General features: G+C 71.5%; 55 protein-coding genes and 1 pseudogene. 29 read left to right on the top strand and 27 right to left on the bottom strand.

Annotated features, from left to right (window positions below):
* The first annotated feature begins 380 nt into the window (after nt 1–380).
* Together ACFVWU_RS26545 and ACFVWU_RS26540 are read left to right on the top strand one after the other, a co-directional pair.
* A complete protein-coding gene (locus ACFVWU_RS26545) occupies nt 381–752 on the top strand; it encodes an NUDIX hydrolase (RefSeq protein ID WP_387625517.1) in 372 nt (123 codons plus the stop codon).
* A 64-nt stretch (nt 753–816) separates the two neighbouring features.
* Entirely contained in the window at nt 817–1,803 is a 987-nt protein-coding gene (locus ACFVWU_RS26540; protein ID WP_387625515.1) for an RICIN domain-containing protein, read from the top strand.
* On the opposite strand, the gene ACFVWU_RS26535 is transcribed toward ACFVWU_RS26540, so the two are convergent.
* Nucleotides 1,776–2,531 carry a helix-turn-helix domain-containing protein gene (locus ACFVWU_RS26535; RefSeq protein WP_387625513.1) on the bottom strand — a complete coding sequence of 252 codons (756 nt, stop codon included), beginning with the start codon at nt 2,529–2,531 and terminating at the stop codon, nt 1,776–1,778. The genes ACFVWU_RS26540 and ACFVWU_RS26535 overlap by 28 nt on opposite strands.
* A gap of 316 nt (nt 2,532–2,847) precedes the next feature.
* On the opposite strand from ACFVWU_RS26535, the gene ACFVWU_RS26530 reads away from it, so the two are divergent.
* Nucleotides 2,848–3,669: an alpha/beta hydrolase gene (locus ACFVWU_RS26530; RefSeq protein WP_387625511.1), complete on the top strand. Its 822-nt coding sequence runs from the start codon at nt 2,848–2,850 to the stop codon at nt 3,667–3,669.
* Here the strand turns inward: ACFVWU_RS26530 and ACFVWU_RS26525 are convergent.
* A complete protein-coding gene (locus ACFVWU_RS26525; protein ID WP_387625509.1) occupies nt 3,666–4,979 on the bottom strand; it encodes an XRE family transcriptional regulator in 1,314 nt (437 codons plus the stop codon). The two genes, ACFVWU_RS26530 and ACFVWU_RS26525, sit on opposite strands and share 4 nt — an antisense overlap.
* A gap of 264 nt (nt 4,980–5,243) precedes the next feature.
* On the opposite strand from ACFVWU_RS26525, the gene ACFVWU_RS26520 reads away from it, so the two are divergent.
* From ACFVWU_RS26520 to ACFVWU_RS26500, 5 genes are all read left to right on the top strand, one after another.
* Nucleotides 5,244–5,705, top strand: coding sequence for an ATP-binding protein (locus tag ACFVWU_RS26520; RefSeq protein ID WP_387625507.1), 462 nt, complete (start codon nt 5,244–5,246; stop codon nt 5,703–5,705).
* Nucleotides 5,600–6,886 (top strand): cyclophane-forming radical SAM peptide maturase AmcB, encoded by a 1,287-nt coding sequence (gene amcB, locus ACFVWU_RS26515; protein ID WP_387625505.1) that lies wholly within the window; start codon nt 5,600–5,602, stop codon nt 6,884–6,886. The genes ACFVWU_RS26520 and amcB overlap by 106 nt, the downstream gene beginning before the upstream one ends.
* Entirely contained in the window at nt 6,883–7,053 is a 171-nt protein-coding gene (amcA, locus tag ACFVWU_RS26510) for a multiple cyclophane-containing RiPP AmcA (RefSeq protein ID WP_387625503.1), read from the top strand. The genes amcB and amcA overlap by 4 nt, the downstream gene beginning before the upstream one ends.
* Nucleotides 7,054–7,116: 63 nt before the next feature.
* A complete protein-coding gene (locus ACFVWU_RS26505) occupies nt 7,117–7,815 on the top strand; it encodes a pentapeptide repeat-containing protein (RefSeq protein ID WP_387625501.1) in 699 nt (232 codons plus the stop codon).
* Nucleotides 7,812–8,501, top strand: coding sequence for a hypothetical protein (locus tag ACFVWU_RS26500; RefSeq protein WP_387625499.1), 690 nt, complete (start codon nt 7,812–7,814; stop codon nt 8,499–8,501). Before ACFVWU_RS26505 ends, ACFVWU_RS26500 begins: the two co-directional genes overlap by 4 nt.
* A 351-nt stretch (nt 8,502–8,852) precedes the next feature.
* Here the strand turns inward: ACFVWU_RS26500 and ACFVWU_RS26495 are convergent, their stop codons facing one another.
* Nucleotides 8,853–9,158 carry a putative quinol monooxygenase gene (locus tag ACFVWU_RS26495; protein ID WP_387625497.1) on the bottom strand — a complete coding sequence of 102 codons (306 nt, stop codon included), beginning with the start codon at nt 9,156–9,158 and terminating at the stop codon, nt 8,853–8,855.
* A gap of 95 nt (nt 9,159–9,253) precedes the next feature.
* Between ACFVWU_RS26495 and ACFVWU_RS26490 the strand changes: the two genes are divergently transcribed.
* From ACFVWU_RS26490 to ACFVWU_RS26480, 3 genes and pseudogenes are all read left to right on the top strand, one after another.
* On the top strand, nt 9,254–9,901 hold the full coding sequence (locus ACFVWU_RS26490; protein ID WP_387625495.1) for a M15 family metallopeptidase: 648 nt from the start codon (nt 9,254–9,256) through the stop codon (nt 9,899–9,901).
* A 104-nt stretch (nt 9,902–10,005) separates the two neighbouring features.
* Nucleotides 10,006–10,143, top strand: a pseudogene (locus ACFVWU_RS26485) (NUDIX hydrolase); the annotation flags it as partial.
* 205 nt (nt 10,144–10,348) lie between these two features.
* Nucleotides 10,349–11,593 carry a hypothetical protein gene (locus tag ACFVWU_RS26480; protein WP_387625493.1) on the top strand — a complete coding sequence of 415 codons (1,245 nt, stop codon included), beginning with the start codon at nt 10,349–10,351 and terminating at the stop codon, nt 11,591–11,593.
* A gap of 112 nt (nt 11,594–11,705) precedes the next feature.
* Here ACFVWU_RS26480 and ACFVWU_RS26475 read toward each other — a convergent pair whose 3' ends face one another.
* On the bottom strand, nt 11,706–13,019 hold the full coding sequence (locus ACFVWU_RS26475; protein ID WP_387625491.1) for an MFS transporter: 1,314 nt from the start codon (nt 13,017–13,019) through the stop codon (nt 11,706–11,708).
* Between the two features lie 249 nt (nt 13,020–13,268).
* Between ACFVWU_RS26475 and ACFVWU_RS26470 the strand changes: the two genes are divergently transcribed.
* The gene (locus ACFVWU_RS26470) at nt 13,269–14,147 is read left to right on the top strand and encodes a LysR family transcriptional regulator (RefSeq protein ID WP_387625489.1); all 879 of its coding nucleotides are present in this window, start codon (nt 13,269–13,271) and stop codon (nt 14,145–14,147) included.
* 98 nt (nt 14,148–14,245) lie between these two features.
* On the opposite strand, the gene ACFVWU_RS26465 is transcribed toward ACFVWU_RS26470, so the two are convergent.
* Nucleotides 14,246–14,569: an antibiotic biosynthesis monooxygenase family protein gene (locus ACFVWU_RS26465; protein WP_387625487.1), complete on the bottom strand. Its 324-nt coding sequence runs from the start codon at nt 14,567–14,569 to the stop codon at nt 14,246–14,248.
* Between the two features lie 92 nt (nt 14,570–14,661).
* Nucleotides 14,662–15,072 (bottom strand): cupin domain-containing protein, encoded by a 411-nt coding sequence (locus ACFVWU_RS26460; RefSeq protein WP_387625485.1) that lies wholly within the window; start codon nt 15,070–15,072, stop codon nt 14,662–14,664.
* Nucleotides 15,073–15,119: 47 nt separating this feature from the next.
* Between ACFVWU_RS26460 and ACFVWU_RS26455 the strand changes: the two genes are divergently transcribed.
* Both ACFVWU_RS26455 and ACFVWU_RS26450 read left to right on the top strand, forming a co-directional pair.
* A complete protein-coding gene (locus ACFVWU_RS26455) occupies nt 15,120–15,611 on the top strand; it encodes a MarR family winged helix-turn-helix transcriptional regulator (protein WP_387625483.1) in 492 nt (163 codons plus the stop codon).
* A 38-nt stretch (nt 15,612–15,649) separates the two neighbouring features.
* Nucleotides 15,650–16,651, top strand: coding sequence for a S41 family peptidase (locus ACFVWU_RS26450; RefSeq protein WP_387625481.1), 1,002 nt, complete (start codon nt 15,650–15,652; stop codon nt 16,649–16,651).
* On the opposite strand, the gene ACFVWU_RS26445 is transcribed toward ACFVWU_RS26450, so the two are convergent.
* Nucleotides 16,648–18,720 (bottom strand): DHA2 family efflux MFS transporter permease subunit, encoded by a 2,073-nt coding sequence (locus ACFVWU_RS26445; RefSeq protein ID WP_387625479.1) that lies wholly within the window; start codon nt 18,718–18,720, stop codon nt 16,648–16,650. The genes ACFVWU_RS26450 and ACFVWU_RS26445 overlap by 4 nt on opposite strands.
* 327 nt (nt 18,721–19,047) lie before the next feature.
* On the opposite strand from ACFVWU_RS26445, the gene ACFVWU_RS26440 reads away from it, so the two are divergent.
* A complete protein-coding gene (locus ACFVWU_RS26440; RefSeq protein ID WP_387625477.1) occupies nt 19,048–20,148 on the top strand; it encodes a peptidoglycan-binding protein in 1,101 nt (366 codons plus the stop codon).
* 36 nt (nt 20,149–20,184) lie between these two features.
* Here ACFVWU_RS26440 and ACFVWU_RS26435 read toward each other — a convergent pair whose 3' ends face one another.
* The 5 genes from ACFVWU_RS26435 to ACFVWU_RS26415 form a co-directional block, all read right to left on the bottom strand.
* Nucleotides 20,185–20,769 carry a TMEM165/GDT1 family protein gene (locus ACFVWU_RS26435; RefSeq protein ID WP_387625475.1) on the bottom strand — a complete coding sequence of 195 codons (585 nt, stop codon included), beginning with the start codon at nt 20,767–20,769 and terminating at the stop codon, nt 20,185–20,187.
* Nucleotides 20,770–21,021: 252 nt separating this feature from the next.
* Nucleotides 21,022–21,804 carry an ABC transporter permease gene (locus ACFVWU_RS26430; protein WP_387625473.1) on the bottom strand — a complete coding sequence of 261 codons (783 nt, stop codon included), beginning with the start codon at nt 21,802–21,804 and terminating at the stop codon, nt 21,022–21,024.
* Nucleotides 21,804–23,414, bottom strand: a complete 1,611-nt coding sequence (locus ACFVWU_RS26425; RefSeq protein ID WP_387625471.1) for a dolichyl-phosphate-mannose--protein mannosyltransferase — start codon at nt 23,412–23,414, stop codon at nt 21,804–21,806. Before ACFVWU_RS26425 ends, ACFVWU_RS26430 begins: the two co-directional genes overlap by 1 nt.
* 286 nt (nt 23,415–23,700) lie before the next feature.
* Entirely contained in the window at nt 23,701–24,870 is a 1,170-nt protein-coding gene (locus ACFVWU_RS26420; protein ID WP_387625469.1) for an RNA-guided endonuclease InsQ/TnpB family protein, read from the bottom strand.
* A 409-nt stretch (nt 24,871–25,279) separates the two neighbouring features.
* The gene (locus ACFVWU_RS26415) at nt 25,280–26,587 is read right to left on the bottom strand and encodes an MFS transporter (protein WP_387625467.1); all 1,308 of its coding nucleotides are present in this window, start codon (nt 26,585–26,587) and stop codon (nt 25,280–25,282) included.
* Nucleotides 26,588–26,741: 154 nt separating this feature from the next.
* On the opposite strand from ACFVWU_RS26415, the gene ACFVWU_RS26410 reads away from it, so the two are divergent.
* The gene (locus ACFVWU_RS26410) at nt 26,742–27,323 is read left to right on the top strand and encodes a MarR family winged helix-turn-helix transcriptional regulator (protein ID WP_387625465.1); all 582 of its coding nucleotides are present in this window, start codon (nt 26,742–26,744) and stop codon (nt 27,321–27,323) included.
* Nucleotides 27,324–27,458: 135 nt separating this feature from the next.
* Here ACFVWU_RS26410 and ACFVWU_RS26405 read toward each other — a convergent pair whose 3' ends face one another.
* From ACFVWU_RS26405 to ACFVWU_RS26395, 3 genes are all read right to left on the bottom strand, one after another.
* Complete coding sequence (locus ACFVWU_RS26405) at nt 27,459–29,276, bottom strand: glycosyl hydrolase family 18 protein (RefSeq protein WP_387625464.1); 1,818 nt, start codon at nt 29,274–29,276, stop codon at nt 27,459–27,461.
* Between the two features lie 291 nt (nt 29,277–29,567).
* Nucleotides 29,568–30,191, bottom strand: coding sequence for a hypothetical protein (locus ACFVWU_RS26400; protein ID WP_387625463.1), 624 nt, complete (start codon nt 30,189–30,191; stop codon nt 29,568–29,570).
* A gap of 123 nt (nt 30,192–30,314) precedes the next feature.
* Nucleotides 30,315–30,875 carry a DoxX family protein gene (locus tag ACFVWU_RS26395; RefSeq protein WP_387625461.1) on the bottom strand — a complete coding sequence of 187 codons (561 nt, stop codon included), beginning with the start codon at nt 30,873–30,875 and terminating at the stop codon, nt 30,315–30,317.
* A gap of 495 nt (nt 30,876–31,370) precedes the next feature.
* On the opposite strand from ACFVWU_RS26395, the gene ACFVWU_RS26390 reads away from it, so the two are divergent.
* Nucleotides 31,371–31,565 carry a hypothetical protein gene (locus ACFVWU_RS26390; RefSeq protein ID WP_387625459.1) on the top strand — a complete coding sequence of 65 codons (195 nt, stop codon included), beginning with the start codon at nt 31,371–31,373 and terminating at the stop codon, nt 31,563–31,565.
* 3 nt (nt 31,566–31,568) lie between these two features.
* On the opposite strand, the gene ACFVWU_RS26385 is transcribed toward ACFVWU_RS26390, so the two are convergent.
* On the bottom strand, nt 31,569–32,003 hold the full coding sequence (locus tag ACFVWU_RS26385; RefSeq protein WP_387625457.1) for an Lrp/AsnC family transcriptional regulator: 435 nt from the start codon (nt 32,001–32,003) through the stop codon (nt 31,569–31,571).
* Between the two features lie 221 nt (nt 32,004–32,224).
* On the opposite strand from ACFVWU_RS26385, the gene ACFVWU_RS26380 reads away from it, so the two are divergent.
* The 3 genes from ACFVWU_RS26380 to ACFVWU_RS26370 all read left to right on the top strand — a co-directional run bounded on the left by ACFVWU_RS26380 (nt 32,225) and on the right by ACFVWU_RS26370 (nt 35,053).
* A complete protein-coding gene (locus ACFVWU_RS26380) occupies nt 32,225–33,055 on the top strand; it encodes a tryptophan 2,3-dioxygenase (RefSeq protein ID WP_387625455.1) in 831 nt (276 codons plus the stop codon).
* Between the two features lie 68 nt (nt 33,056–33,123).
* Nucleotides 33,124–34,350, top strand: a complete 1,227-nt coding sequence (gene kynU / locus ACFVWU_RS26375; protein WP_387625453.1) for a kynureninase — start codon at nt 33,124–33,126, stop codon at nt 34,348–34,350.
* 205 nt (nt 34,351–34,555) lie between these two features.
* Nucleotides 34,556–35,053 carry a F0F1 ATP synthase subunit B gene (locus ACFVWU_RS26370; protein ID WP_387625451.1) on the top strand — a complete coding sequence of 166 codons (498 nt, stop codon included), beginning with the start codon at nt 34,556–34,558 and terminating at the stop codon, nt 35,051–35,053.
* A gap of 1 nt (nt 35,054) precedes the next feature.
* Here ACFVWU_RS26370 and ACFVWU_RS26365 read toward each other — a convergent pair whose 3' ends face one another.
* Nucleotides 35,055–36,017: a hypothetical protein gene (locus ACFVWU_RS26365; protein WP_387625449.1), complete on the bottom strand. Its 963-nt coding sequence runs from the start codon at nt 36,015–36,017 to the stop codon at nt 35,055–35,057.
* Between the two features lie 76 nt (nt 36,018–36,093).
* Between ACFVWU_RS26365 and ACFVWU_RS26360 the strand changes: the two genes are divergently transcribed.
* The 4 genes from ACFVWU_RS26360 (at nt 36,094) to ACFVWU_RS26345 (ending at nt 39,113) form a co-directional block, all read left to right on the top strand.
* Entirely contained in the window at nt 36,094–36,723 is a 630-nt protein-coding gene (locus ACFVWU_RS26360) for a TetR/AcrR family transcriptional regulator (protein WP_387625447.1), read from the top strand.
* A gap of 183 nt (nt 36,724–36,906) precedes the next feature.
* Nucleotides 36,907–37,614 carry a 4'-phosphopantetheinyl transferase family protein gene (locus tag ACFVWU_RS26355; protein WP_387625445.1) on the top strand — a complete coding sequence of 236 codons (708 nt, stop codon included), beginning with the start codon at nt 36,907–36,909 and terminating at the stop codon, nt 37,612–37,614.
* Nucleotides 37,615–37,734: 120 nt separating this feature from the next.
* Nucleotides 37,735–38,217, top strand: a complete 483-nt coding sequence (locus ACFVWU_RS26350; protein ID WP_387625443.1) for a DUF2269 family protein — start codon at nt 37,735–37,737, stop codon at nt 38,215–38,217.
* Nucleotides 38,218–38,288: 71 nt separating this feature from the next.
* Nucleotides 38,289–39,113: a helix-turn-helix domain-containing protein gene (locus tag ACFVWU_RS26345; RefSeq protein WP_387625441.1), complete on the top strand. Its 825-nt coding sequence runs from the start codon at nt 38,289–38,291 to the stop codon at nt 39,111–39,113.
* Nucleotides 39,114–39,145: 32 nt separating this feature from the next.
* Here the strand turns inward: ACFVWU_RS26345 and ACFVWU_RS26340 are convergent, their stop codons facing one another.
* The gene (locus tag ACFVWU_RS26340) at nt 39,146–40,135 is read right to left on the bottom strand and encodes an Lrp/AsnC family transcriptional regulator (RefSeq protein WP_387625439.1); all 990 of its coding nucleotides are present in this window, start codon (nt 40,133–40,135) and stop codon (nt 39,146–39,148) included.
* Between the two features lie 115 nt (nt 40,136–40,250).
* Between ACFVWU_RS26340 and ACFVWU_RS26335 the strand changes: the two genes are divergently transcribed.
* Nucleotides 40,251–41,057, top strand: coding sequence for an inositol monophosphatase family protein (locus ACFVWU_RS26335; RefSeq protein ID WP_387625437.1), 807 nt, complete (start codon nt 40,251–40,253; stop codon nt 41,055–41,057).
* Here the strand turns inward: ACFVWU_RS26335 and ACFVWU_RS26330 are convergent.
* The 6 genes from ACFVWU_RS26330 to ACFVWU_RS26305 all read right to left on the bottom strand — a co-directional run bounded on the left by ACFVWU_RS26330 (nt 41,050) and on the right by ACFVWU_RS26305 (nt 47,902).
* Nucleotides 41,050–41,931 (bottom strand): amidohydrolase family protein, encoded by an 882-nt coding sequence (locus tag ACFVWU_RS26330; RefSeq protein WP_387625435.1) that lies wholly within the window; start codon nt 41,929–41,931, stop codon nt 41,050–41,052. The genes ACFVWU_RS26335 and ACFVWU_RS26330 overlap by 8 nt on opposite strands.
* A gap of 73 nt (nt 41,932–42,004) precedes the next feature.
* Nucleotides 42,005–43,639 (bottom strand): acyl-CoA dehydrogenase family protein, encoded by a 1,635-nt coding sequence (locus ACFVWU_RS26325; protein ID WP_387625433.1) that lies wholly within the window; start codon nt 43,637–43,639, stop codon nt 42,005–42,007.
* Entirely contained in the window at nt 43,623–44,276 is a 654-nt protein-coding gene (locus ACFVWU_RS26320; RefSeq protein ID WP_380610680.1) for a TetR/AcrR family transcriptional regulator, read from the bottom strand. The genes ACFVWU_RS26325 and ACFVWU_RS26320 overlap by 17 nt, the downstream gene beginning before the upstream one ends.
* A gap of 192 nt (nt 44,277–44,468) precedes the next feature.
* Entirely contained in the window at nt 44,469–45,965 is a 1,497-nt protein-coding gene (locus tag ACFVWU_RS26315; RefSeq protein ID WP_387625431.1) for a S28 family serine protease, read from the bottom strand.
* A gap of 283 nt (nt 45,966–46,248) precedes the next feature.
* On the bottom strand, nt 46,249–47,130 hold the full coding sequence (locus ACFVWU_RS26310; protein WP_387625429.1) for a serine protease: 882 nt from the start codon (nt 47,128–47,130) through the stop codon (nt 46,249–46,251).
* Between the two features lie 142 nt (nt 47,131–47,272).
* Entirely contained in the window at nt 47,273–47,902 is a 630-nt protein-coding gene (locus ACFVWU_RS26305) for a TetR family transcriptional regulator (RefSeq protein ID WP_387625427.1), read from the bottom strand.
* 132 nt (nt 47,903–48,034) lie between these two features.
* Here ACFVWU_RS26305 and ACFVWU_RS26300 point away from each other — a divergent pair, with 132 nt between their 5' ends.
* The 3 genes from ACFVWU_RS26300 to ACFVWU_RS26290 all read left to right on the top strand — a co-directional run bounded on the left by ACFVWU_RS26300 (nt 48,035) and on the right by ACFVWU_RS26290 (nt 49,621).
* A complete protein-coding gene (locus tag ACFVWU_RS26300; RefSeq protein ID WP_380610684.1) occupies nt 48,035–48,190 on the top strand; it encodes a hypothetical protein in 156 nt (51 codons plus the stop codon).
* Nucleotides 48,191–48,251: 61 nt separating this feature from the next.
* Nucleotides 48,252–48,557, top strand: a complete 306-nt coding sequence (locus ACFVWU_RS26295) for a DUF4190 domain-containing protein (RefSeq protein ID WP_387625425.1) — start codon at nt 48,252–48,254, stop codon at nt 48,555–48,557.
* Between the two features lie 179 nt (nt 48,558–48,736).
* A complete protein-coding gene (locus ACFVWU_RS26290; protein ID WP_387625423.1) occupies nt 48,737–49,621 on the top strand; it encodes a metallophosphoesterase family protein in 885 nt (294 codons plus the stop codon).
* 112 nt (nt 49,622–49,733) lie between these two features.
* Here the strand turns inward: ACFVWU_RS26290 and ACFVWU_RS26285 are convergent, their stop codons facing one another.
* From ACFVWU_RS26285 to ACFVWU_RS26275, 3 genes are all read right to left on the bottom strand, one after another.
* On the bottom strand, nt 49,734–52,265 hold the full coding sequence (locus ACFVWU_RS26285) for an ATP-dependent Clp protease ATP-binding subunit (protein ID WP_387625519.1): 2,532 nt from the start codon (nt 52,263–52,265) through the stop codon (nt 49,734–49,736).
* Nucleotides 52,266–52,490: 225 nt separating this feature from the next.
* Nucleotides 52,491–52,634, bottom strand: coding sequence for a hypothetical protein (locus ACFVWU_RS26280; RefSeq protein WP_387625421.1), 144 nt, complete (start codon nt 52,632–52,634; stop codon nt 52,491–52,493).
* Between the two features lie 122 nt (nt 52,635–52,756).
* Nucleotides 52,757–53,302, bottom strand: a complete 546-nt coding sequence (locus ACFVWU_RS26275; protein ID WP_387625419.1) for a MarR family winged helix-turn-helix transcriptional regulator — start codon at nt 53,300–53,302, stop codon at nt 52,757–52,759.
* A 61-nt stretch (nt 53,303–53,363) separates the two neighbouring features.
* On the opposite strand from ACFVWU_RS26275, the gene ACFVWU_RS26270 reads away from it, so the two are divergent.
* Nucleotides 53,364–54,080 (top strand): SDR family NAD(P)-dependent oxidoreductase, encoded by a 717-nt coding sequence (locus ACFVWU_RS26270; protein WP_387625417.1) that lies wholly within the window; start codon nt 53,364–53,366, stop codon nt 54,078–54,080.
* Nucleotides 54,081–54,170: the final 90 nt, after the last annotated feature.

Raw genomic sequence — 54,170 nt, 5'->3', positions numbered from 1 at the left:
GATGTACGCCTGGAACGCGGCGGCCGGGGCGCCCGGCAGCTCACGGGTGATGGTCAGCTCGCCCAGGTTCTCGGTCATCTCGGTGTCTCCTCCGTCGTTGCGTTGTCGCTTTCACAGGGGTAGACCGGGGCCGCATCGAGAACTCATCGCTGTTCGCGGAAGTTCTTTCGGCGGGTTTCCCGGGGCCGACGAGCACGCGCTGCCGAACGGTGGGGCGCCACGCATCGCCGCCACGGTTCCCTTCCCCCGGGAAGGCGCCGCTGAGCGAGATCACCCGGCCCGCGACGACACGCGGCCGGTGGAGTCCTGCCGGCCAACGCCCGCAGGCGCGGGCCAAGATGGCCTCGGACACCGGCCAACGCCCCGAGGGAGCAGCGGACATGACCGAGCAGAGCGCCGAGGAGGCCCCGGGCATCGCCGTGGCGATCGTCGTACAGGACGGCCGGGTGCTGATGGTGCGGCGGCGGGTGGCCGAGGGGCAGCTCTCCTGGAAGTTCCCGGCCGGGGAGATCGAGCCCGGCGAGTCTCCGGAGGCGGCGGCCGTCCGGGAGACCGCGGAGGAGACCGGCCTGCCCGCCAACCTGGTCCGCTTCGCCGCGTACTGCCTGACCACGTCGCTGGGTTGGGGCCTGCCGCGCGCGGCCCTCACGGTCGCGCTCTGCCTCACCCTCGGCACGCCCGTGCTGCGCCGCACCACGCGGCGTGCGGCCTTCGACGCGCCGGTCGACTTCCGATCGCCGCCAGCCGGGTGAACCGCTGGTCCTCCCTCGCGCCGCACGGCCGTTTTGACCTTGTCCGTCCACGATCATCACGACCGTGATCCGAACCCTCGCCCGCACCACCACCGTCGCCGCGACGGCGCTCACCCTCGCCGCCGTCTTCGCCTCCCCCGCCGCCGCCGTCACCTTCATCGGCCGCGACGTGCCCACCACCGTCACCATCGCCCCCGGCCAGACCGGTGCCGTGCCGTGGACGTACCAGAACACCGGCGGAGCCGGCCTGCTCCCGCCCTCCGGCATGACCGCCGTCTTCACCGCCCCCGGCAACACCACCTTCCCAGCCCAGACCACCGTCCCGACCGAGTACAGCGGCAACGGCGCAAGCTGGACCGGCAACAACGTCGGCCTGCGCAACTGCATCCTCGGCAACGGAAACCGCACCCTCACCTGCGAGGGCTACGGCCGCAACGGCGGCAACAGCGGCTGGCCGTCCAACGGCTACTTCCGCTTCTCCCCACAGGTCACCGTCGACCCGTACGCCCCGGAGGACACCACCCTGCCCCGGGGCACCGGCAGCTTCCGCTACAGCGACCCCAACAACGGGACGCTGTACACCATCGACAACGGCACCCTCAACGTCCGTACACCGCCTCGGACCTCGACCGCCAAGTGCCTGGACGTCGGCAACACCCGCAACAACGCCGACTACGTGCGGGTCTGGGACTGCCTGAACCACACCAACCAGCGCTTCGTCCTGGACGACGGGCGGGTGAAGGTCGCCGACACGATCGGTACGGCGCAGGAGATGTGCCTCGACGCCGACTACACGGGCGAGAACGGCGACAGCGTACGGATCTGGGCCTGCGAGTACTCCCAGGCCGCCCGCGCCAACCAGACCTGGCTGCTGCGCGAGGGGTCGTTCGTCCTGCAGCGGACCGTCGGCACCGCCGACGAGATGTGCATCGACGTCGGTTCTGAACGAGACAACGGCGACAACGTCTTCCTGTACACCTGCGGCGCTGCCAACTCGAACCAGAAGTTCGTGGTCGAGAACGGCTACATCAAGGTCCGCGACACCCTCTGACAGGCGACGCACATCTGCCCGGCGATCGCGACGGGCCGCCCGCACATCCCGTCCCGCCCGGGACACTCATGTCGGCGCGGCCCGTCCGCCGTTCGCTGTACCACCACCGGAACAGGCGGCACCTTGCTGATCCGCGCCGCCACGATCGCCCCCACGCTGTGCGTGACTCGTTCCGGCAACGGCGCCGCCAGAATCCCCGCCAGCGCCTCCCGGCTCCACCCACCCGCGAGCAACCCTTCAACTCGCTGGGCCTGATCGCTCAGAGGCTTCCCCGCCAACGCCATCCTCGGTTCGCGACGCCCGAGTTCGAGCAACAGCGCCATGCCGGCCGTCAACTTCTCGGGGGGACGGACGGAAGGGACTTCGACTTCCTTCACCCTCACTTCCTTGGAAGGGCTTCCCGCCTTCCCGACGCCTGCCGTTCCAGCTCCAGGAGACCCGGCGGCCGGAGACACGGGAAGCAGCGGCACAGTGTGAACCGCCTTCCCCACCATCGGCACTTCATGGACCGAGACGACCGTCCGAACCTGCCCCGTCACCGGATCCCGCTGCGTCCGCCGGATGTAGTGCCCGGCCGCCTCCAGCTCCCGCAGCGCCCGGGAGACAGTCGTCCGCCCCTCAACGCTCTTCGCCGCGAGCGTGCGGACGTCCTCGCGCGCCCCGTCCGGCAGGCTGAGCAGGTAGCCGAGCAGCCCCCGCGCCGCCCAACTCAGCGAGTGCTTACGCACGACATGCCCATTGTCCAGGATCGTGTACCCGGGAGAGTGCTGCGGGATACGATGAATGCGCATCTTGGAGTGTCCTTCTCCTGGTGCCGTACCCCGGGGTGTTGGCGCACCGCCGGGGCTTACTTTTGCCCATGCACCGAGCGCCCCTTCAGCGCCCGGCACCGCAATGTTCACCGTAATGCCGTAACTATGCGTCACGCTCCGACTATCGTCACCCATTCGGGCGGCGCAGGCGCGCACACCCCAGCGCGCCAGCCGGGGCTCGCAAGCCTGGGGCTACTCCCGAATAAGCGCCAAGTTGCTACCGTCATTTCCCATGACTGACTACGAGACCGCGTTCCGGTCGCTGGACGGCACAGCACTGTTCGGCACGGTCACTCCCTCACCAACTCCCCCAACTTCACTGGCGGTTCTCGCCCACGGCGCGGGCGTCACCCGTGAGGAAGGCGGGTTTTTCGGCCGCCTGGCGGCCGGCCTCGCCGCCGTTGGTGTCACCTGCCTGCGCTTCGACCTGCGGGCCCACGGCGCAAGTAGCGGCCGTTCAGCAGATCTGACGATCGCCGGGGTGGCCAACGACATTCGCGCCGCAGGCGATCACCTCGTAGGGGTCACCAGCCAGCCGGGGCCGGTTCACGTCATCGCAGCGTCCTTCTCAGGTGGCGCGGCCGCCATGCACGCCGGCCAGTACCCCGGAGAGGTCGAGCGGCTGGTGCTGCTGAACCCGCGCATCGACTACAAGGACCGGTTCATCACCGAGCGAGCAGGCTGGTCAGGCAACTATCTCTCCTCTGATCGCGCCACGCAGCTCGATCAGGTCGGAGCCTTGCCACGGCAACCGTTCGAGACCGGCCGCGCATTGCTCAATGAGATGTTCCACCTGCCGACGCCAGAGACCGTCTGCGCCAGCGTTCGCTGTCCGACGTTGATCGTCCACGGGACGAAGGACACCTTCGTGGATGTGAAGTTGTCACGGCGGTACGCTCCCCTGTTCGGGGAGGGCGCGGGAGCCGTGCTGTACGAACTCGACGGCGCACAGCATGGCTTCGCTGTCCATGACGATCCCACCTACGCCCAGCCGCAGTCGCAGGCCTGGCAACGCGATGTGATCGCCAAGGTAGCGGACTTCCTCACCTCCTAGCCAGCCGCCAACGTCACGAGGCGCTCCTGGAGTTCCCGCACCTGCGGTCGCTGCCGGTACGGGAACAGCGTCCTCACGGTGCCTTGGAGTGCGCCAAGAGCTTGCCGGGAGCGAACATCTGCAGCAATGCGCAGCGCTTCAAGGGCGACTGCGGCAGCTTCGTCCGGCTCCCCCAAATCGGCAAGTGCACCAGCCCAGAACGCGCTGTAGTGGGCGCGATCGCGCGGAGCGAACGCCTCGGTGGTGAGCTGCGCCTGGAATGCTGTCGCAGCCTCAAAGGGGCGCCCAGCTTCCCGTAGTCGGATCGCCGCCTGCACGAGGAGACGTTCCCGCGTATATCCGTCGCCGAGGGGCCCAGTGCACGACAGAGGCCCTGCTGGCTGGTCGGCACTATCGAGCGCAGCGTGCGCCTGATCCAGAACTCGCGCGATCTCATCGGGGTGTGCGCCTGTCATCGCCATTCCCCGCGCCTCCTGCTGGAGCGCTTCGGCGCGCGCTCGGGGAGGCAGCTTCCACGGCCCGCCGGTAGCGGCCCTGGCAAGGTCGAGCATACGCACCGGATCGCTGCGCCCGAGGGCCTGAGCTTGCCGCATGAGCACGTATGCGTGCATGGCCCCATCCCCGGTGAATGTCGCCCATTCCTTGGCCTGGTTGTGCCAATATGCAACGACCTGGTCGGGAGCTCCCGCATCGTGGTGCAGCCACGCCGTGAACTCCGCCGCCCGGGAACCGAGGGCGAGAAGCTGACGGCGGATCGCTGGCTTTGCGTCGCGGGCGGTAGTACTGATGGCGGACAGAATTCCCAGCGCTGCAGGCATCGCCCGATGCGACCCCGTCCGCAGATCCATGCGCGCGGTCTCGTCCAGAGCAGCGCGGAGATGGCCGACGAGTTCGTGGTCACTGAATCGGTGGGCGTTGCGGGCTGCGGCGGTGAGGTGGTCCAGGGCTGCGAGATCCAGCATGGGCACGGCAAGCAGACCGCCCATGAAGGTACGGCGGAGCATGGAGTCCTCCAGGTCGGGCTTGGCATCAGCAGGCATTCCGAGCCGCGCCGAACAGCTGAAGGGAGGGACGAAGCCGAGCCGCTCGAGGGGCACGCCGAACATCTCGGTCAGCACGCGGCGTGCATCCCGGTTCGGCCACGTGGTCTGACCCGACTCCCAACGCCTGACCTGACGCACCGAGATTCTGGCCTTTGAGTCCATCGCAGCGGCGGTGGCGTCGTATGCCTCGGCGAAGTCCTCTTGGGTGCGCCAGCCGCGCTTGATCCGCGCAGCAACGAACGTCGCGTTCGCTGTGTGTTCGAGCATCTCTACACCCCCGCTATTCCAGGCTAAGCCACCAAGTCCGTCCAGCCGCAAGGGACACAGCTCACCCACTGAAGTGTCCGGTGATGTGTCCTCCGGTTCGACCTCGCCTCGGATGCACAAGCGTCGTTGACTGTCCGTCAGCACATCCGAAGGGAAAGCCGACATCGTCTGCAAGTCCTCCGGACAACCGATCTTGATGGTTCTCCGTTCCGTCCCCATCTTCGGGGAGCCATTCCACCCAAGGCCGATCTCCGAGGAGACCCCGTGCACCGCTCTGCCGATGATCAGATCCTGGCTGAGCCGGAGGACTTCGTGACTGCGGCAGTCCCACTCCCCGCCCGGATCAGCGGCCCTGCGACTGCCACCTTGAAGTACCAGCCGGAGTCGGCCGGCGCAGCCCGCAGGCTGGTCCGACGCAAGCTTCAGGACTGGGGGCTGAACGACCTGGTGGACGACGCACAGCTGATCGTCACGGAGCTGGTCAGTAACGCTTGCAAGACCGGCTGCATGACGTTCATGACCGTCAAGATCCGCAGGATCACCTCCCAGACGGTCCGCATTTCGGTCCGTGATGGCTCCCGCACGATGCCCGTTCTGCTCCACGCCGCGTGCGACGAGGAATGCCACCGCGGCCTCGCCCTCGTCCAGAAACTCACCTCCGGGCGCTGGGGCGCTGCCCTGGACGCCCACGGGAAGACCGTGCACGCCGATCTATGCGTCCGTTGACCGGCTTGGCGTCTCCCCAAGGAAGGATCGTCGTGTCCCTCTCCCCTTCGCTCGGCTCACGTGAGCGGTATCTCCAACGATTCGCCAGCCGGCCAAGGTCGGTCGTGGTGCAGCCAGACGGCTTCTGCAACGTGGCCTGCACGTACTGCTACCTACCCGAAAAGGACCGCCGGGCGTCGATGACCACCGAGGTCTCCAGGGCCATCGCCCAGTCGATCGCCGATCTCGCGACCGAAGACGAACCGATGGATCTCGTGTGGCATGCAGGTGAGCCGCTCGCACTCGGCACATCGCGTTTCTCCGAGCTGGCCAACCCGTTCGAGGGCCTTCGCCGCGAAGGTCGGCTACATCACTACGTTCAGACAAACGGCACGCTGATCAGCGACCGCTGGTGCGAGTTCTTCGCGGAACGCGAGGTGCGCGTAGGAGTGAGCATCGACGGCCCCGCCAGCTTCAACGCGGAGCGTGTGGACCGCCGAGGAAGGCCGATCTTCGACCGGATCATCCGAGGTGTCGCCCGCCTTCACCAACACGGGATCGGTTTCTCCGTGATCGCCGTAGTGACAGCAGACAACATCGGTCGGCCCGAAGAACTGCTGGACTTCTTCGCCGAACTGGGCTGTCATACGGTGGGCCTCAATATCGAAGAGAACGAAGGGGCCAACACCGTTCGCCCCGCACCGACATTCGAAGCTGCAGCCGAGTTCTGGGCCCGCACGATCGCCTGGACCCGTTCGAACCCCGGCCTGATCGTGCGCGAAATCGATCGCCTTGGCGCCTATCTTCGCGCCTTGCGGGTTGGAGGCGGCTGGCAAGACGTCTTGATCGACCCCATCCCAACCATCTCTTCGGCCGGAGACGTGGTTCTCCTCTCCCCCGAACTGGCGGGCATCAAAGCCCCCGAATACCAGGACTTCCAAGCCGGGAACGTCCTGGAACTTTCCATCCGCGACATGTTGGCAAACGCCCACCTGTTCCGCTACGTGGACGAGTTCCTCACCGGTCTGGACGCCTGTGAGGCCACATGCGAGTACTTCGGATTTTGCCGGGGTGCACAGGCCGGAAACAGGTTCTTCGAGAACGGCCGCTTCGACACCACCGAAACGAACTACTGCCGTGTGTCGCGGCAAGCCCTTCTCCTCGCTCTGTCCGATACCGTCCGAGAGGAGACAGCGCCATGACGCTGCTCGAACTGCTGAAGGCCGTCGAGGCCGACGTGATCGACGACCTGGTCGGCGCGAGCACGACCGGGCCCGCGGTGGCGAAGTTCGACAACCGGCCTACCTGGGACAACGCCGGGCCCAAGTTCGACAACCGTCCCACCTGGGACAACTGGAACAAGAAGTAACCGCCCCGGCTGGGCCCGCGCTTCCCGGCGCGGGCCCGGCCCCACCGAGAGTGAGCACGCACCATGACCAGCCGCACCTTCGGCCGCATCAGCGTCACCCTGCCGGATCTGGCCGACGGCTACCTCTCCAACGTGGCCTCTCTGGAAAGCGGCCGGGGCATCGTCCAGGATTTCAAGTACGCCGACACCGACCTGCGAGACCTCGACCTCGCGAACGCCCGCCTCCTCACCGGCCGGATCACCAACCTGCACGCGTCTCGCGTACGCCTCATCGAAGTACGTATCGACTCGGTCGAGTTCGACGGCTGCGATCTCGGCAATCTTCAGTGGGTCGACAGCAAGTTGTCACGCGTGGTCTTCAGAAACTGCAAGCTCATGGCCAGCAATCTCAGCGGCCTCACCCTCGACAACGTGCTGTTCGACAACTGCAAGCTGGACTACTCCACGTTCGAGAAGGTCCGCGCCACAGGTCCGCTCGCCTTCGCTCGCTGCGTTCTCACCGAGTCGACGTTCACCGGATGCGACCTCACCGCCAGCGTCTTCAACGACTGCACACTGCGGGACATCGAATTCGGCCGTGGCACCTACAAGGCGACCGACCTGCGCGGCAACGATCTCACCGCCCTTCGAGGCATCGGCAACCTCACGAAGGTCCTCATCGACCGCGTCCAGCAGGTCGAGCTGACGCAAGCTCTCATGACTGAGCTGGACGTGACCTTCGGGGACGACCTGGACGAAACCGCGCCCCGGAGGGCGCTATGAGCCTCCAGGTCGCGTTCACCTCCCGCGCCGCTCTCAAAGCTCGTACCCAAGTATCCGGCGTCCGAACGGTGCAAGACGACAACCGCTTCGAGGACGGCGCGGTCGTGCCGGACGGACTCTGGAGTCCCCTCGACGACGACCTGGTCGACCGAATCCGGGCCGACCAGTCCACTGCCGATGACGTCCTGGTCGAGGTGGTCGGGCTCGAGAGCATCGACCCCGACCACCTGGCCAGTCCCGGTGTCCACGAACTCGGCAGGACTTTCAGCATCGCGCAGTCGGCGACTACGACGCCCAATCACCAAGACGGGCGGTTGATCGGTCTGCACCTCAACAACTGGGACGAGCTCAGCTACACGAGCAAGCACACTGGTCGGCGACGGCTGTGCGTCAACCTGGGCCCTGGCACTCGGTACATCCTGCTCGGCGACACCGACATCCAGACCATCTGCCAGGCCGTCCGCGAGGACCATACGACCTGTAACCCGCACACCGATGACCTCCGGTGCTACGTAGCACGCGGGCTACCCCTCCAGTGCCTGAGGATTCGCCTCGACCCCGGCGAGGGCTACATCGCACCCACCGAGTTCCTGCCCCACGACGGCTCCACAGAGGGCCAGGACGAATCGGCTGCTGCCTTCTGGCTCGGCCGTTGGGCGCACGGTGCAATGGGATCGCTTCTCTGAAGGTCCCGCATCATCCGGTTCCACTGGCGGTCCACGTGGATACGGCAGTAGCACGGGACTGTGTTGGAGAACTTCGAGCACTTGGGGGTTTCGACCCGGATTCTTGACCTGCCGCGTCTGTAACACACTCGGCCACGCTGGTCACAACAGTGCGTTGTGACGGCCACTCATCTTGGCGGTCACGCAGACATAGTGGTCACCCAGCGCGAGTCAGCGAACACGCCTTCTACGCCCACCATCAACTCGACGCAACCCTTCATGCCGTCACTGGCAACCGCAAGCACGCCGCGTCCTTCACATGACCCCGCGCGCCCCGGCCGGGCTGCCGGGGCACACGGAGCCACGCGAGGGTCAGATCAGCCCCTTGGCCTCGTCGCCGGCGGGGAAGGGCTCCATGACCGCGATGTCGAGGGGCTCGGCGAGTGCGTCGGCGACGGCGGCGGCGATGGCGGCCAGGGGGGCGCCGGAGCCGTGGGCGTCCAGGGTGGCCTGGTCGGCCCACTTCTCGACCACGGTGACGCGGTCGGTGCCGGCGTGGACGGCGTAGAGCTCGCAGCCGTCCTCCGCGTGGATGGCCGGGGTGTGCTTCTCGAAGGCGGCCAGGACTTCGTCGCGGCGGCCGGGCTTGGTCTTGATCGTGGCGATGACAATGGGCATGAGGACCTCCAAGTAGGCTCAGACGATCATGCTATCGACGGCGGTCGGTGAGAATGCTTCGGCGAACCACCCAATCGCCCGACGAGGAGGCACTGTTGAGCGGGATCATCCTCATGTCCGACCCGAAGGTGGCCGCAGTCCCGGTCCGGGAGTGCGGCGAGCGGCTCGTGGACGTACGCGGCCCCGAACTGCTGGTCGACGGCCGCAAGCAGGACGGCACCGACGCGTTCGCGCAACTGCGGACCGACGTCCTGGACCGCCTCCTCGACGCCCAGACGAAACTGCCCGACGGCATCCGCCTGCTGTTCGTCGAGGGCTACCGGCCGCCCGCTCTCCAGAGCCGCTACTTCGACGAGTACGCCGCCGAGTTGCGCACCGCCAATCCGGGCTGGCCGGACGACCGGATCAGGTCGGCGGCCAGCCGGTACGTCTCGCCGCCCGAGATCGCGCCGCACAGCGCCGGTGCCGCCGTCGACCTCACCCTCGTCGATGCCGACGGCCGTGAGCTGGACCTCGGGACCAGGGTCAACGCGAGCCCCGAGGAGAGCTCCGGGGCCTGCTACACGGACGCCGAGGGCATCAGCACGCAGGCCCGCTCCAACCGGCGGCTGCTCAGTGGCGTCCTGGCCGGCGCCGGGCTGGTCAACTACCCGACGGAGTGGTGGCATTGGTCGTACGGTGACCGCTACTGGGCGCTGGCCACCGGCGCGCCGGCCGCGCTTTACGGCCCGACGGACCTGTAGCCGGCCGCCGCGACACGCGGCCGACGTCGATGGGGTCATGCCCGAACGAGGGACGGGGCCGGGAGTGGCGTCGGCATCCGGCGACCGCTCACAGGAGAGCGAACATGACCGAACGCGGCGCCGAGGAACTCCCCGGCATCGCCGTTGCGATCGTCGTACGTGATGGCCGGGTGCTGATGGTGCGGCGGCAGGTCGCCGAGGGGCTGCTCTCCCGGCAGTTCCCGGCCGGGGAGGCCGTCCCGAACTCTCAGGCGCTCGCCCGGCTCCGCCGCACCAGCACCGCGAACCAGCACGGCCCGCCGTCCGGAGCTTCCGGACGGCGGGCCTCTCACATACCCCCGAAGAAGTTTCCGGTCGACCTGCAACCCCCGGCAGGTTCAGACGTCCAAGAGATACCGGAGTCTCCGGAACCATCAATGCACCAGCCGTACTTGGGGGGAACCAAGCATGCGTGCCCGTACCGCCACCACCATGGCCGTTCTGACGGCCCTCACCTTGACCGTCCCGGCCTTCGCCGCGTCCCCGGCCCTCGCCGCCCCGGCCGCGACGGCGAGTTGGACCGACGACCTCACCGCCCCGGCCGGCTTCGTCGGGATGAGCCCGACCCGCGTCCTGGACACCCGCACCGCCAACACGCCGTACCACACCGGCTTCACCCCGCTCGGCCCGGGAGAGTACTACCACGCGGTGGTGGGCGTGGTCCCGCACGAGGCGACGGCCGTCGTGGTCAACGTGACCGCGACCAACCCCACCGCCACGGGCTACCTCTCGCTCGGCAACACCTCGAAGCCCGAGGTCGGCGCTCCGGGTACCTCCAGCCTCAACTTCACGCCCGGCCAGACGGTGTCCAACCTGGTCACGGTCGCGCTCAGCCAGGACTCCGTCCGACACTCCATCAGCATCTACAACAGCGCCGGGACGACCGACGTCATCCTCGACGTGGTCGGCTACTACGTGCCCGGCGCGACCGACAAGTACGCCCCCCTGCACCCGACCCGCGTCGCCGACAGCCGGACCGACGGCACCGGCCGCCTCGGCAGCTTCGCCACCCGCTCGATCCAGGTCGCCCGGCCCGAACTCGGCGACCAGGACGCCCGTGCGGTGGTCCTCAACGTCACCGCCACCGAGGGCACCGCGAACAGCTTCCTGACCGTCTACCCGACCGGCACTGCGCGCCCGTCCGAGGGCTCGAACGTCACCGTTCCGGTCCGGCGCGACGTCGCGAACCAGGTCGTGGTGCCGGTCGGGGCCGACGGGAAGATCGACATCTACAACCACGTCGGCTCGGTCAACGTGATCGTCGACCTCGTCGGCTACTACGGCCCCTCGGGCACCGGGCTGTTCCAGGCGCTCAAGACTCCCGTCCGCCTGAACGACACCCGGACCACGGGCTTCAAGATGACCGGCCCGACCGAGATGGGGCTCGGCATCGAGATGGACCCGAAGGGCGTGGGCGCGGAGGTCAACGTCACTGCCACCAACGCCGACTCCGCCGGCCACCTCACGGTGTTTCCGAGCACGGCCGGGTGGAACGTCCCGAACACCTCCACCCTCAACTACGCCCCCGGACAGACCGTGGCCAACTCGGTCACCACCGGCCTCGACAAGGACATCACCGCCTTCTCCATGGCCAACTCCGGCGGCCCGGCGGACGTCATCACCGACCTGACCGGCTACTTCACCACCGGCTGAGCACACGGGCGCGGGGCCGGTCGGCCCCGCGCCCGTACCGCGCGTACGTCAGACCGGCCAGCGCTCGCTGCAGGACTGACCGCGCCTCCCTCGACTCCGCCGTACTGAACCGTCAGACGGTTGCCCGACTCCGCCGCACCAGCACGGCGGACAGCGCGCACATCAGCGCCGGCACCAGCAGGGCCACCGCGAGCCCGCCGGCACCGCCGCCGACGAACGCGCCCGTCACCGCCACGCCCACGGTCGCGCCGACCTGCCGTACGGCGTTGAGCAGGCCGCCCGCCGCACCCGCGCTGCCCTCCGGCGCGGTGGTGACCACGGCCGTGATCAGCGCGGGCAGGGCGAAGGAGACCCCGAACCCGGCCGCCAACAGGCCGACGGCCAGCAGCCGGTAGGGGGTACCGCACAGCACGGCCACGGCGAACACCGCGCAGCCGACGGCCAGCAGCACCAGCCCGCCCAGCACCGGCTTCCACGGGCCGACCTTGGCGACGATCCGCCCGGTGAGCAGCGGGTTGAGGCCCGGCGGCAGGGTCATCGGCAGGAACGCCAGCCCGGCCATCGTCGGCGACATCCCCAACTCCCCCTGCAGCAGCAGCGGCAGCAGGAACAGCACGCCCAGCATGGCGAAGTTCACCGCCGCGCCCGACAGCAGCACCGCGCCCATCCCGCGCGCCCGCAGCACGGCGGGCTGCAGCACGGGGGCGGGGCTGCGCCGCTCGCGCCGGACGAACCAGACGCCCGCCACGACCGCCGCTGCGCCAGCCCAACTCGCCTGCTGCCAGTCGGAGTTGCCGAGCGCGATCAGCGCGTCGGTGAACAGCGCGAGGGTCGCACAGGCGGCCAGCTGGGCCCACCAGTCGATGTGGCGCTCCCCGCGCGGCCCGTACACCGCCCGTCCCGCCGCCAGGCCGAGCACCAGCACGGCCAACGGGACGTTCACCAGGAACACCGCCCGCCACCCGGCGAGGTCCACCAGCACGCCGCCGACCAGCGGCCCGAAGGCCATCGCGCAGCCGCTGACCGCCGCCCAGACGGCCACCGCCCGGGCGCGCTCGGCCGGTTCGGGGTACAGCCGGGTGATCAGCGCCATGCTGGCCGGCACGCAGGCCGCCGCCGCGACGCCCAGCACGGCGCGCAGCAGCACCAGCGTCCAGATGTCCGGAGCGAACGCGCTGAGCAGCGAGCCGGCGCCGAAGGCGGCGATGCCGAAGCGGAAGGCCCGGTGGGCGCCGTAGCGGTCGGCGGCGGCTCCGGCGGACAGCAGCAGCGCGCCGAAGGCGACGCTGTAGCCGGTGACGGCCCACTGCAGCCCGGCCGTCGAGCTGCCCAGCGAGGACGCCAAGTCGGGCTCGGCGACGGAGAGGACGGTGGTGTCGAGCAGCACCATGGCGTAGCCGAGCGAGATGCCCAGCAGGGCGCGCACACGGGCGGCAGCACGGGTCGCGACCGCTGGAGCAGCGCCAAGAACGGGAGCAGCCAAGGGATTTCTCCAAGTCAGTGGGGGGGTCGGTCACCCACTCTGGTGCGCCGCCCTCCCCCGCTCCACCGCCGATCCCTCACACACCGTTCGGAATACCCGAACGCCCCCGTACGCTGTCCCGCAACACCAGCACCGACATGACCACGACCACACCACACCACGGCCGGCCGTTCGGGGGAACCGAGGAAACCAGTGGAACTCCGTCAGTTGCGCGTCTTCGAAGCCGTCGTCGCCCACCGCACCGTCACGGCGGCGGCGGTGGCACTCGGCCTCGCACCGTCCTCCGTCTCCGAGCAGATCCGTACCCTCGAACGCGGCCTGGGCATCGAGCTGTTCGACCGGGCCCCGCGCGGGATGACCCTCACCCCGGCCGGCGAGCGGCTGCTGCCCTGGTCCCGCAAGCTGCTCGACCAGGCCGACCAGGCCCGCCGCGAGGTGATCGCCGACCGGGCCCGGCTCCGCCTCGGCGCCCTGGAGACCATAGCGGCCACCCACGTCCCCGCCGTCCTGACCCGCCTCGCCGAACGCCGGCCCGACCTGGACGTCTCCCTGCACACCGACACCGCCCGGGACGCCCTGCTCGGCGGCGTCGCCGCGGGGGCCCTGGAAGCCGCCCTGATCCTGGACACCGCCGGCCCGCTCGGCGAACTCGGCTTCTACCTCCCGCCCGCCCCGCTCGACTACCTCGACCTCAAGGACGTCCCGCTCGCCCTGGTCGCCGCCCCCGCCCACCCCCTGGCGCAGGCCACCACCCTCACCCGCGAGGACCTCAGCGGCCAACGCCTCCTGGTCAACGCCCCCGCCTGCTCCTTCTGGCTGGCCGGCGAACGCCTGCTCGGCCACGACGTCGAGCGCGTCCGCACCGGCGGCGTCGCCGTCACCCGTGCCTGCGCCGAACAGGGCCTCGGCATCGCGCTCCTCCCCGACTTCGCCGTCCGCGACCCCCTCGCCTCCGGCGCCCTCATCCGCCTCCCCCTCGACCCCCCGCCCCTCCACCTCCGCCTCGTCTGGCGCGCCGACCGCGAAACCGTCCCGGGCCTGCGCGAAGTCCTGTACGCCGCCGCAGCCTGAGCCGCCCCCCTCCGGCGGCGAGTACATCCACCAGCAGGCGCACACAGCGAACGGCGCGCCCCGAAACTCCGGGGCGCGCCGCTCGCCGTCTGCGGACGTCAGGCCTTCGGGCCCGCGGACTGGACGACCTCGAAGGACCACAGCGTGGAGCCCGAGGCGGCCGGGCGCTTGGGGGCCTCGCCCTCGCCGCCGTGCTGGTGAGCCGCCTTCATCGGGCCCTCCATCCAGGTCTGGAAGGACTCCTCGTCGCGCCAGCGGGTGTAGACGAGGTACTGGTCGGTGCCCTCGACCGGACGGAGCAGTTCGAACCACTCGAAGCCGTCGGAGCTTTCGACGGCGTGCGCACGGTGGGCGAAGCGCTTCTCCAGCTCCTCGCGCTGCTCGGCGGGGACAGTCAGTACGTTGATCTTGACGACGGGCATGCCGCTCCTTCTGCTCCGCCGGGGTCCCGGGTCCGGGCGCCGGCTCGGTTGCTGCGTACGGTCAGCAGTCTCCTACACCTCACGCGGGCAGGTCAGGCAACCCACGGCGGGAGGACGCGCTGGTCGTCGCGCGGGGCGAGGGCGCAGGCGCCGGGCGGGGTGACGGCGTCGGGGTTGTAGGCGTGGGAGGGGGAGGTGGAGGCGACGAGGGCGGTGAAGCCGTCGGTGGTGGAGATCCGGCGGGGCGCGTCGGCGGGGAGGACGAGGGTGTCGCCGGCGCCGAGGGTGTGGGACTCCCCGGCCAGGTCCACCGTCACGGCGCCGGCCAGGAAGGTCCAGATCTGCTCGGCGTCCATCGCGTGCAGCGGACCCTGCCTGCCGGCGGGCATCTCAACTCGCCACAGGGCGAGGGATGCTGAGCCCTGGGTGGGCGAAGCGAAGGTGGTCATGACGGCGTTCGGGGTCTCGGTGCGGCGGGCGTCGACCGAACGGATCACGGGCATGGCGAAGGAACCCCCTAAGATGGACAATGACGTTGTCTATATGGTCAATGAGGTTGTCTATCGTGTCAACTGAGCCCGCCCCGCCCGGCTTCGAGCTGCCGCTGCGCCTGCTGCTCGCCTTCCGGACGATCATCGACGAGCTGCACGAGCGGATCGCCCGCGAGGGGCACCCCGACCTGCGCCCGATGCACGGCTTCGCCCTCCAGGCGATCGGCCCGGACGGCACCACCGCCGTCGAACTCGGCCACCGGCTCGGCGTCTCCAAGCAGGCGGCGGGCAAGACCGTCGAGAACCTGGAACAGCTCGGCTACGTCGAACGCGGCAGCGACCCGGCCGACGCCCGGCGCAAGGTGGCCCGGCTCACCGACCGGGGGGTGGACTGCCTGGTCCGCTCGGCGCGGATCTTCGACGAGCTGCGCGCGGAGTGGTCACAGACCCTCGGCGAGGGGCAGCTCCGGCAGGTCGAGGACGGCCTGCGGCGGCTCGCCCCCGGGGACCCGTTCCGGCTCGACACCCCTCGCTGGTTCGGCGGTCCGTGAGCAACAATCAGGGTCCGTACGGACCGAGGAGGGGGCGGATGAGAGCGGGACGGGCCATCGCGGCGACGGCGGCCGCCGCACTGCTGCTCGGTGCGTGCTCGTCGACGGGGTCCCACTCGCGGGCGGGCGCCGAGCGGATGTCCCCGGAGGCGCGCGCCTATCTGTCGGAGGCCCTGGACCTGCTCCAGCAACAGTCCCTCAACACCGCGAAGGTGGACTGGCCGAAGGTCCGCGCCCAGGCCTTCGCACAGACGGCCAACGCCCGTACGCCGGCCGACACCCATGCCGCGATCAAGGGCGCCGTGGCCGCGCTCGGGGACCGGCACAGCCGCTTCTACCCGCCTGCGCAGGAGACCGAGGTGGACGCCGACCCGGCGACCGTCAACGCCCCCACGGTCGCCCGACTCGACGGCGGCATAGCCTCCTTGACCCTCCCGGCGGTGAACGGCTCGGACCGCACCTACGCCGAGTACGTCACCCGCGGCCGCGCCGCTGTAGCCGGGGCGGAAGCCTGTGGCTGGGTGGTGGACCTGCGTGGGGAGATCGGCGGGGGGATGTGGGCGCCGCTCGCCGTCGCGGCGCCGATCCTCGGCGAGGGCCCGCTCGGCGCGTTCGTCACTCCGGGCGGCAAGCGCAGCACCTGGTCGATCCGCGACGGCGTGCCGTACCTGGACGACACCCCGCAGGCATCCCCGGACGCGAACAGCAGCGACGCCGCCCCGAATCCGCCCGTCGCCGTCCTCACCAGCCAGGCGACCGGCAGCGCCGGCGAGGCCGTCACCATCGCCTTCATCGGCCGCCCTGCCACCCGCAGCTTTGGCCAGCACACGTACGGGGTACCGACCGGCAACGACCCGCACCGCCTGTCCGACGGCGCCGTGCTCCTCCTCACCGAGGCAGCCGAGGCCGACCGCACCGGCCGCGTCCACGAGGGCCCGATCGAGCCGGACGAGACCGTCGACCCCCGCAAGGACAACGACCCGACGCTCGCCGCAGCCGTCAACTGGCTCTCCCGGCAAGCGCCTTGCGGCAAGGGCTAGAAGGACCGCCCCTCCCCCCGGTACGGCGGCTGCGGTCCGGTCGGGTCCGGCCGGTCCCGCGGGTCGGCGCAGAGGGTGGAGCTGAGCCGGGTGAGCAGCTCGGCGAGGTCCGCGTACTGCCGTTCGTCCCAGTCGCCCAGCAGCTCGGACAGCTGGGTGCGCCGGGCCGCGACCAGCCGCAGCGCCACCTCCTCGCCCGGTTCGGTGAGCCGTAGCGACAGGCCGCCGGTGCGGGCGGCGAGGCCCCGGCCCTCCACCTCGCGGACCGCCTCCTCGACGACGGCGATCGGGACGATCCGCCGCTCGGCGAGTTCGGCGGGCTCCACCGAGCCGTGGTGGTGCATCTGGAGCAGTAGCCAGCTGGAGGCGGGCAGCAGGTCGAGCCCGGCGGTGGCGGTGATCCGGCGGAACAGGTCGCGCCGGGCCTCGCGGGTGCTCAGCACCGAGAGGGCACGGGCGATTTCGTCCAGCGAGCTGCGCTCGACCGGGTTGAGGCCGATGGACTCGCCGAGGTCGGGTGCGGTGACCGTGGAGCGGAGCTTCTGCTCGCGCAGGAAGAGCGAGAGGACGAACGCGACCACCGCGACGGGCACCGCGTACAGGAAGACCCGGGTGATCGAATCGGCGTACGCGTGGTGGACCCCGGCCCGGGCGGCGGCCGGCAGCCGGGTGATCAGCCGGGGGTCGGAGGTGATCGCCTCGACGTGGAAGCCCGGCGGCAGCGGTTGGCCGGCCAGGGCCTCGGCGAGCCGGGAGCGCAGGCCGCCGGCGAAGATCGTCCCGAAGACGGAGACGCCGAAGGAGGCTCCGATGGAGCGGAAGAAGGTGGCGCCCGCGGTGGCCACGCCGAGGTCCTGGTAGCCGACCGAGTTCTGCACGATCAGCACCAGCACCTGCATCACCAGGCCCAGCCCGAGGCCGAAGACCAGGAAGTAGAGGCTCATCTCGGCCGTACTGCTGTGCTCGTCCAGCCGGGAGAGCAGCAGCAGTCCGACCGTGGTGACGGCCGTCCCGGCGATCGGGAAGGCCCGGTAGTGGCCGGTGCGGGCGACGGTCTGGCCGGAGCCGATCGAGGTGACCAGCATGCCGAGCACCATCGGCAGCATGTGGATGCCGGACATGGTGGGCGAGACCTGGTGGACCACCTGGAGGAAGGTCGGCAGGTAGGTGAGCGCGCCGAACATCGCGAAGCCGACCACGAAGGAGATCACCGCGACCAGGCTGAAGGTCTGCGAGCGGAACAGCCGCAGCGGCAGAACGGGCTCCACGGCGGTGCGCTCGACCTCGACGAAGGCGACCAGCAGCACCAGGCCCAGTACGCCCAGGCCGACGATCTGCCAGGAGCTCCAGGCCCAGGTGGTGCCGCCGAGCGAGGTCATCAGCACCAGGCAGGTGGCGACGGCGGCGATCAGCGCGGTGCCCAGGTAGTCGATCCGGTGTTCGCGCCGCACCTCCAGCCCGTGCAGCACCGCGGCGATCACCACCAGGGCGACCGCGCCGATCGGCAGGTTGACGTAGAAGACCCACCGCCAGCTGAGGTGGTCGACGAACAGCCCGCCGAGCAGCGGACCGAGCACGCTGGTGACGCCGAAGACGGCACCGAAGAGACCCTGGTACTTGCCGCGATCCCGGGGGGAGACCAGGTCGCCGACGATCGCCTGGGAGAGCACCATCAGGCCACCGCCCCCCAGGCCCTGGAGCGCGCGGAAGGCGATCAGCTCGCCCATGTTCTGGGCGATTCCGCACAACACCGAGCCGAGCAGGAAGATCACGATGGAGGCCTGGAAGAAGCGCTTCCGGCCGTACATGTCGCCGAGCTTGCCCCACAGCGGGGTGGCGGCGGTGGAGGCCAGCAGGTAGGCGGTGACCACCCAGGACAGGTGCTCCAGGCCTCCGAGGTCGCTGACGATGGTGGGCAGCGCGGTGGAGACGATGGTCTGGTCGAGGGCGGCGAGCAGCATCGCCAGCAGCAGGGCGCCGATCGGCACCCACAGGTTGGGGACGGTGGCCTCCGGCGGGCCGGGCTCGTTCGCCGGGCTCCGGTCGGACGCGGCGGGCGGGTCCGTCATGGCGTCTCCACAGGCGGCACGGCCTCTCCGTAGGATCGCGGGGCCGACGACCGGACGCCCATCGGATCATCACTCCTGTCGGATAATCACTCCCAGTTCCCCATGCTGGCAGACATGTCCTGGTTTGTTCCGCCGGGTTGAGCCGAACGTAAGCGCCGGTTCCGTCCCTCGCGTTTCAGCGCTTTCCTCGGGAGCCAACCACCACCAACCGGCACAACACCCCCGCCGGGGCCGGACGCCCCTGTCCACCCTCCGGGACGTCCTGCATAATCAGGCCCGATCGCGAGACCTGAGAACCGAGGACCGACACCCGAGGAGGACCGGCCGATGCCGGACCAGCACTGCCCGACGTGCGGCACCGCACGCTCAACCGGGTGCGGCTGCCTCCCGGATCCGAGCCTGGACGAGACCACCGTCCTCCCGCACGTCGAAGGCCCGCCGCTGGTCCGCCCGTACGTGCCGCAATCGGCCGGCCAGGTGGCGGAGGAGCCGCCGCCGGCCGGGGACCCGTTCGCGACCACGGTCCTGCCGCCGGTCCAGCCGCTTCCGCCGATGCAACCCATGCATCCCGTGCAGCCGATGCAGCCGATGCAGTCGGCGCAACCGCCCGTCACGCCCCCGCTCGGGCCGGACGCGGACGCCTACGCGACGACCGTGCTGCCGCCCGTACCGGGCCCCGCGCCGGACGCGTACGCCACCACCGCCCTGCCTCCGGTCCCGCCCGGCGAGGGGGAGGACCTCGGCTACTTCCCGTTCGAGAACCAGGTGCCCGAGCCCGGGTCCGGGCCCGTCGGCGGACGGGCCGCACGGCGGGCGGCCGAGCAGTCCGCGCAGAGCCCGTTCGCCCAGAACAAGCTGCTGATCGCGGGCGTCGGCGCGGGCCTGCTGGCGCTCACCGTGGGCCTCGCGTACGCCGTGACGCCCTCGTCCGAGCCGACCCGCCGGGCGGACCCGCTGCCCGTCACCACGCTCGCGCCCGCGCCGTCGGACCCGCCCAGCCAGGCCGCCCCGCCCCCGGCCTCCCCGGCCCCCACCAGCGACACGCCGAGCCCGACCCCGACCCGGACGAGCAGACCCGGTCCGACCCGGACCCCCACGCCCACCCCGACGCCGACCCACACGCCGACGCCGACCCCCACCCCGACGCCCACGCCCACCCCGACGCCGACGCCGACCCCCACGCCCACCCCGACGCCCACGCCACGGCTGCTCCAGCTCGGGATGAGCGGGCCCGACGTCAAGGCGATGCAGCAGCAGCTCTACGCCGCCGGGTGCGGATTCGTCGACAGTTCGATCGTCACCGGCACTTTCGACGACCAGACCCGGTCGGCACTCATCAGCTACCAGCGCGCGAACCGGATCAAGGGCGAGAACGGCGTCTACGGCCCCAAGACCCAGGCCGTCCTGACCGCCGACCCCGGCTGCTGAGCCGGGGCGACCACGCCAGCCGGCGACCGCCCCGCATCAGCCGGTGACCGCCCCAAAGATGCTGACGCCCGCCAGCACCACCATGATCCCCGCCGCCACCCGGATGATCAGCTTCATCGGCACGTACTTGAGCAGCTTCTGCCCGCCCACGATGGCGATGCCGCCGACCGCGCAGAGCGCCAGCCAGGAGCCGATGCCGACGGCCAGCGGATCGGCGTACTTGGCGGCCAGGTTGGCGGTCATGATCTGGGTCAGGTCGCCGAACTCGGCGATCGCGACGACCACGAAGCTGGCCCCGGCCACCTTCCAGAAGCTGTTCGAGGACGGCTCCTTGGCGGCGTGCTCGTCGTCGTCCCCGCCGCCGTGGAACAGCAGCATCGCCGCGCCGACCAGGAACAGCGCGCCGGTGATGCCCTCCACCCAGCGGTGCGGCAGCAGCGAGAGCAGGTGTCCGGCGACCAGGGCCAGGCCCACCTGGAGGGCGAAGGCGGCGGCGATGCCCGCGAAGACGTAGCTCGCGCGGTACTTGGTGCCGAGCACCAGACTGGCCAGCGCGGTCTTGTCCGGCAGTTCGGCCAGGAAGATGATGCCGAACGTCAACGCGGCAACGGTCAAACTCATCGGAGGAATCCCTCGGTCGGGCTGCCCGGCCTCCGCAGCTCCGTCAGGGGTCGCTTCGGCCCGGCAGCACTGGAAACGGTCACAGCACTGCGGCCGAAGGTCTCGCCGGCACCGTCCGTCCGGACCATCCGCATCGACCGGATCAACCGGATCGGATGGCTCAGGTGGCTGAGGTGCCCCGGGCGCCGGGCCCGTGAGGGCCAGTATGTCGACGGTCCGGTGGAGGGCTACTCCCCTTCAACGTGCTCAAGCCTACCCGACGCCGTTGGACGGCCCCGCCGTCACCAACCCGCGCCCGACCAGCTCCAGCACCACCACGATCGCCACCGACTCCACCGCCAGCAGCCCGATCAGCACGAACAGCTGCACCGCCCCCGCCTGGACGGGTGAGGCGCCGCCGAGCAGCATGCCGACGAAGGCGCCCGGCAGGGTGACGAGCCCGACCGTGCGGGTCTGGTCCAGCGCCGGGACCAGCGAGGTCGCGGCCGCCGTACGGCAGATCTCCAGCCGGGCGTCCCGCTCCTCGAAACCGAGCGCCAGCGCCGCCTCCACCTCGCCGCGCCGCTGCCGCAGCTCGTCCAGCGCCCGCCGTCCGGCCAGCGAGGTGGCGGTGAGCCCGCCGCCGATCAGGATGCCCGCGACCGGGATCACCGACAGGCCCTTGGGCGGCAGCAGTCCGACGGCCAGCAGCACGACGAGCACCGGCAGCACCCCGACGCCGATCGGGGCGGCCGCCCAGACCCAGCCGGGGCCCCGGGTCATCCGCCGCCCGGCCGTGCGCACCGCGACCGCGAACATCAGCAGCACGAACAGCGCCGACCGCCAGAGCGAGCCGACCACCCAACTGATCACCGCGGCGACGGCGGCCAGCTGGACGACCGCCCGCAGCCCGGCCCGCACCACCGCCCGCCCGTGGCCGAGCAGGCCCCACCCGGCCACCGCCACCGCGGCCAGCAGCAGCGCCGCGGTGACCACCCAGAGCACCGGGGTGACCGGCAGCAGCTGCCCGCCGGACGCCGCCGGCGGAACCGGCATCAGATCCAGCTGGTGAACCACATCCGGTCCTGCCAGGACGACATCGGGATCACCTCCGCCGTGTACAGCGGGTAGAAGAAGGCGAAGCAGCCGACGATCGCGAGCACGATCAGCCCGGCGCCGATCGCCCCGTACCGGCGGCGCTCGGGACTGCTGCCGACCGGGCCGAGGATCGCCCCGAGCATCTGGGCGACGGCCAGGCACAGGAACGGCACCAGCACGACCATGTAGAAGGAGAAGATCGTCCGCTGCTGGTACTGGAACCAGGGCAGGTAGATCCCGGCCACCGCGCACAGCACGGCGCCCGAGCGCCAGTCCCGGCGGAAGAACCAGCGCCACAGCAGGTAGACCAGCGCGAAGCACGCCGCCCACCACAGGAACGGGGTGCCCAGGCCCAGGATCTGGGCCGCGCAGCCGCCGGAGGAGGTGCAGCCGCGCGTCCCGTTCGGGACCTGCTCCCAGTACATCGAGACCGGGCGGCCGTCGACCAGCCAGGCGAAGGGGTTGGACTGGTAGGTGTGCGGGGTGCTCAGGCCGGTGTTGAAGTCGTACATCTGCGAGTGGTAGTGCCACAGGCTGCGCAGCGCCGCGGGCACCCAGCTCATCGGGACCTGCGGCAGCGGGACGCCGAGGACGTGGTCCGGGGAGAGCCCGGCGCGGCCGTCGGCCCAGTGCCGGTCGTAGCCGCCGTCGCCGCCCGCGCCGCTGGCCAGCCAGCCGCTCCAGGCACCGACGTACACCACCAGGGCGGAGCCGACCATGGCGAGGAAGGCCGGTACGGCGTCCCGGCGCAGCATGGCCCGCCACGGGTGGCGGGCTCCGGCTCCGCGGCGGCCGGACTGGTCCCAGAGCACGGTCAGGATGCCGAAGGCGGCGAGGATCGGGGCGCCGTTCCACTTGACCGCGCAGGCCGCGCCGACGAACACCCCGGCGGCGATCCGCCAGGGGCGCAGCCCGAGGCTCGCCCGGTCGGCATCGGTCACGGCGGCCAGCTTCGCCCGGGCGTGGTCGCGGTCGATCAGCAGGGCGCCGAAGGAGGCGAGCACGAAGAACATCTGGATGCCGTCGAGCAGGCCGACCCGGCTCATCACCAGCTGAAGGCCGTCGACGGACATCAGCAGGGCGGCGGTGCAGCCGACCAGGGTGGAGCCGAAGAGCCGACGACCGATCCTGGCCAGCATCAGCACGGTGACGGTGCCGAGCAGGGCGGTCATGAACCGCCAGCCGAAGGGGTGCAGGCCGAACAGCTGCTCGCCGATCGCCATCACCCATTTGCCGAGTGGCGGGTGGGCGATGAACTCGGGCACGGAGCTGAGCGGGACGGACTGCGGGACGGCCAGGATGTCGGTGTTGGCGTGGTCGGGCCAGGTGCCCTCATAGCCCTGCTGGAGCAGCGACCAGGCGTCCTTGGGGTAGTACGTCTCGTCGAAGACGAAGGCGTTGGGGTAGCCGAGGTTCCAGAACCGCAGCAGGCCGGCGAACAGGGCGACGGCGATCGGGCCGAGCCAGCCGGAGCGGTCGGCCGCCCAGCGGAGCAGCCCGCCCCGGGCCGGTGCGGGGTCGGCGGGGGCCTGGGCCGCCGGGGGGTGCGTGAGCGCCGCTTGCGTCATAGCCTCGCCGATTCGACTGTCTGCGGGGCCCGCCGGGTGCTGCTCCGGGCCCGGGTCTGCTGCCCGGGCTGGGGCCGGGCGGTCAACAGCCACTGACACTATTTGACTCCCGATCTCCCCGGCAATGAATGCCGGGGATTCCCTGTCACGCTGCGCGCGGCATCGCCGCGCGCTGGCGTGACGGTCGGTTCCTGTTTCCTCCCCGTCGCCGGGGGTTGCGCGCGTGCCTTCCGATTTCCGACCGGATGAGGTCTCACAGCGCTCCGCAGGCGTTTACCCAACTCGGTTACCCGGTTGGGGCCGGTACGTCCCCCGGTATGCGGGCGGCGCGCATGAGCCGACCCTCGTCATGCAGGTTCTTGGCCGCGTTGTGGTCGCGGTCGTGGATGGTGCCGCAGGCGGTACAGGTCCACGTGCGGACGTGCAGAGGGAGTTTCCCCGGCCGGTATCGGCAGTGTGAGCAGATCTGTGTGCTCGGGAAGTCGCGGGCGACCTTGGTCAGTGCGCGCCCGTACCGAGCCGCCTTGTACTCCAACATCGTGACGAACCGTCCCCACGCGGCATCGTGCACGGATTTGGCGTTGCGGCCGCGCGCCAGGCCGAGCACGCCAAGGGTCTCCACGGTCACGGCTTGGTTCTCGCGCATGATCTCGGTGGAGAGCTTGTGCTGCCAGTCCCGGCGGGCGTTGGCCGCGTGCGCGTGGGCGCGGGCGACCTTGATACGGGCCTTGTCCTGGTTCCTACTTCCTTTCCGTTTGCGCGACAGTTCGCGCTGTGCGCGCTTGATCTTCTTCTCGGCGCGGCGCAGCCACCGGGGGTTTTTGATCTTCTGGCCGGTGGAGAGGATCACGTAGTGCGTCAGCCCGAGGTCGACGCCGATCTCCGCTGTGGTCTCCGGCATGGTGGTCAGGTCGTCGGCAGGGTCGGTCTCCACGACGAAGCTGGCGAAGTACCTTCCGGCCGGGTCCTTGATCACCGTTACCGACGACGGTCCGGACGGCAGCTGCCGCGACCACGTGACCTTCACATCGCCGACCTTCGGCAGGCGAAGCTGCCCGGTGCCGGTGATCGACCAGCGGTCCGAGCGGGTGTACCGGGCGGCCTGCCGACGGTCCCTCTTGGACTTGAAGCGGGGCTCTTCGATCTTCGGTCCGGGGCGCTTGCCCTTGATGCTGTCGAAGAAGTTCCGCCACGCCCGGTCCTGGTCTCGCAACGCCTGCTGCAGGACACCGACAGGAGCGCCGGACAGCCAAGCCCGCTCCGGGGTCTTCTTCGCCTGTGTGATCAGCGACTTGGACAGATCGGCGGTCTTTGGGAACGGAAGCCCGGCGTCGTGCGCGTCCCGTCGGATACGCAGCGCATCGTTCCACACCACCCGTGCGCACCCGAACGCGCAGTCCAGCGACTTACGCTGACCCACTGCCGGGTGGATACGGAAGGAGTACCGGAGCTGCACACGATCACCCTACGGCATTTTTTTGATTTATGACCCGATATCAGAATCCCGAAGACCCGCACCGGCGGACACTGCACTTTCATGCTGAATACACATTTGATTCTTTCGTTACAAAGTACTGCCGCAAGCCGTTCGCCAACCGCACGTGAGCCAATCAAAGAGATCATGCGGAGCGTATGCCAGGACTTCGAGACGGAGCCGGTCGAGCACTACTGACGAGCGCAGCGCCTCTGGCCGAGGTCATACTTCGCCGGATCGGTCGGCGGGGCTCCGATATGCGTTCTGCATCAGTACATCGAAGGGCAGAACCACCCTGTGCGATCGATCTGGTGGCGGTGCCCGGGAAGCCAAGCGCGACGGGCGCCGACCAGGTGACCTGGCCGGCGCCCGCTTCCTCATCGAATATCCGTTAGGCGGCGGTCTCGAGCTCCCGGACCGGGACAGCCGTGCGGACCACGGCCGGGGCCGCGTTGTCCTGCTCCGCCGTGAGGTACGGGCGCAGCCGCAGCGCCAGCATGACGATCAGCAGCGTCGAGCCCGCCATGGCCGCCAGGTAGAGCGGCCAGGTGCCGGAGCCGACCAGCAGCACGCCGACGGCCGGGCCGACCGCGACGGCGATCTGCTTCACCAGGGCGTACCCGGCGTTGTAGGTGCCGAGCAGTCGGGCCGGGGCGAGGTCGGCGACGATCGGGCCCATGGTGGGCGCGAGCAGCGACTCGCCGACGCCGAACAGGGCGTAGATCGAGACGATCGCGACCGTGGCGGCCATGGTCTCGGTCCGGATCAGACCGGCCACCAGGGCCATCGCCCAGGCGCCGAGCCAGACCAGGCCGGCCGCGGCCATCGCGGTGGTGCGGCGGCGGCGCGCGGTGATCCGCACCATGAACATCTGCAGGACCACGATGGTCAGCGCGTTGGCGCCGATCGCGAAGCCCAGGGTGGAGGGCGCGGTGCCGACGGTGTCGGTGGCGAAGGCCGCGACACCGGACTCGAACTGGCCGTAGCAGGTGAAGAAGATCAGCCCGGCGAGGACGCAGAGCCGCACCATCGCCTTGTCGGCGAACAGGGCGCGCAGGCCGGTCGGACCGTCGGCCTTCTCCTGGACGACGCTCAGCCGGACCTTGGGCATCCGGGCGGTGCCGGTGACCAGGGCCAGGCCGAGGAACGTCGCCGCCTCGATGGTGAACAGCCGGGTGAGGCTGGCCGGGTCGGCGATGTCGACGATCTGCCCGCCGACCAGCGCGCCGATGCCCATGCCCAGGTTGACCAGGGTGAACTGCAGCGCGAAGGCGTGCGAGCGGGTCGCCGCCGTCGAGCAGCGGACGATCATCGTGGCCAGCGCCGGCTGGCAGGTGGTGACACCCGCGCCGAACAGGAAGGACGACACCAGCAGGGCCGGGGTGTCGGCGGCGTGACCGAAGGCGAACGCGCCGGTGGCGGCGAGCGCGGCACCCGCCAGCAGCACCGGACGGGGGCCGTACCTGTCGATGCCGCGCCCGGTGAACGGGAGGACGGCCAGCGCCGCCAGCGCGAAGACGGTGAACACCATCCCGGCCGCCAGCGAGCCCAGCCCGCGCACCTGGTCCACGTACACGAACATGTACGGCATCGTGAACCCGCTGCCGAACGCACTGAGCGCGTTGCCGATCTGGACGCGGCGCAGCGGGCCGCCCGCCCCACGTCGCTGCTGCCTCTGCTGCTTCACCGTGCCGGTCACCGTGCACATCCCTTCCAGGTCGTCCGGACTCTCGAGTTGAACTCTTAAGGCCGGAAGATTTCAGAGCTAAAGTTTGACGAGATAAAGTCTTAGCACCGGAAGACTGTGGAGTCAAAGGCTTAAGAGATGCACGTCCGCGTGCGACACTGTCGGCATGACTACGGACAAGCCGGCGCCGGCTGCCGACAAGCCCCTGCCGGCCACCCCCCTGGAGCTCGGCATCGCCGAGCAGGTGGCCCTCTACCAGCGGGAATTCCCCACCGTGGACCCTCAGGTGGAGACGATCGTGCAGACCCTGTCCCGAGTCGCCCGGCGGATGGGCGTCGCGTACGACCGGCAGCTGACTGTGCTGGGAATCACCTCCGCGGAGTGGGAGGTGCTCAAGGCGCTGGTGGTGGCCGGCAGCCCGTACCGGCTGGGGCCCGGCGAGCTGGCCAAGCGGCTGGGGCTCACCCCGGCCGCGATGACGCACCGGATCGACCGGATGGTCGCCGAGGACCTGGTGACCCGGGAACGGGACGAGTCCAACCGGGTGCGGGTGATCATCGAGCTGACCGAGAACGGCCGCGACAAGTGGCTGGAGTCGATGCGGATGGCGGCGGTGTTCGAGGAGGAGCTGCTGCAGGACATCGCGGGCGAGGAGCGCGCCGCGCTCTCCGGCCTGCTGGCCCGGATGCTGCGGCGGATCGAGCAGAGCCAGCCGGACGCGCTGGGGCGCACCGCCGACCTGGGGTAGCAACGCGGTCCGGCCCGCCGGGGATGCTCCCCCGGCGGGCCGGACCGTCGATGCTTCGGACGGGTGCCGCGAGGCCCGTCAGGGCCCCGGGCGGTCAGCCGATCAGGCGGTCAGCCGGATCAGGCGGTCAGCCGCTCAGCAGGGGCCGTTGTCGGCCCAGACGCCCCACTGGCCGCTCAGGGTCGGGTCCTCGCCCTTGGTCCACCACTTGTTGGTGTAGTAGTGGCCCTTCCACGAGACCTTGGTGCCGCCGGCCGCGTAGGTGGTGTTGGGGTCCCAGCTCGGGGCGGCCGGGCAGGTGGCCGGCGTGGTCGGGGTGCCGGTCGGAGTCCCGGTGGGCGTGCCGGTCGGGGTGCCCGTGGGCGTGCCGGTCGGGGTGCCGGTCGGGGTCTGGGTGGGCGACGGCGTGCCGGTCGGCGGGGCCGGGCAGCCTGCGGCGGAGCCGTTGGTGGCGTTCACCATCGTGTCGAACAGCGTGGTGTTGGTACCGAGGTCGTAGAGCGAGAAGGCGAAGGAGCCTCCCAGGCCGTTGCAGTGCGCGTAGTCCAGCTTGGCCTGGATGGACCGGGCGTCCTCACCGCTCCAGAAGGTGGTGCCGTCGTAGAAGTAGGTGGCCTTGGCGGCGTCGTCCCAGAAGGTCTTGGACGGGTTGTCGACGAAGCCGCCCAGCTCCTTGTACATCTGGATGCCGGGGACGTTGCCGGACATCGCGGCGCCGGCCGCCGGGCCGGTGGCGGGCTGGAAGAGGCCGTTCCTGCCGTTGTTCTGGACGCCGGTCCAGCCGCGGTAGTAGAACGGCACACCCATGTTGATCTTGTTGGCCGGGAAGCCGCCGGGGATGCCGTACTGCGCGTCGCCGACCGTCCACGCCTTGATCGCGTTGTCGATCGAGTACTTGCCGTTGCCCGGCTTGGCCGGCGTCGACGGGTCGTTCGGGCCGGAGTACAGCGGGGCCTGGTGGTTGGTCGGGCCCTGCGGGTCCCAACCGCCGTGCATGTCGTAGGTCATGACGTCGAGGAAGGTCAGGTACTGACCGATCTTGTCGGTCTCGACGTTCATGATCTTGTCCTGGCCGGCGCCGACCGCCGCCGACAGGGCGTAGGTCTTGTTGTCGGCCTTGCCCTGCGCGTCCAGCTGGTTGCGGAACTCCTGCAGCAGCAGGGTGAAGTTCTGCTTGTCGGCCGGGCTGGAGATGTTGCCGGTGTGGCCGCCGCCGCCCGGGTACTCCCAGTCGATGTCGATGCCGTCGAAGATGCCGGCGCCCGAGCCCGGGCCGCCGTAGCCGGCGTCGGTCGGGAGGTTGCCCTTGATGAACATGTCGATGCAGGACGACACCAGGTGCTTGCGCGAGGCGTCGGTCGCGGCCGCCTGCGAGAAGTACTTGGAGTAGGTCCAACCACCGATCGAGAGCAGGACCTTGAGGTTGGGGTTCTTCGCCTTCAGCTTCTTCAGCTGGTTGAAGTTGCCCGCGATCGGCTGGTTCCAGACGTCGCCGACGCCGTCGACCGAGATGTCCGCGCCGAAGCTCTTCTGGTAGTCGGCGAACGCGTCGCCCGCGCCGTCACCCGCGTTGGGGTTGTTGTCGTTCGTGTCGGCGGCCTTGGTGGCCTCGAAACACCCCAGGTCGGTCGGGTTGATGTTGGCGAAGTCGTAGATCAGGTAGTCCAGCTTCCCGGCCACGCCGGTGTCCTGGATCGTCTTCGGGTAGTACGCGTTCGCGTAGACCGACCACTGGTCGAAGTAGGCGACCTTGATGCCGCCGCTGGTGGCGGGTGCGCCGGTGGAGTTGGTGGTCGCGGCGTTGGCCGCGGCGCCGCCGGACAGCGCGAGGCCCGCGCCGAGCAGCAGGGAGGCGGCGGTGCCGACCGCGACGGCGGCCAGGCTCTTCGGGCGGCGCCGACGGGCTCCGTCCGGAGCCGGGGCCCCGGCCCTTTCAATGCGTGAGCGCAGCATGGGTGCGTGACTCCTGGTTGTGGGGGATGCCGTCGTCCCGGTGGGGTCGCACGTCCGGGTGGGGCCGGACGACCAGGACATGACAGGTATGGCTGGGGAATCGAGCGGGATCAGGCCGTGACGGACGCCGGGATGTGCCGAACCGGCGCCCCCGGCACGAGGCCGGTGACGCCGGTTCAGGGGCTCCCTGCACCTGGGCAACAAAAATGGACTAGACCAACTCCCCCGTCAAGGGGTGCCGTCGGCCCTTGAGTCGCGCTTAAGGTTCGACCCTCGCGCCGAGCAGGGCTTTCAGTAGCGGACGGCGTTCCCCACCTCGGCCTTGACCGTGCCCGAGAGGTCCAGGTTGCTGCGCGCGGTGGCCTGGGCGCTCTGGCCGACCGCCACGTCCTGGACGGTCACCGCCGTCGCGTCCAGCAGCTTGCCGCTCCCGTCGGTGAAGTTCAGCTGGATCACGTACCGGTAGGACTGCTGGCCGTGGTTGGTGACGGTCAGCTTCGCCTGCGCCTTCCCGTCCGATCCGATGGTCACCGCCCCGACGGCCACGTCCGCCTTGGCGTCCAGCCCGCCCTTGATCCCGGCGACCGCCGAGGAGGCGGCCGAGATCGCCGCCGAGGCCTCGGCCTCCGCCGAGGCGATCGCCCCGCCCACTCCGCCCACCACCCCACCCGCCGCCGAGGCCAGCTCCGAGGCGGCGGAGGCGGCCGCGCTCGCCGCCTTCTGCACCGCACTCGCCGCCTCGGAGGCCTTGCTGTTCGCGCTCGTGCCGGAGGAGCAGCCCGCCAGCACCACCGCACCGAGCGCGACCGCGGCCAACGTCCCCGCCACCACCCGACGACGGTGATCGCCCATCCGCTCCGGAGGCTGCGCGGTGACGCGCGGTGGGGTGGCTCGGGTGAGCGGCTGGCGGTCCATTCGGTCCTCGTTTCTGCCCGGCGCCGGGCTGCCCGGCACACCTCCCCGCTCACCCTCCGAGGGCCCGGGGGCCACCGCCAGCAGGGGTGGTCCCTCCGGGTGACGAGGCCGTCGGGCCGACGGCTACGACAACCCGGAGCCCTCCTGCTCGTCCGCCTCCACCGCCGCCCGCTCCTCGCGCAGCCGCACCGCGTGGCGCCGCCGGGCGACCACCCCGTACGCGCCGGCCGCGCTCGCCACGAAGGCCAGCACGCCCGTCCACGGCCGGTCGAAGACGTGCCCGGTCAGGTGGTCCAGCGAGTACCGCCCGGGCCCGGCCAGGCCCATCGCCAGCCCGGTCGCGCCGAGGAAGGCCGGGTACTCGTAGCCGCCGGACATCGCGAAGAAGCCCGCCGGGGCGTGCACCGCCACCGCGGTGGCCATCGTCCCGGCCACCACCGCGCCGGCCGCCGGGGTGGCCAGCCCGGCCACCAGCAGCGCCCCGCCACCCGCCTCGCCCAGGCCCGCCGCGATGGCGCTCTCCCGAGCCGGGTGGAAACCCATCTGGTCCATGGCCTTGGTGGTGCCCTCCAGGCCGCCACCACCGAACCAACCGAACAGCTTCTGGGTACCGTGCGCGATCAGCACCCCGCCGACCGCGCCGCGCAGGGCCAGCAGGCCCAGGTCCTTACGGTTCAGGCACATGTCGCATCCTCGTTTCCGCCAAGGAGTGGTCGTACCTCCATGGCACCCGAGAGCGCGCACCCGTTCGAGTCGGGGCCGCCATCCGGGCGAATCCGCCTGGGACCCGGAATGAACCGCCCGGTGGGGAGATTCACGCCACGCCCGGCTGCGGGGCGTGGCGGGCCGGTGGATCTCTCGTACCAGCCGACCTTCACCCTGGACCGCCACCCTCACACCCCGAGGGCAGCGGCAGCGGGCGGAATGCACTGTTACCCCAGCCAAAACTGGCTCAGTGCCGTTTCACGGTGGCCTCATGTCACCACGCCGTTCCACTTGGCTTCCTCCCCATCCGCGCACGAAGGGGATTCCCTCCGGCCTCGCGGCCGGACTGGGCTTCCGGTTGCCCGGTCGCCTGGTTGGCGATTCACAGCCTGCCCAACGGCTAAGGCTCCACGCCCTGCCACCGCATGCCCTGCGGCGGTACTGCCTCATCCGACGCTTGGCTATCGCAACCGGATGCTTGATGCCACTGACACCGCCGGACACTCGGTCCTTCTTGTCAACAAGTGCGCGGGCCTGCCCCAGGAAGTGCGGTTCAGGGCGAGGATCTGGTCGAACTCCGACCAATCTCGACTGCTCGCGGCGGTCGGCGTCGAGGTGTTCCTGGAGGGCCTGGCCGGGCTCGGAGTGCCCCTGCCCGCGGGGCCCTGAGGCCTACCGCAGCTCCACCGGCCGCCAGGGCACCGGGCTGGAGAGGATCATCGAGCTGGACGGCTGGCCGTAGCCGCCGAGCCGGTCGCACAGCGCCTCGAACTCGGCCATCGTGGGCACCGCGACCAGCAGCACGCAGCAGGCCCCGCCGGTGACCCGGTGCAGCTGGAGCACCTCCGGCCAGGTCGCCACCTCGGGGTCGCGCAGCACGCAGCGCGGGCCGTAGCACTGGATCTGGACCAGCGCGGTGATCGGCAGCCCGGCCCGGGTGAGGTCGACGTGGGCGTGGTAGCCGCTGATCACCCCGTCGGCCTCCAGGCGGCGGACCCGTTCGGCCACCGCGGGTGCGGACAGGCTCACCCGGCGGGAGAGTTCGTTGTACGAGAGCCTGGCGTCGGCCTGCAGCTCGGCCAGCAGGCGGCGGTCGACGGCGTCCATGGCGACTCCCGAAAAGCGGTTGTGATCAGCGGTTTTTCATTCATAAAGCGGATCGCCCGAACGCCTCGCGAACGACAGCCCGAAGCGCGGTTGCGGTGCTCATCGGCCATTCAAGCGGGAGGCCATGGCGCCGCACAATGGGCTCCCCGGCGGAACCAGGACGTCCGTCCGCTCCCGCCGGCCCCGGGCGACAAGGCCCGGACGGATCAGGAGGGATCGGGATGGGGCACGACACGGTGGAGACACCCAACCTGTCGTTCGGTCGGGGCGGCGAGCCGGGTCGGGGCACCCCGTACGCGCAGTACGTGCGCCTGGAGCAGCTGCACAGCCTGCAGCACCCGCGCAGCAAGGAGCCGGCCGAGCTGTCGTTCATCGTCACCACCCAGGTGATGGAACTGCTCTTCGACCTGCTGCGGCACGAGTGGACGCAGGCCCGGCAGGCGCTGCGCGAGGACGACCTGACCGCCGCGCTGGCCGCGCTGCGCCGCGGCACCCACGTGCAGGACGTGCTGGTGGAGTCCTGGGACCTGCTGGCCACCATGACCCCGCAGGAGTTCAACTCCTTCCGCGCGCTGTTCGGCGAGGCCTCCGGCTTCCAGTCCTCGGCCTTCCTGCACCTGGAGTTCCTGCTCGGCAACAAGAACGCCGCGCTGCTGAACATGTACGCGGAGATGCCCGGGACGCGGGCCGAGCTGACCGAGGCGCTGCGCTCCCCCGGCCTGTACGACGAGGCGCTGGCCCTGCTGGCCCGGCGCGGCCTGGCGGTGCGCCCGGAGAGCTCCGAGCAGCGCTACCAGCCCTCCGAGGAGGTCGCGGCGGCCTGGCGCCGGGTCTACACGGACCCTGAGTTCGCCGCCCTGCAGCCGCTCGGCGAGGCGCTGCTGGACGTGGCCGAGCGGGTCACCCGCTGGCGCCAGCGCCACCTGTCCGCGGTCAAGCGGAGCATGGGCGCCAAGCCCGGTTCGGGCGGCTCCAGCGGGCTGACCTGGCTGCGCAAGTCGGCCGAGCAGGACGTCTTCCCGGAGCTGTGGACGATCCGGGACGAGCTGTGACGGGACGAACCGCGACAGGCGGCAAAGGTGACGGGACTGGTTGCGAGCGAGGGGACCGAGGAATGGGCATGATCACGCGCGAGGAGTGCGCGGCGCTGGACGCCGTCGACCCGCTGGCGGCGTTCCGCAAGGAGTTCGCCCTGCCGGACGGGGTGATCTACCTGGACGGCAACTCGCTGGGCGCGCTGCCGGTGCGCACCCCGGAGCGGGTGCGGCAGGTGGTCGAGGAGGAGTGGGGCCGGGAGCTGATCCGCAGCTGGAACGACGCCGGCTGGTTCGAGCAGCCGTACCGGCTGGGGCGGCGGATCGCGCCGCTGATCGGCGTCGATCCGGCGGAGGTGGTCGTCTGCGACACCACCTCGGTGAACCTGTTCAAGGTGCTCTCCGCGGCGCTCACGCTGCGCCCCGGGCGGCGCACGGTGCTCGGTGACGCCGAGGCCTTCCCGACCGACCTGTACATCGCCGAGGGCGTGACCGGCCTGGTCGAGGGCGGACGCAGCGTGCTGATCCGCCCCGAGGAGCTGGACGGGCACCTGGACGGGGACGTGGCCGCGGTGGTCCTCTCGCACGTGGACTACCGCACCGGCGAGCTGCTGGACATGCCCGGGATCACCGCCCGGGTGCAGGCCGCGGGCGCCCTGATGATCTGGGACGTGTGCCACTCGGTGGGCGCGCTGCCGGTCGAACTCGCGGCCGCGAACGCGGACTTCGCGGTCGGCTGCACCTACAAGTATCTGAACGGCGGCCCCGGCTCGCCGGCCTTCCTGTACGTCGCCGAGCGGCACCTGGCGGCCGGTCCGGTGCAGCCGCTGAGCGGCTGGTTCGGGCACGCCCGCCCGTTCGCCTTCGAGCCCGGGTACGACCCCAAGCCGGGCATCGGCCGGTTCCTGACCAGCTCGCCCTCACTGCTCGGCCAGGCCGCACTGGGTGCCTCGCTGGACGTCTGGGAACGGGCCGACCTGGCGGCCGTGCGGGCGAAGAGCCTGGCGCTGACCGACCTGTTCATCTCGCTGGTCGAGGGCCTGGACGGGGTCGAGGTGGCGACCCCGCGCGAGCACGCCCGGCGCGGCAGCCAGGTCGCGCTGCGGCACGCCGACGGATACCCGGTGGTGCAGGCGCTGATCGCGCGCGGGGTGATCGGGGACTTCCGGGCGCCGGACCTGATGCGCTTCGGCTTCACGCCGCTCTACCTCTCGTACACCGAGGTCTGGGACGCGGCCCGGCAGCTGGCCGAGGTGCTGGCGAGCGGCGAGTGGAGGGAGGAGCGCTTCTCCCGCCGGGGCGAGGTGACGTAACCGGAGGGGTCCGGTCCGTCGTCCCGTCGCCGAGCCGGCGGTGGACGGCGGCTGGGCCACCGGGCCGACGATCCGCTACGTCATGGGGCAATGGCACCGCGGGGCCCGTGAAGTGACGCAGGTCATGGCCGAGTGAACGTTCGACCGTCATCGCACCAGGGAAACCTCCACCTTGACTGTCCGTCAGGCCAAGGGGAGGTCTTGCGTGAACATCGAACTCGGCCCGCTCAGGCCCGATCCCTCCATGCTGGCCCTCGGCCTGGCCCAGCTCTTCCTGCTGATGTTCGCACTCGGCGTCGTCCTGCTCCCCCGGATCGAGCGGGTACGGGCGCAGCGGTGGGACGCGACCGAGGGCCGCGTCGAACGCGCGGAGGCCGTCCGAGCCGAGGCCGAGGCCACTCGGGACGCCGCGCTGGAGGAGATCGGCGCGGCCCGGCACGAGGCGGCCCGGATCCGGCAGGAGTACACCGAGCAGGGCACGGCGGCGATCACGGCCGCCCGCGCCGAGGGCATCCGCGACCGTGAGCGGCTGCTCGCCGCCGGGCGCGCCCGGATCGCCGCCGACCGGGCCGCGGCGGCCACCCGGCTGCGACAGGACGTCGGCGGGCTGGCCGTCACCCTGGCCGGCCGGGTGGTCGGCGAACCGGTGCACGCGATCGCCGCCGAGCGGCGCACGGTGGACCGGTTCTTCGAGGCCCACTGAGCTACGGCGCGTCCGAGCCGACCGTCAACTCCGCGACGAGCTCGCGGTAGACGTCGAAGGCCGGCTTGCGGGTGCAGTCGTCGCGCAGCAGGCCGAAGTGGTGGAACAGTCCCGGGCCCGCACTGTCGGCGTCGCGCAGGGCGAAGAAGGTGTAACCGGTGACGGCGAGTTCGGCGGCCAGCCCGGCGACCGTCCGGACCACCTCCTCGACCACCTCGGCCTGCCGCTCCTCGCTCCGCCCGGGGCCGGTGGGCCAGCCGTTCTCGCAGATCCGCAGCGGGACGGTCGGCCCGATCCCGGCCCGGGGCAGCGCGTCGTCACGGAAGCCGGTGAGCACCGCCCGTACGGCGCCGGCGAGTTGGTCGGACGGGACGGGCCAGAAGACGTCCGGGAAGAAGTCCACGCCGACGTAGTCCAGGGCGCGGTGGAAGCGCTCGTCGGCGAGTTTGCCGAGCTCGTCCCAGAAGGTGTCGGCGGCGGCACCGAAGGACGGCGCCGCGTTGAAGCCGACCGCCAGCCGTTCGTAGCCGCAGGTCAGCGCCTCCTCCTTGGCCGCGATGACGCCCTCGACCAGCGCCCGGCGGACGTTCGGGATGCTGCCGTCCACGGGCGGGAGGTCGAGGTTGGGCTCCTCGCAGATCTGCACGCAGGCCAGGCGGCCGCCCTCGGCCCGGACCGTGCGCCGGACGAAGTCCAGCCAGCCCGCCAACTCCCCGCTGTGCTCGCGGAACTGGAGCACGAGGTCGAGCTTCCGGCCCTCGACGGCGTACTGCTCGGGGCGCTCCGGGGTGTGCGCGCCGTCCGGGAACAGCCGGTAGGCGCGGACGATCAACTCGGGCGCGTTGCCCTGGAGTTCGCGCAGGGCGGCGGTGATCCGCGCGGGGTCGTCGGGGCTGACGGGTTCGATCAGGCCGGTGTCGTCGCCGAGCAGTCCGCCGGGATAGATGCCGAAGGTGAAGGTCATGCCGACACCGTAGCCGATATTTTTGGTGTCGCTGCAAGTTTGGTGCGACATCATGGTTCGCCCGTAGGATTCCGCCATGGGACTTCGTGAACGCAAGAAGCAGCAGACCCGGGAGCTCCTGGCCGACACCGCCATGGGCCTGTTCGCCGAGCGCGGCTTCGAGCGCGTCACGGTGGTCGAGGTGGCCCGGGCCGCCGGGGTCTCGCCCAACACGGTGTTCAACTACTTCCCGACCAAGGAGGACCTGTTCTTCGACCGGCAGGACGAGGTGGTCGCCCACCTGGCCGAGGTCGTCCGGGGACGGCCCGCCGGCAGCTCCGCCGTGGACGCCGTACGGGCCGACCTGCTGACGGCCGTCGCCGACGGCGAGCCGACGATCGGCCTGAACCCGCGGATGGCGGCGTTCTGGCGGATCATCGACGACAGCCCGGCCCTGCGGGCCCGACTGCTGGAGCTCGGCGAGCGCGCCGAGGCCGCGCTGGCGGCCGTCCTCGCCGAGGAGTCGGGGGCCGGGGCGGAGGACCCGCTCCCCCGGGTGGTGGCCGGTGCCGTGGCCGGCGCCCACCGTGCGGTGCTCGCCGAGATCCGCCGGGCGATGGTCGCCGGCGAGCCGACCGACGCGGTGCGCAGCCGGGTCGAGGCGGCGGTGGAACGGGCCTTCGGCCTGCTCGGCTCGGGGCTCGCGGACTACCCGCCGAGGCGCTGACCCCGAGGGGGAGTCGAGGCCGTCGCCGTCGCCGTCGTCCGTCCGGGAGTCCGAAGGCGGGCCCCGGACACGGCGGAGGCCGCCCGGTCGGATCGACCCGGCCCGCGCACGCTCCGGCCTTCGGGCCCCCGCCCGCCCGGCCCGAGCAACCGCCGGGCCGCCACCCCGGCTAGGTTGGACGGCATGACCACCGAGGCCCAGGACCAGAGCGCGCCGCTCGTCGCCGTCGCGTCCGCCGACGCCGTACTGCGCCACCCCGAGGCAGGCGAACACCTGCTCACCGACATCGAGCGGGCGCGCGCCAAGCGGTTCCGGCACGAGTCCGGGCGGACCGACTTCACCGCCGGGCACGTCCTGGTCCGGCTCTGCGCCGCCCGGCTGCTCGGCGTCCCGGCCGTCGAGGTGGTGCTCGCCCAGGAGTGCCCGGACTGCGGCCTCGCCGACCACGGCAAGCCGTACCTGCCGGACCACCCCGGGGTGCACGTGAGCCTGTCCCACACCAGGGGCGTGGTGGCGGCCGGAGCCGGCTACCAGCCGGTCGGCGTGGACGTCGAGCTGGCCGCCCGGAGCGGCTCACTGCGCGCGGTCGCCCGCCGGGTGCTCGCCCCGGCCGAGCTGGCCCTGGTCGAGGCGGCACCGGAGCCGAACCGGGCCTTCCTGCGGCAGTGGGTGCGCAAGGAGTCGCTGATCAAGATAGGGCGGGCCACCCTGGACACCCTCGGACAGGTCGACCTCTCCGCCCTGCCACTGGACGTCCCGCCCGGCGCCCCGCTGCACAGCCGGCACGAGGACCTGTACCTGCTCGACTGGACCGACCCCGAGCACGGCGTCGCCGTCGCGGCGGTCAGCTCCGCCCCGCCGCGCATCGTGGAACTGGCCGCGGCCGGGTAGGACCAGGGGCACCCGAGCGCGGGGCCGGTGAATAAGCGGTGTTAGCGTGCCTGGTCGTGGGCACGCCGACGGCGCGCGCCCGCCGACCCAGCTACCCACCGGATCAAAGGGTGCCCCGCCATGGCCAAGTTCCTGCTGAGCCTGCACGTCCTCGCGTCGGTCCTGTTCATAGGCCCGGTCGCGGTGGCCGTCAGCATGTTCCCGCGTCGGGCCAAGGCCGCCCTGGCCGACGGGCCGGACCAGGCCTCGGACGCGGGCGTACTGCGCGTCCTGCACCGGATCACCCAGGTCTACGCCCTGCTCGGCGTCGCGGTGCCGGTGCTGGGCATCGGCCTGGCGCAGGTGATGGACGTGCTCGGGCAGTCCTGGCTGATCGCCTCGATGGTGCTCACCGCGATCGCCGCGCTCTCGCTGCTGCTCTTCGTGCTGCCCGGCCAGCAGGCCGCCGTGGACGCGCTCGGCCTCGACCCGAAGGACGAGCAGCACACCAAGGCGGTCGGCGGCCTGCGGATGCTGCCCATGACGGCCGGGGTGTTCAACCTGCTGTGGGCCGTGGTCGTGGTGCTGATGATCGTCCGACCGGGGTCGACCACCGGAGCCTGAGCGGCCCCGCGGAGCCCGATCCGCCCTGCCCCCTCCCACCGACCGGGTCGGTTCGAGTACCGTCCTTGGCCATGACGATCATGGCGGGCATGGGCAGCCCGACGGGGACCGGCGTCGGCCCGCTGCTGCGCGGCTGGCGCGAGCGACGACAGCTCAGCCAACTGCAACTGGCACTGCGGGCGGACTCCTCGGCCCGGCACCTCAGCTTCGTCGAGACCGGCCGCTCCCACCCGAGCCGCGAACTGGTGCTGCGGCTGGCCACGCAGCTGGACGTCCCGATGCGCGAGTGCAACACCCTGCTGCTGGCGGCCGGTTACGCCCCGCACTACCCCGAGACGCCGCTCGACGACCCGTCGATGGCCGCGCTGCGCGGCGGCATCGAGCGGCTGCTCGCCGCCCACGACCCGTACCCGGCGCTGGTGGTCGACGGGGCCTTCCGGGTGCTGGCCGCCAACCGCTCGCTCGCCCTGCTGCTGGACGGCGTCGCCCCGCAGCTGCTCCGACCGCCGTTCAACGCGATCCGGGTCACCCTGCACCCGGACGGGCTGGCACCGCGCATCGTCAACCACCGACAGTGGCGGCGGCACCTGCTGGAACGGATGGAACAGCAGCTGGATCTGGTCCGCGCCGAGCCGCTGCGGCAGCTGTACGAGGAGGTCAGCGGCTACCCCGAGCCGGCCGACGACCCGGCCGGGCAGGCGCCGGAGGACGGCTTCCCGTTCGCGCTCCCGCTGCGGATCCGGCACGGCGGGCGGGTGCTCTCCTTCCTGTCCACCATCGCGACCTTCAACACCCCGCTGGACGTCACCGTCTCCGAGCTGGCCATGGAGACTTTCCTGCCGGCCGACGCGGAGACGGTCCGCTTCCTGCAATCCGCGGTGGGTCCGGAGCGCTAGCGGCCATGCCTCGCGGGTAAGGACCGTTGAGCTCACGCCCTGCCCGGCCGGCGCAGCAGCACGCCCGCCCGCTTCACCGCGCGGGCGGTGATCGTGGTCTCCGCGCGGGCGACTCCGAGCGGGCCGAGGGTGTCGGTGAGGAAGCGGTAGAGGCCGCCGTGGTCCGGGCAGAAGAGCGTCGCCAGCAGGTTGGTCGGGCCGCTGGTGGCGAAGACGCCGTGCACCTGCGGGTGGCGGGCCAGCTCGGCGCCGATCTCGGCGAGCCGGCCGGGCGGCACGTCCAGCCAGAGGTTGGCGTCCACGGCCATGCCGAGCAGCCGCGGGTCCACGGTGGCGTGGGTGCGCAGCAGCCCGGCCTCGGCCAGCCGGTGCAGCCGGCGCCGGACGGTCGACTCGGGCGCGCCGACCGCCCCGGCCAGCACGGCGTGGGACTGCCGGGCGTCCTCGCCCAGCCGGTCCAGCAGCGTACGGTCGAGCCCGTCCAAGGGCGGGGGCGCGGCGGGGCGCGGGGGGACGGGCCGGGCGAGAGCGGCGGCCTCTCGCTCGGTCAGGTAGCCGGCCTGCCATTGCCCGGCGTCGGCGAAGGCGTGCAGCACGGCGTGGGTGGTGGTCTCGGTGACGGCACCGGTCGCGGGCAGTTGCCCGTACAGCAGGCGGTCGCGGGAGCCGGCGTCGCTCAGCATGACGGCGCCGACCTCGTGGCCGCCGAGCATCACGTCGACGAAGGGCACGTCGGGGCGGGCGGCCAGGGCCTCGGCGATCGCGTCCACCCGGCCGCGCAGCACCCGGACCCGCAGCAGCAGCGCGCCCACGGCGGCGTCCTCGATGTCGGGCATCCGGACCACCCGCAGCGCCCCGGCCTGCCGCATCCGGCTCAGGCGCCGGGTGACAGTCCGGGCGGAGACGCCCAGCACCTCGGCGATCCGGCCGGGCTCGGCCCGTCCGTCCAGCTGGAGCGCGCAGACCAGGCGACGGTCGAGGGTGTCCAGCACGGTGTCCGGATCGGTCGTGGTGAGGTCCATGATGTCCGATCTCCGTCGTTCGTGGCCGCTTGAGCGTCCTGTTCGGCAGCCCTGACGGTACTCCTTGTCCTGGACGGCCGGAGCGAACCGGCCCGGGAACGGAGGAGTCGGCGCGATGGACGAGCTGTGGACGCTGGCGGACGGTGTGGAGGCCGCGGTGCGGGAGGTCGGCGGGAGGCTGGCGGCCGGTCGGCCGGTCGAGCCGACGCCGGCGCGGACCGCGGCGGAGGCGGCGGCGCGCTTCGCGGAGCTGGACGGCCCGGCCGCCGCCGAACTGCGCGAGCGGCTGAGCGCGCTGCACCCGCGGGCCGGCTGGGTGCCGGAGGAGTTGGACGGCTCGGTGCCCGGCGAGGGCGAGTGGTGGGTGTGCGACGCGACCGACGGTGCGGTGCAGTACCTGCTGGGGCAGCCCCACTGGGCGGTGACGGCGACGCTGGTGCGGGACGGCGCGGCGGTGCTGGCCGTGGTGCACGCCCCGGAGCTGTTCGGCGCGGGCCGGACCTACCGGGCGGTGCTGGGCGGTGGGGCGCAGCTGGACGGGCGGCCGATCGCGCCGCTGGAGCGTGAGTTGGCGGTCACCGTCGCCGCCACCAGCCAGCCGCCCCGGGTGGCCGACGACCCGGTGGCGCTGCGCCGGGCCGGCGAGTCGCTGTCCGCGATGGCGGGCGCCGTGCCCGCGGTGCGCAACCTCGGCCCGACCGCGCTGCAGGTGGCCCAGGTCGGCTCCGGGCACCTGGCGCTGTTCTGGGAGTACGGCGCGGACGCGGGCAACCTGCTGCCCGGCGCGCTGATCGCGAGCGAGGCGGGCGCGGCGGTGACGGACGCCGCCGGGGCGGCCTGGACGGCCGGCTCCGACAGCTTCCTTGCCGCCGCGCCCGGGCTGCACGCGGACGCGCTGGGCGTGCTGCGGGCGGTCAGCTGAGTCCGAACAGGGCGGCCGCGTTGTCGTGGCAGACCGCCCGCAGCCACTCCTCCCCCAGGCCCAGCCCGGCCAGCGCCTCCAGCTGGTGGACGTACCGGTACGGGATGTTGGGGAAGTCGCTGCCGAGCAGGACGCGCTCCTGGAGCCCGCGCAGCCGCGGCAGTTCGTCGCGCGGGAACGGGGCGTCGACCTCGGCGAAGTCGGTGAACGCCATGGTGGTGTCCAGCCGGACGGCCGGGTGGCGCTCGGCCAGGTCGAGGAAGTCGCGGTACTCGGACATGCCGAGGTGGGCGACCACCAGGACCAGTCCGGGGTGCCGCTCCAGCACCTCGCCGATCGGGCCGGGCCCGGTGAACTTGCCCGGCACCGGACCGGATCCGCAGTGGGTGACCACCGGGGTGCCGGTATCGGCGAGCAGCCCCCAGACCTCGTCCAGCCGCGCGTCCGTCGGGTCGTAGCCGCCGACCTGGAGGTGCGCCTTGAACACCCGGGCGCCGTCCTCGACGGCCCGTGACACGTACCCTGCCGCCCCGGGTTCGGGGAAGAAGGTCGCGGTGTGCAGGCACTCCGGGGTGCGGGCGGCGAAGTCGGCGGCCCAGGCGTTCAGCCAGGCGGCCATGCCGGGCTTGTGCGGGTAGAGCATCGAGGTGAACGCCCGGACGCCGAACTCCCGCAGCCGCCGGACGCGTTGCTCCTCCGCCTCGCGGTAGGTGATCGGCCAGGGCCGGTTCACCAGCGGGCCGGCCGCGTCGAAGTACGCCCACACCTTGTCGAGGACGTTCTTCGGCATGAAGTGGGTGTGCACGTCGATCAGTCCGGGCAGCCCCAGGGACTGCCAGAACTCCCGTACCTCTTCGGCTTCTCGCACGCTCATGCGCCCACCTCGCTCCGCTCGGCGAGCGCTTCGCGCAACGCGCACCTTTCGACGATTCGCTCACTTCGTTCGCTCACGCGGGCACCGGGCGGGCGCGGTCGATGATCGCGGCGGTGTCCACGCCGGGCGGCAGGGTGCCGAAGGCGGCGCCGTGGTCGCCGCCCAGGCGGGTGGCGCAGAAGGCGTCGGCCACCGCCGGGTCGCCGTACCGGACCAGCAGCGAGCCCTGGAAGGCCAGCGCCAGCGACTCGACCAGCCGCCGCGTGCGGTACTCCAGGTCGGTCAGGTCGCTGAGCCGCTTGCGCAGTTCGGCGACCGCCGCGTCCAGTCGGCGGTCCGCGCCGGCGGCGGAGTCGAGTTCGCCGAGGAAGGCGTCGACCGTCTCCGGGCGCTTGGCCATGGCGCGCAGCGCGTCCAGGGCGGCGACGTTGCCGGAGCCCTCCCAGATCGACACCAGCGGCGCCTCGCGGTAGAGCCGGGGCATCCCGGACTCCTCCACGTAGCCGTTGCCGCCCAGACACTCCAGCGCCTCGGCGGAGTGCGCCGGACCGCGCTTGCACACCCAGTACTTGGCCACCGCCAGGCCCAACCGCCGTACCAGCGCCTCGGTTTCGTCCCCGGCCAGGGCGAGGTCGGTGGACTGGGCGAGCCGCATCGCGACCACGGTGGCGGCCTCGGACTCCACCACCAGGTCGGCCAGCACGTTGCGCATCAGCGGCTGGTCGACCAGCGCCTTGCCGAACGCCCGGCGGTGCAGGGCGTGGTGGACCGCCCGGGTGGTGCCGTAGCGCATGCCGGAGGCGGCGCCGATCGTGCAGTCCAGGCGGGTCATGTTGACCATTTCGATGATGGTCGGCACGCCCCGGCCCTCCTCGCCGACCAGCCAGCCGACCGCGCCGTCGTACTCCAACTCGGCGGAGGCGTTGGACTTGTTGCCGAGCTTGTCCTTGAGCCGCATCAGGTGCAGCCGGTTGCGGCTGCCGTCCGGAAGGACGCGCGGCAGCATGAAGCAGCTGAGCCCGCCGGGCGCCTGGGCGAGGGTCAGGAAGAGGTCGGACATCGGCGCCGAGGTGAACCACTTGTGGCCGGTGAGCCGGTAGGTGCCGTCGGCGTGCGGGGCGGCGGTGGTGGTGTTGGTGCGGACGTCCGAGCCGCCCTGCTTCTCGGTCATCGACATGCCGGCGATCAGCCCGCGCTTGGTGCGCGGCTCGCGCAGCCCGTAGTCGTACGCGGTGGCGGCCAGCAGCGGCTCCAACTCGGCGGCCAGGGAGGGGTTGTGGCGCAGGGCCGGAACGGCGGCGTAGGTCATCGAGATCGGGCAGGTGTGGCCGGCCTCGACCTGGCCCCAGACGTAGAACTTGGCGGCGCGCGCGGAGTGGGCGCCGGGCCGCTCGTCCCGCCAGGGCGCGGCGTGCAGACCGTACGAGACGGCGGTGCGCATCAGCTCGTGCCAGTACGGGTGGAACTCGACCTCGTCGATCCGGTGGCCGAAGCGGTCGTGGGTGCGCAGCACGGGCGGGTTCTCGTTGGCCAGTCGACCCCAGTCGGCGGCCTGCTCGGACCCGGCCAGGCGGCCGAGTTCGCGCAGCTCGGGCTCGGCCCAGCCGGCGCCGGCCCGGTCCAGGGCCGCGAGCAGGGTCGGGTCGGCGGCGGTGTCGTGTCCGTACGGCAGGGGCACCTGGTTGGTGACCTCATGCGTCGCTGTCATCGCGTCCTCCCAGGGCACGCAGGGTGAAGGAGACCAGGGCGGGGACCACCGTGGTGTTGTCGCTGTGCTGGTTGTCGCCGGGTCGGGGCCCGACGCTTTCGACCGGCGCGGCGGCGAGCGGGCCGGCCAGTGCCTCGCCGACCGCGCCGACCAGGGCGGCGGCGGTCAGCACCGGGTCCTGCTCGGGGAGTTCGCCGTTCGCCACGGCGGCGGCGATCTCGGTGGCGATCACGTCCCGGAACGCCCGCCGGAAGACCAGGCGCTCGCCGTCCACCACCGCGTCGGCCGGCTCGACCAGCAGCGCGTACGCCAGCCGGGGCGCGCGCAGCGCACGGGCGGCGAAGGTCTCGACCACGGCGGCGATCCGCCGCTGCGGGGTGTCCCGGCGGGCGACGGCGGCGTTGACCGCCTCGATCTCCCGGGTGACCACCCGGCGGAACAGCTGCACCGACAGCTCGGCCTTGTTGGCGAAGTGCTGGTAGAGGCTGCCGGTGGCGACCCCGGCGCGCTCCGCCACGGCGGCCATGGTGCAGCCGCCGTAGCCGCGCTCGGCGAGCAGGCCGACCGCGGCCTGCAGTACCGCCTCGCGCTGGGCGTCCAGGCGGGCTTGCACGGCGGGGGTGCGTCGATAGGCCATGGAAGCATTGAAGCACTGATTCACTTCTTCGGGGAGGGGGTCGGCGGGTGCGCCACCCCGCGCTGCCCCGCGCTGCCCCGCGCTGCCCCGCGCTGCCCCGCGCCGAACGACGGGAGGCCGCCCCGGGCGGGGCGGCCTCCTGGTTCTGCCTGGTACTGCTGGACTGCTGGACTGCTGGACCGCTCCTGAGCGCTACAGCGGGCGGCGCTCCTGCTCCAGCCGCTGACCCTCGATGTCGAGCGGGCCGAAGGACGGCACCAGCTGCGGCGACTTGGCCAGCGAGCGTGCGGTGTCCTGATCGCCGGCCAGGCCGGCCCACTCCAGCACCTTGGCGGTCGCCTCGGCCGACTCGTCGGCCGGCAGCTTGCTGATGTTCGAGCCGTGGTTGCCGCCCGGGACGGTGTAGACGTAGCAGTCGTCGCTGCCCCGGCCCAGCTCGAACGGCTTGGCGCCCCACGGGTCGTTGCCGCCGTAGACGAAGATGATCCGCTCGGCGTGGTGCTTCACCCAGCGGTCGATGTCGGGCATCGCCTTCGGGTTGAAGGTCGTCGGGATCTCCTTGGGCACGTACGCGCGCGGCGCGTACAGCTCCTTGTAGTCGTAGTGCAGGAGGTCCTTCAGGTACGAGACGTCGAAGAACGGCGCGCCGAGCTCGGTCGCGGCCTGGTAGTAGTACGCGGTGTACTTCGACAGGCCCTGGTCGCTGGCGGTGGTCACCCCTTCCTGCGCGTCGAACCACTTGTAGATCTCGTCGTCGGTCGCGGTGGCCGCCACCGGGACCTTGGCGCAGTCGGACTCCATGCTGTACTGCCAGAAGCCCCAGACCACGTCGAGCACGCTGCCCTCGTAGGCCCGGTCCACCGAACCGATCACGTTGAACGTGGAGCCGGCGGCCTTGTTGTCGGCCTCGAAGCGCGGCTCCAGCCGGTCCCGGCGCACCAGCAGCTCGCGCTGGACGGCGTCGAGCGCGGCCCGGCACTCGGGAGTGCCGACGTTCTGGAAGAACTCGGTGTAGGCCGAGTAGTCGTTGACGTCGGTGTTGTTCGGCGCGACGTAGGCGATCGTGCCCGCCACGTCGTCCGGGTAGAACCGGCGGTAGTAGGTGGAGGACATGCCGCCCTTGCTGGCGCCGGTGGAGAGCCACTCCCGCTGGTAGATCCGCTTCAGCGCGGTCACCAGCTCGTGCGAGTCGGCGGCCTGCTGGCGGATGCCGGCCTTGGACCAGTCGGCCGGCTCGGGGCGGGAGGGGGTGAAGTAGCGGTACTCGATGGAGACCTGGTTGCCGTCCACCAGCCGGGTCGGCTCGGTGCGGGACGGGCTGGTGCCCAGCGTGTAGCCGTTGGTGTAGAAGACGGTCGGGCGGTCGTAGCCGCGGTGCAGCACGCTGAAGCGCTGCTGGAAGGTGCCCAGCCAGGGGCGGAAGTGGTCGATCGGCTGGGTGTAGGTGGCCAGGAAGTAGCGGTGGCCGGTGGTGGTCGGCTTCTCCTCGGTGATGGTCACCCCGGGGATCGCCGCCAGGCGGTCCTTGATGTCGGCGTTCGGGTCGTCGGCCGGGCTGCGGCCGTGGGCGGCGCCCGACGCCTCGGCGCCCTGACCGGCGGCGGCGAAGGCCGGGGTGGCCAGGCCGCCGATCGCGAACACCGGTATCAGCAGGACGGAAACCAGCAGTCTTCTCAGCTTGGTGGTCATCAACTCTCCATCTGGTCAACGGACATGACGGCTGCATCGTCGGCACGACTCTGCGGTGCGGGTGGTGCGGCGGCCGCCTCGTGGACGGCCGAATGGACCACCCGCCTGGTCGCGGGTGGTCCATCGGGGGAAGGTGCTGGTCAGTGGCGTTGCCTCGGTTCCGTCGGCTGCTCGGGGCGGGTCGCCCGCTGAAGGGGTGCGCGCGGGCGGGTCAGGACTCACGGGCGGGGCTTGAGGGCGGGGCAACGCTTTCGGGCAGGCAGGCTTACGGGCAGGTCCGGGCTTACGGGCGGGGCAGGGTGCAGCCCGGCAGGGTGAGGTCGAGCCGGTTGCCGGGGGCGAAGCAGGCGGGGATGCCGTAGGTCTCCTGGGCGTAGCCGATGCCCTGGTGCACCGTCACCGCGCCGTTCTCGTCGACCTCGCACGGGTTGTCGAGGGTGCAGGACTCACCGTTCTCGTTGATCGTGTTGTTCACGGCGACCAGCAGGCCGGTCGAGGCGTCGACCACCGGCGAACCGGAGGTGCCGCCGATCACGTCGCAGCCGGAGGTGTAGCGGACCGAGTCCTTGAAGGTCCAGTCGGCCTCGTTCAACTGGTAGGCGAAGCCGTCGATCGAGCAGGAGTAGATCTTCTTCCAGTAGCCGGAGACGACTCGAATGTCCGCACCCTGGGTGGGATGGGTGTCGGCGACGGTCAGCGGGGAGATCCCGTACTTGGACTTGATCGAGGCGTAGCTGGTGTTCAGCTGGTAGATCGACACATCGGTGTCGGTCATGGCGCCGTAGACCACCTTGGTCGCGCGCAGGGTGGCGAGGCGGCCACCGGCGGCACCGAGGAGGCTGAAGGTCCGGCTGGAGGGCTGGTCGAGCACCACTTCGCCGGGGCCGGGCATGCCGGACTCCAGGCAGTGGCCGTTGGAGAGCACGAGGGCCGGGTCGGTCGCGGCCGAGCCGGGCATCCGCACCAGCGAGCCGGAGCAGTTGCTGAGCGCGACCGTCCCGGCGAAGGTGACGGCGGCCTGCGGGGCGGCCTTGGTCGCGTGGGCCGTGTCGGAGAGAACGCCGGCGGCTGCCGGGGTGGCGGCCTGGGCCGGGAGGGCGCCGGCGAGGGCGGTTGCACCGGCGACCAGGAGCGTGGCGAGCATGCCTATGAGCGGCTTCTTCATGAGAGACCTCTCGGTGTGGGGGTCCTCCAAAGCTGTCGCGGACATGACTTACTGTCAAGAGTCAAAACCAGCCCAAGAGAACACCACAGGTCACGAGGGCACGCCCCCGCCCTCCGCCAATCCCGCTAGGGGATCAGCGCACTCAACTCCCCTGCCAGTGGCGCCGACCGAGGCTGATCAGGCGCAGCTGCAGCCGGGCCGTGGCGGCGATCCGCCGCTCGCGGGCGGGGTCCGCCTCCTGGGCCTCCAGGAAGGCGGAGGCCGTCGACACCATGTGGTCCACGTACAACTCGGCGAGCATCCGCAGATCCTGCTCGCTCCAGCCCCGCGAGACCGGCTGGAGCGCCAGGGCGGCGCCCACCTCGGCGGCGAAGCGGCCGAGTTCGGCGTCGATCGCCTCACGCACCTGCCGAACCCCGCCGTGCCGCTCGCGCGCCAGGAAGCGCACGTGCGACCGGTGTTCGCGGACGTGCTGCCGGATCACGTCCACCGCCCGGTCGATCAGCTCCTCGGCGCCGCCGGCCTCGGCGAGCACCGAACGGATCATGACGTGCAGGCTGGCCAGCGACTCCTCGACCAGCGCGACGCCGAGCGCGGCGAGGTCCGGGAAGTGTCGATAGAAGGCGGCAGGCGACAGCCCGGCCTCGCGGGTGACCTCGCGGACACCCAGGCTCGCCAGGTTCTGATCGGCCAGCAGGTGCAGCCCGGCATCCAGCAAGGCCCGCCGACTCTGCTGCTTCTGGGCCTGTCTGGCCCCCACGGTGTGACTCACGCCATTCAGTAAACAGTCGTTTGCCGAACTTGGCCAGCCGGGCGTACAGTGGTGCCCGAAGTCAGTGAACACTTGTCAACCGAAACACAGCCGAAACCGGCGCAGCCGCACCCGCAGCTGAAGGAGTCAGCCGTGATCCTGTTCTCCGCCCTGGTCGCCATGGGCGTCCTGATCGGCACCGCCGCCCACCTGCCCCTCCCGGTCTTCCTCACCGCCGCCGCCGCGATCACCGCCTGGCTGCTCGGCTTCGGCGCCCGCGAGGGCATCGCCCGCCTGCGGCACCGCTGACCGGGCCGCTCCGGCCACTCCAGCCGCCCCGTCCACTCCGCCGAGAGGACCCGCCACCGCCATGAGCACCGTCGCCGAAAGCGCCATCACCAAGCGCGCCGCAGACCGAGCCGCCACCGACCGTCAGGGCACCGCCGAGGCCGACAACCTGGCCATCGCCTCCTTCCTCCTCGGCCTCCCGGGCCTGCTGCTCTTCAACATCGTCCTGGGCCCGATCGCCATCACCCTCGCCACTCTGGCCCTGGTCCGTGGCACCAGCCGTCGCGGCCGCGCCTTCCTCGGCCTGGCCCTCGGCATCGCCTCCCTGGTCATCCTCGCCGTCACCACCGCCACCTCCCACGGTGTGCTCATCGACATCAGCTCCTGAGTCCGGCCCTGGGCCCACCTCTGGGGCCCACCCCGGAGGAGTGCCGCTCGAGGCCCGTCCCTGAGCTGACCTCAACTCCTCGTCTCACCCCTCGAACAGCTGATCCCGTCAACCCCGCCCACGCCCCCGGACCGCCACGTAGGGTGGCCCCATTGACCGGGTGAGCACAGGGGGCAGGAGTGACTACCGAGATCCACAGCGGCGCGCAGCCGACGCCCACCGGGGCGGGCGGGCGGCTGCTCGCGGTGAGCGATCTGCACATCTCCTACCAGGAGAACCGCGACCTGGTGGAGAAGCTCCAGCCCACCCACCCCGACGACTGGCTGCTCGTCGCCGGGGACGTCGCCGAGCTGACCACCAGCATCGAGTGGGCGCTCGGCCTGCTCGCCGAACGCTTCGCCCGCGTGGTGTGGGCGCCCGGCAACCACGAGCTGTGGACCCACCCCGAGGACCCGGTCCAGCTCCGCGGCGTGGCCCGCTACGAACACCTGGTGGAACTGTGCCGCGGCCTCGGCGTCGTCACCCCCGAGGACCCGTACCCGCTCTGGCAGGGTGCCGGCGGCCCCGTCCGCATCGCCCCGCTCTTCCTCCTGTACGACTACTCCTTCCGTGCGCCCGGCACGACCACCAAGGAGGAGTCCCTGGCGGCCGCCTACGAGAGCGGCATCGTCTGCGCCGACGAGCGGATGCTCCACCCGGACCCGTTCCCGGACCTGGACTCCTGGTGCCGCGAGCGCGTCCGGCTGACCGAGCGGCGGCTCGCCGCCTGCGACCCGGACGTCCCGCTCGTCCTGGTCAACCACTACCCGACCGTCCGCCACCCCACCGAGGTGCTCTGGTACCCCGAGTTCGCCCAGTGGTGCGGCACCGAGCTGACCGCCGACTGGCACCGCCGCTTCAACACCGCCGCGATGATCTACGGCCATCTGCACATCCCGCGCAAGACCAACTACGACGGCGTCCCCTTCGAGGAGGTCTCGCTCGGCTACCCACGCGAGTGGCGCAAGCGCGGGCTGCCGGACCCGCTCCTGCGCGAGGTGTTCCCGCAGGCCGCGGCGGGCTGATCTCCGGGGCCCCCTCGCTGCACGGCCCCGCGCCCCCGCCCCGCGCGTCCTCCACCAGTGGCGTTCGGGCGCACTCCCGCTGGAGTACGCCCGAACCCGGCGCGCCGGTGCGCTACTCCGCCGAGGCGGCCCGCGCCTTCTCCTCCGCCTCCTCGAAGGTCGCCGACGCCTCCGGCCGCGCCAGCGACACCGTCAGCTCCCCGTCGCTCACGTCCGCGATCAGCGTGTCCCCCTCCCGCACGGTGCCGTCCAGCAGCAGGTTGGAGATCCGGTTGTCCAGCTCCGACTGGATCGTCCGGCGCAGCGGCCGCGCCCCGAACTCCGGCTGGTAGCCCCGGTTGACCAGGAACTCCTTCGCCGCCTCGGTGACCTCCAGCTGCACGTCCTGCGCCCGGAGCCGGCGCCGGGTGCGCTCCAGCAGCAGATCGACCACGGACACCAGGTCCTTCCGGGTGAGCGCGTGGAAGACGATCACCTCGTCGATCCGGTTCAGGAACTCCGGACGGAACTGCTGGCGCAGGTCCCGCATCAGGTCGTCCCTGATCTCGTCCACGTTCCCCGCGTGGTCCAGGATCCGCTGTGAACCGAGGTTGCTGGTCATGATCACCACGGTGTTGCGGAAGTCGACCGTACGCCCCTGGGAGTCGGTGAGCCGCCCGTCGTCCAGCACCTGGAGCAGCAGGTTGAAGACGTCCGGGTGCGCCTTCTCCACCTCGTCGAAGAGCAGCACGCTGTACGGCTTGCGGCGCACCGCCTCGGTCAGCTGCCCCGCCTCCTCGTAGCCGACGTACCCGGGCGGGGAGCCGACCAGCCGGGAAACGGTGTGCTTCTCCTGGAACTCGCTCATGTCGAAGCGGATCATCCGGTCCGGATCGCCGAACAGCAGCGCCGCCAGTGCCTTGGCCAGCTCGGTCTTGCCGACGCCGGTCGGTCCGAGGAAGAGGAAGGACCCGGTTGGCCGCTCCGGGTCGCCCATCCCGGCCCGACCGCGGCGCACCGCTTGGGCGACGGCGGTGACCGCGTCGTCCTGGCCGATCACCTTCTCGTGCAGGTGCTCCTCCAGCTTGAGCAGCCGCTCCTTCTCGGTCGCGTTCAGCTCGGCGACCGGGATGCCGGTCCGGGAGGACAGCACCTGGGCGATGTCGTCGGCCGTCACGTCGACGACCTCCTCGCGGGACTCGGCGATCGCCGCCAGCTCGTCCTCGGTGTGCCGCAGCTCGGTCTTCAGGTTGGCGGCCCGCACGAACTCCTCGTCCGCGACGGCCTCGTCCAACTCCCGCTTCAGCTTGGTGATCCGGTCCTGCACCGAGGTGGCCTCGGTGGAGCCGCTGAGGCTGCGCAGCCGCACCCGCGCGCCGGCCTGGTCGAGCAGGTCGATCGCCTTGTCGGGCAGGAAGCGGTCACTGACGTACCGGTCGGAGAGCGTCGCCGCCGCGTCCAACGCCTCGTCGCTGAACCGCACCTGGTGGTGCGCCTCGTACGCGTCGCGCAGTCCCTGCAGGATCTCGATCGTCTCCTCGACGCTCGGCTCCGGCACCAGCACCGGCTGGAAGCGGCGCTCCAGCGCGGCGTCCTTCTCCACGTGCTTGCGGTACTCGTCCAGCGTGGTCGCCCCGACCACGCTCAACTCGCCGCGCGCCAGGGCCGGTTTGAGGATGTTGCCGGCGTCCATCGACCCCTCGCCGCCACCGCCCGCGCCGACCACGGTGTGCAGCTCGTCCAGGAACAGGATCACGCTCTTCTCGGCCGCCGTGACCTCGTCGATCACCTTCTTCAGCCGCTCCTCGAACTCGCCCCGGTACTTGGAGCCGGCCACCAGCGCGGTCAGGTCGAGGGTGACCACCCGCTTGTCCTTGAGGCTCTGCGGCACGTCCCCGGAGACGATCCGCTGGGCCAGGCCCTCGACGATCGCGGTCTTGCCGACGCCCGGCTCACCGATCAGCACCGGGTTGTTCTTGGTCCGCCGGGAGAGGATCTCGACGGTCTGCTCGATCTCCTCGGCCCGCCCGACCACCGGGTCCAGCCGGCCCGAGCGCGCCGCCTCGGTGAGGTCCTGCCCGTACTCGTCCAGCGTCGGCGTCCCGGTCGGGTGCGCGCCGGCGCCGCTGCGCTCGCCACCGGTGCCGCGCCCCTCCAGCGCCGACTTCAGCGCCTCCTGCGAGGGCGCCGCGTTGCGCAGCGCCGTACCCGCACCCGAACGCTCCTGCTCCAGCAGCGCGCCGAGGATGTGCTCCGGGCCGATGTACGAGGCGCCGACCGCCTGCGAGCGGGCGTGCGCGGCCAGCAGCGCGCGCTTGGCCGAGGGAGTGAGCGCGGGCTGCCCGGCCGGCGACTCCGAGGTCCCGGACGGCAGCGCGTGCTCCAGGTCCGCGGACAGCTCGTCCGGGTCGATGCCCGCGCGCTCCAGCATCCGCCGGGAGGGCTCCACCCGGGTGGCCGCCCACGCCAGGTGCGCGGTGTCGAGGTCGCTGCTCCCGTCCTCGGCCGCGCGCTGGGCGGCGAACGCCAGCAGCTCCTGCGAGGACTCGCTGAGCAACCGCCCGATCGGCACCCTCTGCACGGCGGGCGGGGAGGCCAGCGGGCTCATCCCGAAGAACCGGCTGAGCAGGTCGGAGAACGGGTCGTTCGATCCGAACGGGGGCATGGTCACGGCTGTTCACCTCTCCCAAGCGGTTTGCAGCCACAGAAACACAGGGCGCATCCGCCCGCCTGTCGAGCGCATCAGCCGGTGGCGTCACCACCCCGTTCCGCCGTGACCCGGTGATGACATCACCCGGCGATGTCGCTATCCCGTGCTGCCGTCATCCCGTGCTGCCGTCCGTCACCCGGCGATGCCGTCGTCCCGTGCTGCCGTCGTCCCGTGCTGCCGTCATCCCGTGCTGCCGTCCAGCAGCACGCCCCCGCTGTACGTCACCGCCATCGCCAGCAGCCCGGCCACCCCCGCCACGAGCAGCGCGGTACGGGAGCCCGCCGCGCCCACCACCCCGGTCACGATGCCCGCCGTGGAGACCACGCCGCCGTTTGGCACCCAGCACGGCCGCCCGTAGCCAGTTCAGCCGCGCCGACAGCTCCGCCCGGCTCTCCCCCAGCTGCTCCGCCATCCGCCCACCGCTCCCAGGGGTCCGTCCACCGCGCTCAGGGGTCCGTACGGTCCCCCCGATCCTCGCCCGGCCCCTCCGGCCCCGCCACCCGCGACCGTACGTCGGTCAGCAGCTTGTCCAGCAGGCCGGCCAAGGTCTCGCGCTCGGCCGGCGACAGGCCGTCGACGAGCCGCGCCTCCCGGCCCAGCACCACGTCCACGGACTGCTCGACCAGCTCGTGCCCGGCCGCCGTCAGCGACACCAGCACCGCCCGGCTGCCGTGCCCGGCGGGCTTCCCGGGTTCCCGTACGACCAGCCCCTGCGCCTCGGCCCGGGCCACCCGCTGCGAGATCGCGCCCGCCGTGACCAGGGTGCGGCGGGCCAGCTCACGGGTGGTCAGCGCGTACGGTTCACCCGATCGGCGCAGCACGGAGAGCAGGTCGAGCGTCGCGGCGTCGATCCCCGCGGACCGCAGGGCCCGGGCCCGGTCGTCGGCGAACAGCTTGGCGAGCCACCAGACCGGGGTGACGATCTCGATCGAGCCGGTGGGCGTCCCGGGCCGCTCCCGCCGCCAGGCCTCGGCGATCTGAGCTGCCGTCATTTCCGTTGGCACTGCCACCTCCGCTACGTTTAGGCCTAAACATACATCCCTGGAGAGACCCATGGCCCGAACCGTCCTGGTCACCGGCGGCACCAGCGGCATCGGCCGCGCCACCGCCGAACTCTTCGCCGCCGACGGCGAACGCGTCCTGATCACCGGCCGACACCGCGACACCGTCGAGCGCGCCGCCGCCGAGCTGTCCGTCGAAGGCCTGGCATGCGACGCCACCGACCCCCGACAGGTCGCCGAACTGGCCGATCGCATCCCTGAGTTGCACGTCCTGGTCAACGCCTCCGGCGGCCTGCCCGCCCCGACCCCCGCCGACCTCCCGCCGCTCGACGCCGTCCTCGCCGGCTGGCAGGCCAACCTGGCCCAGAACCTGCTCGGCGCCGTCCTCACCACCACCGCCCTACGGCCCGCCCTCACCCCCGGCGGCACCGTCATCAGCATCGGCTCCATCGGCGCCGAACGCCGCGGCGGCGCCTACGGCGCGGCGAAGGCCGCGCTGGCCGCCTGGAACGCGGCCCTCTCCGCCGAACTCGGCCCGCTCGGCGTCACCGCCAACGTCATCTCCCCCGGCTACATCGAGGACACCAACTTCTTCCAGGGCGCCCTGACCTCCGAACGCCGCGCCGCCCTCATCGCCGAGACCCACACCAACCGCCCCGGCACCCCCGCCGACGTCGCCCGCACCGCCCACTTCCTCGCCTCCCCCGGCGCCCGCCACCTCACCGGACAGACCCTCCACCTCAACGGCGGCGCCCACACCACCCGCTAGTCCCGGACTTCGCACATGGGGTTTTAGGTCTCCAGCCAGCGGGGTCGGGTTTCGTCAATGCTGAGGAGTTCGAGCAGGTGTGCTTGGACT

This window comes from Kitasatospora sp. NPDC058190 (assembly GCF_042883685.1).
GTDB lineage: Bacteria > Actinomycetota > Actinomycetes > Streptomycetales > Streptomycetaceae > Kitasatospora.
This window is presented reverse-complemented; position numbering and strand designations above follow the sequence as displayed.

Excerpts from the sequence above, each read along its gene's own strand:
- ACFVWU_RS26320 (WP_380610680.1), bottom strand. The coding sequence starts at position 44,276 with ATGGCCTATCGACGCACCCCCGCCGTGCAAGCCCGCCTGGACGCCCAG.
- ACFVWU_RS26310 (WP_387625429.1), bottom strand. The coding sequence starts at position 47,130 with ATGAAGAAGCCGCTCATAGGCATGCTCGCCACGCTCCTGGTCGCCGGT.
- ACFVWU_RS26400 (WP_387625463.1), bottom strand. The coding sequence starts at position 30,191 with ATGGACCGCCAGCCGCTCACCCGAGCCACCCCACCGCGCGTCACCGCG.
- ACFVWU_RS26410 (WP_387625465.1), top strand. The coding sequence starts at position 26,742 with ATGACTACGGACAAGCCGGCGCCGGCTGCCGACAAGCCCCTGCCGGCC.
- ACFVWU_RS26330 (WP_387625435.1), bottom strand. The coding sequence starts at position 41,931 with ATGAGCGTGCGAGAAGCCGAAGAGGTACGGGAGTTCTGGCAGTCCCTG.
- ACFVWU_RS26365 (WP_387625449.1), bottom strand. The coding sequence starts at position 36,017 with ATGACCTTCACCTTCGGCATCTATCCCGGCGGACTGCTCGGCGACGAC.
- ACFVWU_RS26495 (WP_387625497.1), bottom strand. The coding sequence starts at position 9,158 with ATGCCCATTGTCATCGCCACGATCAAGACCAAGCCCGGCCGCCGCGAC.
- ACFVWU_RS26455 (WP_387625483.1), top strand. The coding sequence starts at position 15,120 with ATGAGGTTGTCTATCGTGTCAACTGAGCCCGCCCCGCCCGGCTTCGAG.
- ACFVWU_RS26445 (WP_387625479.1), bottom strand. The coding sequence starts at position 18,720 with ATGACGGACCCGCCCGCCGCGTCCGACCGGAGCCCGGCGAACGAGCCC.
- ACFVWU_RS26340 (WP_387625439.1), bottom strand. The coding sequence starts at position 40,135 with ATGGACCTCACCACGACCGATCCGGACACCGTGCTGGACACCCTCGAC.
- ACFVWU_RS26450 (WP_387625481.1), top strand. The coding sequence starts at position 15,650 with ATGAGAGCGGGACGGGCCATCGCGGCGACGGCGGCCGCCGCACTGCTG.
- ACFVWU_RS26480 (WP_387625493.1), top strand. The coding sequence starts at position 10,349 with ATGCGTGCCCGTACCGCCACCACCATGGCCGTTCTGACGGCCCTCACC.
- ACFVWU_RS26285 (WP_387625519.1), bottom strand. The coding sequence starts at position 52,265 with ATGCCCCCGTTCGGATCGAACGACCCGTTCTCCGACCTGCTCAGCCGG.
- ACFVWU_RS26545 (WP_387625517.1), top strand. The coding sequence starts at position 381 with ATGACCGAGCAGAGCGCCGAGGAGGCCCCGGGCATCGCCGTGGCGATC.
- ACFVWU_RS26465 (WP_387625487.1), bottom strand. The coding sequence starts at position 14,569 with ATGCCCGTCGTCAAGATCAACGTACTGACTGTCCCCGCCGAGCAGCGC.
- ACFVWU_RS26430 (WP_387625473.1), bottom strand. The coding sequence starts at position 21,804 with ATGCCGGTTCCGCCGGCGGCGTCCGGCGGGCAGCTGCTGCCGGTCACC.
- ACFVWU_RS26460 (WP_387625485.1), bottom strand. The coding sequence starts at position 15,072 with ATGCCCGTGATCCGTTCGGTCGACGCCCGCCGCACCGAGACCCCGAAC.
- amcB (WP_387625505.1), top strand. The coding sequence starts at position 5,600 with ATGCCACCGCGGCCTCGCCCTCGTCCAGAAACTCACCTCCGGGCGCTG.
- ACFVWU_RS26350 (WP_387625443.1), top strand. The coding sequence starts at position 37,735 with ATGGCCAAGTTCCTGCTGAGCCTGCACGTCCTCGCGTCGGTCCTGTTC.
- ACFVWU_RS26440 (WP_387625477.1), top strand. The coding sequence starts at position 19,048 with ATGCCGGACCAGCACTGCCCGACGTGCGGCACCGCACGCTCAACCGGG.
- amcA (WP_387625503.1), top strand. The coding sequence starts at position 6,883 with ATGACGCTGCTCGAACTGCTGAAGGCCGTCGAGGCCGACGTGATCGAC.
- ACFVWU_RS26315 (WP_387625431.1), bottom strand. The coding sequence starts at position 45,965 with ATGACCACCAAGCTGAGAAGACTGCTGGTTTCCGTCCTGCTGATACCG.
- ACFVWU_RS26395 (WP_387625461.1), bottom strand. The coding sequence starts at position 30,875 with ATGTGCCTGAACCGTAAGGACCTGGGCCTGCTGGCCCTGCGCGGCGCG.
- ACFVWU_RS26525 (WP_387625509.1), bottom strand. The coding sequence starts at position 4,979 with ATGCTCGAACACACAGCGAACGCGACGTTCGTTGCTGCGCGGATCAAG.
- ACFVWU_RS26335 (WP_387625437.1), top strand. The coding sequence starts at position 40,251 with ATGGACGAGCTGTGGACGCTGGCGGACGGTGTGGAGGCCGCGGTGCGG.
- ACFVWU_RS26275 (WP_387625419.1), bottom strand. The coding sequence starts at position 53,302 with ATGACGGCAGCTCAGATCGCCGAGGCCTGGCGGCGGGAGCGGCCCGGG.
- ACFVWU_RS26380 (WP_387625455.1), top strand. The coding sequence starts at position 32,225 with ATGGGGCACGACACGGTGGAGACACCCAACCTGTCGTTCGGTCGGGGC.
- ACFVWU_RS26270 (WP_387625417.1), top strand. The coding sequence starts at position 53,364 with ATGGCCCGAACCGTCCTGGTCACCGGCGGCACCAGCGGCATCGGCCGC.
- ACFVWU_RS26360 (WP_387625447.1), top strand. The coding sequence starts at position 36,094 with ATGGGACTTCGTGAACGCAAGAAGCAGCAGACCCGGGAGCTCCTGGCC.
- ACFVWU_RS26500 (WP_387625499.1), top strand. The coding sequence starts at position 7,812 with ATGAGCCTCCAGGTCGCGTTCACCTCCCGCGCCGCTCTCAAAGCTCGT.
- ACFVWU_RS26385 (WP_387625457.1), bottom strand. The coding sequence starts at position 32,003 with ATGGACGCCGTCGACCGCCGCCTGCTGGCCGAGCTGCAGGCCGACGCC.
- ACFVWU_RS26425 (WP_387625471.1), bottom strand. The coding sequence starts at position 23,414 with ATGACGCAAGCGGCGCTCACGCACCCCCCGGCGGCCCAGGCCCCCGCC.
- ACFVWU_RS26530 (WP_387625511.1), top strand. The coding sequence starts at position 2,848 with ATGACTGACTACGAGACCGCGTTCCGGTCGCTGGACGGCACAGCACTG.
- ACFVWU_RS26390 (WP_387625459.1), top strand. The coding sequence starts at position 31,371 with ATGCTTGATGCCACTGACACCGCCGGACACTCGGTCCTTCTTGTCAAC.
- ACFVWU_RS26355 (WP_387625445.1), top strand. The coding sequence starts at position 36,907 with ATGACCACCGAGGCCCAGGACCAGAGCGCGCCGCTCGTCGCCGTCGCG.
- ACFVWU_RS26345 (WP_387625441.1), top strand. The coding sequence starts at position 38,289 with ATGACGATCATGGCGGGCATGGGCAGCCCGACGGGGACCGGCGTCGGC.
- ACFVWU_RS26435 (WP_387625475.1), bottom strand. The coding sequence starts at position 20,769 with ATGAGTTTGACCGTTGCCGCGTTGACGTTCGGCATCATCTTCCTGGCC.
- ACFVWU_RS26405 (WP_387625464.1), bottom strand. The coding sequence starts at position 29,276 with ATGCTGCGCTCACGCATTGAAAGGGCCGGGGCCCCGGCTCCGGACGGA.
- ACFVWU_RS26505 (WP_387625501.1), top strand. The coding sequence starts at position 7,117 with ATGACCAGCCGCACCTTCGGCCGCATCAGCGTCACCCTGCCGGATCTG.
- kynU (WP_387625453.1), top strand. The coding sequence starts at position 33,124 with ATGATCACGCGCGAGGAGTGCGCGGCGCTGGACGCCGTCGACCCGCTG.
- ACFVWU_RS26325 (WP_387625433.1), bottom strand. The coding sequence starts at position 43,639 with ATGACAGCGACGCATGAGGTCACCAACCAGGTGCCCCTGCCGTACGGA.
- ACFVWU_RS26295 (WP_387625425.1), top strand. The coding sequence starts at position 48,252 with ATGAGCACCGTCGCCGAAAGCGCCATCACCAAGCGCGCCGCAGACCGA.